Raw genomic sequence first — 53,062 nt, forward strand, 5'->3', positions numbered from 1 at the left:
TGGATGTGGCGGATGTTGTGGTGGGTGATGAGGTGTCGGGCGAGGAGGCTGCCGAGGGTTCCGGTGCCGCCGGTGATCAGGACGGTGCCTTCAGGGTCGAGCCCCCGCGGCACGCTCAACGCCGACTTGCCGATGTCACGGGTCAGCCGGGGGACGAGCACCCTGCCCCCGCGCAGCGCCACCTGCGGCTCGTCGCCGGTCAGCGCGGCCACCGCCGGGCCGTCCAGCTCCACGCGGGCGACCGTGCCATCGGTGCCCGTACCGCCGGTATCCGTGTCGAGGAGGACGCACCTGCCGGGGTTCTCGGACTGGGCCGAGCGGACCAGCCCCCACACCGTGGCCGAACCCAGGTCGAGCACGTCCTCTGAGGCGTTCGTCGCCGTCGCGCGCCGCGTCCACACGACCAGTCGCGCAGCAGCGAACCGCTCGTCGGAGAGCCACCGCTGGACCAGGGACAGTGCCTCGTGCGCCGCCTGCTGAGCCTGCGCGTCCGGATCCGCGCAGCCGTCGGACCCGAACCGGGCGATGACCAGCTCCGGCATCGCGGCACCGGCGTCGACTGCTGAGGCCAGTGCCGCCAGATCACGATGGTGCACCGGCTGCTCGCCGCTGCCCGCGACGACCACGTCCACGTCGCCGGCTCCCAGTACGGCGACCGCACCAACGTGGTTATCCAGCAGACCGGTTGACGGCTGAGCCGGTACCCAGCCGACCTGGAGCAGCAGGTCATTGCCACCCGTGGCCAGCTCCAACTGCTGTGCGGTAATGGGGCGTACGGTCAGCGCGCCGACCGAGACGACGGGACGCCCCGACGCGTCCGCCAACTCCACGCTTACGCCATCCGCCCCCTCCGGAGCCATCCGGGCGCGGAAAAGGCCGGCGGCGGCCTGCGCGGGGCCCAGCGCGACCGAGTTCCAGGAGAACGGCAGCGGAATCCGCCGGTCTTCGGGTCCGGTCCTCTCCAGGGCCCCTTCCCTGAGGAACACCGGGTGCAGCGCGGCATCCAGCAGCGCGGGGGGCAGGATGAAACGGTCATCCGCCACGTCCTCGCCGAGCTCGATCTCGGCGAACAGCTCCTCGCCCCTTCGCCAGGCGGCACGAACCCCCTGGAAGGCAGGCCCGTAACCGACGCCGAAGTCGGTGAGCCGGTCGTAGAAGTCGTCCGTCCTGACCGGCGTGGCATCGGCCGGCGGCCAGGAGTCCGCCGGAGCGAAGGAGACGGGAGCGGCCTCGAGAGCCAGCACGCCGGAGGCGTGCCGCGTCCACTCCTCACGGTAGACATCGTCGTCCGAACCGGCCCGCCGCGAGCGGATGGTGAGGGAGTGCCGGCCGTCGTGGAGGGAGCCGGTGGTCACCTGGAGGTGGACCGTTCCCCTCTCGGGCACGACCAGAGGGGCGTGCAGCGTGAGCTCTTCGACCTCGGCGGCTCCGACGTGTGCGGCCACGTACAGAGCGGTGTCGATGAAGGCGGCCCCCGGCAGCAGGACGGAGTCCAGCACCGTGTGGTCGGCCAGCCAGGGATCGCGGTCCAGGGAGATCTGGCCAGTGAACAGGTTCCCGCCGTCGGGGAGTTCGGTTACGGCGCCGAGCAGTGGGTGGTTCACCTGGCTCATGCCCGCGGCCGTGCCCCCGGACGGGGCCGGTGTGTCGAGCCAGTACGTCTCGCGTTGGAAGGCATACGTGGGGAGTGCCACGGTCCCAGCCGACGGGCCGGAGAACGCCGTCCGCCACTCCACGTCCGCGCCGTGCGCATACGCACGCGCCAGCGAGGTGGTGAATTGCCGTGGCCCGCCCTCGTTGCGCCGCAGGGACTCCAGCACCACGGCCTCGCCGCCGGACGCCTCGATGGTCTCCTGGAGGCCCACTGTGACCACCGGGTGCGGGCTCACCTCGACGAGGATCCGATGTCCGGCGTCGAGCAGCGCCCGGGTGGTCTCCTCGAAGCGGACCGTCTGTCGGAGGTTGCGGTACCAGTACGCCGCGTCAAGCTCAACGGTGTCGAGCAGTCCGCCGGTGACGGTGGAGTAGAACGGGATCCGGGAAGTGCCGGGAGTGATGGGGGCAAGGGCTTCCAGCACCTGCTCACGAATGCGCTCGACCTGCGAGGTATGCGAGCCGTAGTCCACCGGAATCCGTCGGGCCCTCACCCCCTGCTCCTGGTACGCCTTCACCACCGTATCGAGGGCGTCGCCCTCACCGGCGATCACAGTGGAGGCGGGCCCGTTCACGGCAGCCGTGCCGAGCCGGTCGCCCCACTCCGCCAGTTGCTCCCGCACATCGGCGACCGGCAGGGGGATCGAAGCCATGCCGCCGGTACCGGCCAGCGCGGTGATGGCACGGCTGCGCAGTGCCACGGCGCGAGCCGCATCCTCGAGCGAGAGGCCGCCCGCGACATGGGCAGCGGCGATCTCTCCCTGGGAGTGGCCCATGACGGCGTCGGGCACCACGCCGTACGACTGCCACAGGGCGGCCAGCGAGACCATGACGGCGAACAGCGCCGGCTGGACGACATCCACGCGTTCCAGGGAAGGAGCCCCGGGCGCGCCGCGCAGGGCGTCGACGAGCGACCATCCCGTCAGCGGGTCCAGCGCGTCGGCACAGTCCTGGATCTTCTTGGCGAACACGGGGGCCATGTCGAGCAGTTCGTCGGCCATGCCGGTCCACTGGGATCCCTGGCCGGGGAAGACGAAGACGAGCTTGCCCCCGGGGGACGGTGCGGTTCCCTGGACCAGTTCGGGGACAGATTCGCCCCGGGAGAGCGCGTCGAGCCCCCGCAGGAACGCAGCACGATCACCGGCGACGACCACTCCCCGGTGGCTGAACCGGCTGCGGGCGGTGGCCAGGGTGTGGCCCACCTCGACGGTACCGAGCTCCGGGTGCCGGGTGAGATGGTCGTGGAGGCGGCCGGCCTGGGCGCGCAGTGCTTCCGCGCTCCGGGCCGACAGCAGCCAGGGCAGGGGACCGGAGGTCTCCGTCGGTGCGGTGGCCGGGACCGTGCGCTCTTCAGCGCGTGCCGTGGGCGCCTCCAGGATGATGTGGGCGTTGGTGCCGCTGACCCCGAAGGAGGACACGCCCGCCCGACGGGGTGCCCCGGTTCCGGGCCAAGGGGTGTGGTCGTTGAGGAGGGCCACCGCGCCGGTTTTCCAGTCGACGTGCGTGGTCGGCCTGTCGATGTGGAGGCTCTTGGGGAGCAACCCATGGCGCATGGCCTGGACCATTTTGATGATGCCCGCGACGCCGGCGGCGGCTTGTGTGTGCCCGATGTTGGATTTCACCGAGCCGAGCCAGAGGGGCTGGTCGGTGGGCCGGTCCTGGCCGTACGTCGCCAGGAGTGCCTGCGCTTCGATGGGGTCGCCCAGGGTCGTACCCGTGCCGTGGGCTTCGACTGCGTCGATCTGGCCGGGCATGAGGCGGGCGTTGGCGAGGGCCTGGCGGATGACCCGTTCCTGGGAGGGGCCGTTGGGGGCGGTCAGTCCGTTGCTGGCGCCGTCCTGGTTGACTGCACTGCCCCGTACCACCGCCAGCACCGGATGCCCGTTGCGCTCCGCATCCGACAGCCGCTCCACCAGGAGCAGTCCCACGCCCTCGGAGAAGCCGGTGCCGTCCGCGGCATCGGCGAAGGGCTTGCAGCGGCCGTCGGGGGCGAGGCCGCGTTGGCGGCTGAACTCGATGAAGGTGGCGGGGGTCGCCATTACTGACACTCCGCCGGTGAGTGCCATGTCGCATTCGCCGTTGCGCAGGGCCTGGGCGGCGAGGTGCAGGGCGACGAGTGAGGACGAGCAGGCCGTGTCCACCGTGATCGCGGGGCCTTCGAAGCCGAAGGTGTAGGAGATGCGGCCCGAGGCCACGCTGCCGTGGCTTCCGTTGCGGAGAAAGCCCTCGAGCTCCTCCGGCGCCTGCCGCACGCGACCGCCATAGTCGCCGTACATCACGCCCGCGAAGACACCGGTACGGCTGCCGCTCAAGGAGGCGGGGTCGATGCCCGCACCCTCGATCGTCTGCCACGCGGTTTCGAGCAGAAGCCGCTGCTGGGGGTCGGTGGCCAGCGCTTCCCGGGGACTCAGCCCGAAGAAGCCCGCGTCGAACCCGCCGGCGTCGGCGAGGAATCCGCCACTGCGCGTGTAGCTCTTCCCGGGTGCCTCGGGGTCGGGATCGAAGAGCCTGTCGACGTTCCAGCCACGGTCCGAGGGAAAGTCGCCGATGGCGTCGCGGCCGTCGGCGAGCAGGCGCCACAGATCCTCGGCGGATTCCACTCCTCCGGGGAACCGGCAGCCGATCCCGACGATCGCGATGGGCTCTTCCGAGGCCCCCCGTGGCAGTGCCGACAAAGCCGCCAAGGGCGCGGCCGGCTGGTCGGTGACCTCGCCGTGCAAGTGCCGGGCGAGGGCGTCAGGCGTCGGGTAGTCGAAGATCAACGTCGGACTGAGGCGCAGACCGGTGGACGTGTTGAGGCGGTTGCGCAGGTCGAGCGCGGTGAGGGAGTCGAAGCCAAGGTCCTTGAAGGCCCGGGCCGAGTCGATTCCGTTCGGCGTGCTGTGGCCCAGCACGGTGGCCACATGGGTGCAGACGAGTTCCCGAACCGCCGGGACCTGCTGATCGGCGGGTAGGGCGGTCAGTTGGTCCCGCCAGGAGACCGAGCCCCCGGTCTCGGCGGCGGCGCGCCGGAGCGGTGTGCGCACCAGCCCGCGCAATGCGGCGGGCAAGGTGTCGGCCGTCCGGCGCCGCAGACCGGCGAGGTCGATCCGGGCGGGTGCCACGACGGCCCGGTCGGCTTCCAGCGCGGCGTCGAAGAGGGCCAGCCCGTCCTCGGAGCCGAGCGGTAGCAGCCCTCCTCGGGCCAGCCTCGCCAGGTCCGTCTGCGAGAGGTGCCCCGTCATGCCGCTGGCGTCCGCCCACAGCCCCCAGGCGTGCGACGTCGCGGGCAGCCCCGTGGCCCTGCGGTGTTGCGCCAGCGCGTCGAGGAACGCGTTGGCCGCCGTGTAACCGGCCTGCCCCGCGCTGCCGATGATGCCGGTGACGGAAGAGAGCAGGACGAAGGCGGACAGGTGCTGGTGCCGGGTCAGCTCATGGAGGTGCCAGGCCCCGTCAACCTTGGGCCGCAGTACGGCGTCGAGCCGGTCCGGGGCGAGCTGCCCGACCACCCCGTCGTCCAGGACACCCGCCGCGTGGACGACGGCCGTCAAGGGGTGCTCCGGCGGGACGGCGGAGATCAGTCCCGCGACCGCGTCACGGTCGGATAGGTCGCACGCGACGGTTGTCACCTCGGCTCCGAACTCGGCCAGCCCGGCCTCGAACTCGGCCGCGCCGTCGGCAGTACGGCCCCGGCGGCTGGTCAGCAGCAGCCGCCGGACACCGTGCCGCTCCACGAGGTGACGGGTCAGCAGCCGGCCGAGTGCGCCATGGGCGCCGGTGACCAGGACCGTGCCGTCGCCCATGCCGCCCAGAGCGTCCGCCCTGCTGTCGTCGGCCGCCTGGCGTACCCGGTCCAGCCGGGGCACCCGCGCGACACCCTTGTGGAGGGCGACCTCCGGCTCGCCCGTGGTCAGCGCCGCCGCGAGCAGCTGCCAGGACGGCTGCTCCTGCCCGACGTCCAGCAGGACGAAGCGGTCCGGATTCTCGGTCTGGGCGGTACGCACCAGACCCCACAGTGGTGCGGTGACCAGGTCGGGGGAAGCGCCAGGTGGGTCGTCCGGCCCGGAGACGACCGCACCGCTGGTCAGCACGACGAGCCGGGACGCGGCGAGGCGCGGCTCGGCGAGCCAGGCCTGAAGGAGCGCCAAAGTCGTGTGGGCGGCCTCGTGGACGGCGTGTGCCACCTGGGTGTTCTCGTCCCGGTGCGCGCCTGCGGGCACCGGTTGGGCGAACACAGTCCCGGGCACCGGATCCCCACCGGCGACGGCCGCCGCGAGTGCGGCCAGGTCGGCGTAGTGCCGTACTCCCTGGGGCACCGCCCTTTCCGTGGCTTTGACGGGCACCTGGCCCAACACAGCCCAGTCGTCGGGCAGTTCGGCCTGCGCCTCGGGCACTGCGGCCGTGACCCAGTCGAGCCGGAAGAGCGAGCCCCGCCGGGTGGATCGCGCGCCGGTGAGCTGCGCGACCGAAGCGGGGCGCGTTACCAGAGACCGGGCAGAGGCGACGGGGGACCCGTCGGGCCCCGCGACGGTCAGTGCCACCGTGTCCCGGCCGACCGGTGACCAGCGCACCCGTGCCGCCGTCGCGCCCGCCGCGTGCAGGGTCAGCCCGCCCCAGGAGAACGGCAGACGGATCCGGCCCTGGTCGTCGCCGCCCAGCAGGCCGATGAGCTCCAGGGCGTGCAGGGCGGAGTCCAGTAGCGCGGGGTGGATGCCGAAGCGCGCGGCATCGGCGCGTTCGGGCTCGGCCAGCCGCACCTCGGCGAAGACCTCCTCGCCCTTCCGCCAGGCCGCGTGCAGGCCCTGGAAGGCGAGCCCGTACCGGTAGTCCTGGTCGGCGAGACGGCCATACAACTCGTCCACGGAGACCGGCGTCGCCCCGGCGGGCGGCCAGACGTCGAGCCTGTCCTGCGTCTCGCCGGGCGCGGACGCGGAGAGCAGACCGGTGCCGTGGCAGGTCCACGAACCCTCGTCGTCCGCCTCCGGGCGGGAATGGACGGACACCGGCCGCCGGCCGTCGTCTGCGGCGGCCCCGACGGTCACCTGCAGGCGGATCCGGCCGGAGTCGGGGACCGTGAGCGGCGCCTGGAGCGTCAGGTCGTCGATGCGGTCGCACGCGGTGTGTCCCGCCGCGTGGAGGGCGAGTTCGACGAAGGCGGTTCCGGGGAGGAGCACGGCGCCCGCGACCGCGTGGTCGGCCAGCCATCGGTGGCTCTGCAGCGAGAGCGTGCCGGTGAGGACAGTGCCGCCGTCGTCGGCGAGTTCGACGGCGGCGCCCAGCAGCGGGTGGTCGGCCGCGGTTATGCCGAGCTGTGCGGCGGACACCCCGGAAGCGGGGGTCTCCAGCCAGTACCTGGTGCGCTGGAAGGCGTACGTGGGGAGCTCGACGGGTGCCTGGGCCGACCCGTCGAACGCCTTCGTCCAGTCCACCTTCACACCGAGTACGTGAGCCTCGGACAGGCTGGTGTGGAAGCGTCGCAGGCCTCCCTCGCCGCGGCGCAGGGAACCGACCACGACGGATCCCGCCTCGGCCCCGATGGTATCGAGCGTCTCGCGGACACCGACGGTCAGCACCGGATGCGGGGTGGCCTCGATGAAGGTTCGGTAGCCGTCGTCGGCGAGCGCCCGTATGGCCCGCTCGAACTGCACGGTCTCCCGCATGTTCGTGTACCAGTAGTCGCCGACCAGTTCGGTGGTGTCCAGGAGGCCACCGGTGAGCGTTGAGTAGAAGGCGGTGTCGCAGGCCCTGGGACGGATGCCGGCCAGGGCCGCCAGCACTTCGTCGCGGATCGGCTCCACATGCGGGGAGTGGGAGGCGTAGTCGACGGGGATCCGCCGAGCCCGTACGCCCGCCGTCCGGTAGCTGCCAAGCAGCGCGTCCAGGGCGTCGGAGTCACCGGCCACAACGGTGGACGAGGGCCCGTTGATCGTCGCAACGTTCAGCCGGCCGGCCGAGTCGGCCAGATCGGCCGCCACCTGTTCCGAAGGCAGCGGAACCGAGACCAGACCGCCGGTCCCGGCCAGGCTGACCAGGGCCTGGCTGCGCAATACGACGATCCGCGCGGCATCCTCCAGCGACAGGGCGCCGGCGACATGGGCAGCGGCGATCTCACCCTGCGAGTGCCCGACCACGGCGTCGGGCACCACACCGAAGGACTTCCACAGCTCGGCGAGCGACACCATCACCGCGAACAGCGCGGGCTGCACCACGTCGACCCGATCCAGGGCCGGCGCCCCGGGCGCGCCGCGCATCACCTCCGTCAGCGACCAGTCGACGAGTGGAGCCATGGCCTCCGCACACTCCCGCATGCGCTCGCGGAACACGGGCGCGGTGTCGAGCAGTTCCACCGCCATGTCGGCCCACTGCGACCCCTGGCCGGGGAAGACGAACACGGTTTTGCCCGGTGCCCCGGCCGTGCCGGTCACGAGGTTCGGCACGCTCTCTCCGCGGGCCAGGGCCTGCAGCCCCGCCAGGGACTCGTCCCGGGTCGCGGCGACGATCGCGGCGCGGTGGTCGAATGTCGACCGGGAGGTGGTGAGCGCGGCCCCGAGGTTGGCCGTAGTGGTTGAGGGAGCGGACTGCACGGCGTCCACGAGACGCAGGGCCTGTCCGCGCAGGGCTTCGTCGGACCGGGCAGAGACCAGCACGGGCACCGGTACTGCGGACGGGGCGCCGAGCGCCGCCGGGGCGTTCGCGGCCGCGGGGACGGGGGCCTGTTCCAGTACGACGTGGGCGTTGGTGCCGCTGATCCCGAAGGAGGAGACGCCCGCGCGCCTCGGCTGCCCGGTCTCCGGCCAGTCCGTGACCTCGGTGAGCAGGCGCAGCCCACTGTCCGCCCAGCCGATGTGGGGCGACGGTGCGTCCACATGGAGGGTCTGCGGCAGTCGGCCGTGCCGCATCGCCTGGACCATCTTGATGACGCCACCGACACCCGCGGCGGCCTGGGTGTGACCGATGTTGGACTTGAGCGAACCCAGCAGCAGCGGCCGGTCCGCGGGACGGCCGCGACCGTAGGTGGTGATGAGCGCGTCCGCCTCGATCGGGTCGCCCAGTACGGTGCCGGTGCCGTGCGCCTCCAGCGCGTCGACTGCGTCGGCGGACAGGCCGGCGTCCGCCAGCGCCGCCTGGATCACGCGCTCCTGGGCCGGCCCGCTCGGCGCGGCCAGACCGTTGCTGGCCCCGTCCTGGTTGATCGCGGAGCCTCGCAGGAGGGCGAGGACGGGGTGCCCGTTGCGTCGCGCGTCCGACAGCCTCTCCAGCGCGACCATGCCGACACCCTCGGCCCACGACGTACCGTCGGCGGATGCCGAGAACGCCTTCGACCGCCCATCGGGGGCGAGCCCCCGCTGGCGGCTGAACTCCACGAACATGCCGGGAGACGCCATGATCGCGGCACCGCCGGCCAGCGCCAGGGTGCATTCGCCCTGCCGCAGCGACTGGGCGGCGAGGTGCAGGGCGACCAGTGAGGACGAGCAGGCCGTGTCCACGGTGATGGCCGGTCCGCGCAGCCCCAGGGCGTACGAGATCCGGCCCGAGGCGACGCTCGTGGTGCCGCCGGTCAGCACATACCCGTCGAGCCCCTCCGGTGCCTCGTGCAGCCGGGGCCCGTAGTCCTGGGCCATGGTGCCGACGAACACCCCGACCTGGCTGCCGTGCCGGTCGGTGGGCGGAACCCCGGTCCGCTCCAGCGCCTCCCACGAGGTTTCGAGCAGCAGCCGCTGCTGCGGGTCCATGGCGAGGGCCTCGCGCGGGCTGATGCCGAAGAACCCCGCGTCAAAACGGTCGGCGTCGTAGAGAAAGCCACCAGACCGCGTGTACGAGGTGCCGGGCGTTTGCGGGTCCGGGTCGTACAGGCCTTCCAGGTCCCAGCCGCGGTTGTCGGGGAACGCGCCGATGGCGTCCGTGCCTTCGGCGACCAGCTTCCAGAGCGCCTCGGGCGAATCGACTCCGCCCGGGTAGCGGCAGGCCATGGCCACGATGGCTATCGGCTCGTCGTCGGGAACGGCGGAGACCGGGGCGGCCAGTGTCTCCTGTGTGTCCTGCGGGCTCGTCGCCAGCTCCCGCAGCCGTTCCACGAGCGCGGCGGGCGTGGTAAAGCTGTAGGTCAGGGCGGCAGGCAGCCGCAGCCCGGTCGCCTCGACGAGCCGGTTGCGGAGCTCCACCGCGGACAGCGAGTCGAAGCCGAGATCCTTGAACGTCAGGCCGGTGTCCACCGCTTCGGACGTGGTGTGGCCGAGCACAGCGGCGATGCCGGTCATCACCACATCGTTCAGGACGGCGTCCCGCTCGCCCTCGGGGAGTCCGGTCACCCGCTGTGTCCATGAAACAGCGGTGTCGGAGGGGTTGTCACCCGTGGCGGCGGTGACGGCAGCGGAGGAGGCGGCGTCCACGGTTTCGGGGGCCGTTGTCCCGCTGAAGTCGGGCCAGTGACGCTTCCGCCGGAAGGCGTACGTCGGCAGCGGAACGGTCCGCGCCGGAGCGGCTGTGAAGGTCTGCTCCCACCGGACCGGGACACCGTGCACATGTACGCGGGCAAGCGCGTCCAGCACCGATCCGCGTTCTTCACGACGGGCACTCAACGTCGGCACGAGGACCTGAGGAGCCTCCTGCAACGCGGATCCGTCGGCGTCGTCCAGGCAACGTTCCACCATGCCCGTCAGTACTCCGCCGGGGCCGAGCTCCAGGTACGCGTGCACACCGCGCGCCCGCAGGCAGCCGATGCCGTCACGGAACCTGACCGCCTGCCGGACATGGCGCACCCAGTACTCCGGAGTGCACAGGTCGTCAGGAGCCGCGAGTTCACCGGTGACGTTGGAGACGACCGGGATGACCGGCCGGGCATAGGACAACCCCCGGGCGACCTCCTCGAACCCGGCCAACATGGGATCCATCAGAGGCGAGTGGAAAGCGTGGCTGACCTGCAGCCGCTTCACCTTGCGGCCAGCCGCCCGCCAGTGAGCGGCCAGCTCCTCCACCGCTTCCTCGGCGCCCGAGACGACCACCGATCCTGGAGTGTTGACGGCGGCCACGGACAGCGTCGGGCCCGACTCGGCGAGCTGCGCGAGGACGCCCTCCCCCGACGCCTGGACCGAACACATCGCACCACCGGCGGGCAGTGCTTGCATCAGCCGGCCTCGCGCGGCGACGAGCCGGCAGGCGTCGTCGAGCGAGAAGACGCCCGCCACATGTGCGGCCACCAACTCGCCGACCGAATGGCCAATGACAAAGTCCGGCCGGACCCCCCACCCCTCGAACAGCCGGAACAGGGCGACCTCGACGGCGAACAGCGCTGCCTGGGTGTACGCAGTCTGGTGCAGCAGCGCGGCCTCAGGCGTCTCGGCCGCCGCGAAGACGACGTCCCGCAGCGGACATTCGAGCGAGCGGTCGAGTCGAAGACAGACCGCGTCGAAGGCTTCCGCGAACGACGGGTACGCCCCGTACAGGGCCCGGCCCATTCCGGCGTACTGACTGCCCTGCCCGGTGAAGAGCACAGCGAGTCCCCCGACCGGGTGGACCCGGCCGCGTACGACCGCGGCGGAAGGCGTACCGTCGGCGAGTGCGTCCAGACCGGCGAGAAGAGCGTCCGGTGCCGCGCCGCGCACAACGGCACGATGCGCGAAGGGGGTTCGGGTGGTCGCCAGGGACCAGGACACGTCTCGCGGGTCCAGCTCAGGGTGCGCACCGAGGTGCTCGCGCAGCCGCGCGGCCTGGGCGGGCAGCGTCTCCGCGTCCCGGGCCGAGAGCAGCCACTGCACCGGCTCGGTATCGCAGGGCCCGTCAGTGTTCCGATCGGGGTCGGATCCGGAGTCGGGCGGAGCGGCGACCACGACATGGCAGTTCGTGCCACCCATGCCGAACGAGCTGACGCCCGCGACGAGGTGCCGATCGGGATCGGGCCAGGGCCCGAGAGCGGTGTGCACCCGCAGCCGGAGCGCGTCCATGTCTATGCGCGGGTTCGGGGACGTGTAGTTCAGGCTGGCCGGGATCTTGCGGTGCCGGATGCTCAGCGCCACCTTGACCAGACCGACGATGCCGGCGGCTCCCTCGAGATGGCCGACGTTGGTCTTGGCCGAGCCCACGAGCAGCGGCGTGCTGGTGTTCCGCCCGGCGCCGAGGGCGGCGCTCAGTGCGGCGGCCTCGATCGGGTCTCCCACCTTTGTGCCCGTGCCGTGCAGCTCTACGTACTGGACCTCGGTGGGGTCGACGGCCGCGCGACGGCAAGCCAGCCGGATGACTTCTTCCTGGGCGTCGGGACTGGGCACGGTCAGGCCCGGGGTGGCCCCGTCGTTGTTGACCGCGCTGCCCCGGATCACGCAGTAGACGGTGTTCCCGTCGGCGAGGGCCCGCGCGAGCGGCTTGAGCACAACGAACGCACCCCCCTCGCCGCGCACGTAGCCATCGGCCCGCGCGTCGAAGGTGTGGCAGCGGCCTTCGGGCGACAGCGCACCGAACTTGGCAGTTCGCGCGGTGCTGTCGGGGCCGATGATCAGGTTCACGCCGCCGGCCAGAGCGAGGCTGGACTCACCCGTCCTGAGACTTTCCAGGGCCAGGTGGACGGCGACCAGCGAGGACGCCTGGGCCGCGTCGACGGTGAGGCTCGGGCCGTGCAGTCCCAGCGTGTACGAGACACGGTTGGCGATGATGCCCCGTTCGGTTCCCGGCAGGGTGTGGGGAGTGGCGGATCCCGTGCCGCGCCGGGCCAGCAGGGCCGCGTAGTCATCGGCGATGGCGCCGACGAACACACCGGTCCGGCTGCCGGCCAGCTCCCGCGGAACGATCGCCGCGTCCTCCAGCGCCTCCCACCCGAGCTCCAGCATCAGCCGCTGCTGCGGGTCCATCTCCACGGCTTCGCGGGGCGAGATGCCGAAGAACCCCGCGTCAAAGCCGTCCACGCTCTCCAGGAAGCCACCGCGGCGGACGCGGCCCGAGGCGTCTGCCCCTGCACGATCCGCCCACGGTGCTTCCTGGGGCCATCGGTCGTCGAGTGGCCGGGACACCGCGCTCTGGCCGCCACGGAGCAACTGCCAGAAGGCCTCCGGGCCGTCCGCCTGCGGCAGTCGGCAGGAGATTCCGACGACCGCGACCGCGGTGTCGGACACATCCGTGCGGGTGATTTCAGGATTGCGCCCGTCGGACATCGTTCTTAGCCCCTTCGCCGACCGAGTCAGTTCACCGAGGATCCTTGGTAGGGCTAACGGTGAACTTGACGCCGTCTAAAGCGCGGACGCAGCCGCTGCGCCGCAGTATTTCCAGGTATTCTTCAAGCGGTACGGATCAGGAATCCGCCTTGTCGGAAAGCGAACAGACGAGCGCGGCAATTCGGCGCACGTTCTTGAAGTTCACTCCGCTTATCTGCGTCATGGGAATGTTGGTCGCCATTTCGTCCCGAATGAAGTTGAGCAGGATCGCCACCTTCAACGAGTCGAGGACGCCGAATTCGAGGAGCGGAGTGTCTTCTGTCAGCTCGCCGTTCGGGTCGCCGGCGAGGAACTTCTCCCGGATGTATGTGATCAGCTGGGCCTGGGCCTGGTCCTCGGCGAGGGTATGGGCGCTCATGAGACTCTCTTCCTTGTGGTGGTGATTCCCTTGACGAGCGTGGCCCGGTCCACCTTGCCGTTGCCCGTGCGGGGGAGTGTGGGTACGAGGTGCACCGTGTCGACGACCATGTAGCGGGGAAGCCGCTCCGCACAGTGGCGTTTGAGGGAAAGCACACCCGGATTTGCCCCGGCGCGGGGCACGGCGAAGGCCTCCAGCCGGCCGTCCAGGCCTTCTCCGGTGACGACGACCGCGGCGCTCTCGATATCCGGGTGCGTACCGAGGGTGGTTTCGATGTCCCCGAGCTCGATCCGGTGGCCCCGTACCTTGACCATATGGTCGCGGCGCCCGACGTAGTCGAAGGAGCCGTCGGTGAGGACACGGACGATGTCACCGGTGGCGTACGGCCCTTCGTGTGGTTCCCGCCCCCAGTAGCCTGGCATGACGGTGGGGCCCGAGACGTACAGCTCGCCTTCCTCGCCGGGGCCTGCGGTCGTTCCGCCGGCGGTCACTGCCCAGACCGAGTCGCCGCTGCACGGGGTGCCGATCGGCACTGGCCGGTCGCGCTCCAGATCGGCCGGCGTGACCTCGTGAAAGGTGCACACATTGGTCTCGGTGGGGCCGTACAGATTGAGCAGCCGGGACCGGCACCAGGCGGACAGACTGCGTACACCAGTGAGGGGGAACGGCTCGCCGGCGAAGAGTATGGCGCGGAGCGACGGTGGCGCGGGCCGGTCAAGGAGGCCGCCTTCGCGCATCATGAGGGTGAGTGCGGAAGGCACGGAGTACCAGACGGATATCTCGCTCCGGTACACGAACTCGACCAACTGTGCGGGTGCATAAGACAGTTCGGCAGCAATCAAATGGACAGACGCGCCGACGGCGAACGCCGCATAGAGGTCCAGGACGGACAGATCGAAGGTGAACGGCGCGTGGCTGGAGAAGCGGTCGTCCGGCACGGGTGCGATCTCCTCGACTGCCCAGTCGACGAATGCACGGGCGTTGGCGTGGCTGATGCAAACGCCCTTGGGTGCCCCTGTCGAGCCGGAGGTGTAGAGGATGTAGGCGAGGTCGTCGCCGGCAACCTGGCTGTTGACCGGCGGAGGGTCGGTCGCGAGACCGTTCCCCAGCATCACGCAGGCGGCATGGGGACCGAGTTCGGCCGCCATCTCCGCGGACCCCGCTTCCATGGTGACGACGACACGGGCGGCACAGTCGCGGGCCACGGAGGCGGCCCGGTTCACAGGGGTGCTTCCGTCAATGGGCACGTACACGGCGCCCAGCCGAAGAACCGCCTGCATCGCGGCGACCACCGCGCCGGACTTGGCCGCCCAGATCACCACCCGGTCCCCTGCGCCGACTCCGTGCGCGGTGAGCAGCATGGCCATGGCATCGGCCTGCCGGTCGAGTTCCGAGTAGGTCAGGGTGCCCTCGGGGCCGGCCACCGCGATCCGGTCCGGGTGACGGGCCGCCGCGTCGATGACCAGCTCGTGCAGGCTCACAGGCCGGTTTCCCTCGCGATGAGTTCCCGCTGGATCTCTGTGGTGCCGGAGAAGAGGGTCGCGGGCACGCTGTCGCGCAGTTGTGCCTCGATCCCGGCCGGTGTCAGGTAGCCCGAACCGCCGAAGATCTGAACGGCGTCGAGACCGTTGGCCACCGCGGCCTCGGAGACGGCCACCTTCGACAGCGCCGTCGCGACCTTGCTGTCGCGGTTCTGGTCCATCAGCCAGCAGGCCCGGTACAGCAGCAGCCGTGCGGCCTCGAGGCGTTGCCGCATGGCCGCGACCCGGTGCGACACTGACTGGAAGTCGCCGATCGCCCGCCCGAACTGCTGCCGCTCACGCGCGTGTTGTGCGCACTGACGAAGCTGACGATCCATCAATCCCAAATAGAGGCCGAAGAGGCAGGCCCGTTCCCAGCTCATCGAGTGCTGGAAGATGCCGCTGCCCTGGCCGTCCTCGCCGAGCCGGTAGCGCGCAGGTACACGGCAGCCGTCAAAACGGACTTCACCGGCGGGGCAGCCCCACAGCCCCATCTTCGCCATCGGCGGGCCGACATCGATACCAGGCAATCGACGCGGCACGGCGAACGCGCTCACCCCCAGGAAGCCGGCCTTCGGGTCGGTGACCGCGTAGGTCACGAGCACATCGGCCAGCGGCGCGTTGCTGGCGAACGACTTCGTGCCGGTGAGGACGTACGTGTCGCCATCGCGCTCGGCCGTCACGGACAGCCGCCCCACGTCAGAGCCCGCATCGGGCTCGGTCATCGCGTTCGCCGAAATGAGCGTGCCGTCGCTGAAGCCCCGCAGCAGCTCGTCCCGGACCTCGGCGCCGGCGAAATCGCGGACCGGGACGGCGCAGGCCAGCAGGTGCGCGGCCACGCCAAACACCAAGCCGGTGTCGGTACACGCGTCACCGAAGGCTTCCAGGGACAGTGCCGTGTCCAGCGCTCCCAGGCTGCCACCGCCGTGGGTTTTGGGCAGACACAGCCCGGTCAGGCCCAGTTCGGCTGCTGTGGACCATTCGGCGCGGGTGAAGTGCTCGTCCGCCGCACCGCGCGAACGACCTGGAAGTCGACTGCGTACACCGTCGAGTATCGCCTCACGGTGCCTCAGCTGTTCCGCGGCGAGTTCGAAGTCCATTGCTCAGGTCACCTTTTTCCTCTCGCGACGACGGTCCGCCACCCGGCCGTGCCGTCCCGTCCCCTCGCGGCGTTCCCCATGCCACTGCCCGATCCTTGACGCTGATCCTTAAGGCTGGCTAAGCCCCGATTTCGGACTGCGCGAGGCGCATCGGCGACGGAGCGGCGGGAACCTCGGTTTAGCTGGGCTTCGTCCGCCGTTTAGGGGTCCTTGATGCCCTGGTCCGGCCAGTCCGCAGCGGCAATCGGTCGCCTGCCGAGCCACTGGCTCACTTACGCCGGCTTTCGGCAATGAGTGACTAGAGCGATTACGGAGCGGCGATGCGAGTACTTTTCATTCCAGCTGCCGTGCCCAGCCATCACTTTCCCATGGTGCCGCTGGCCTGGGCGTTTCGGAGTGCCGGCCACGAGGTGCGCGTCGCGGGTCAGCCTCCCGTCGTGGACGCCATCGTGGCGTCAGGGTTGACGGCGGTTCCGGTAGGCGCCTCCTACGACCTGATGGCCGGAATCACGGAGGCTGGGGACATCGTGCGGCGGGAGATGAGCCAGGGGCCGAGTGCTTCCGGTGACACCTCGTCAATGTCACCCGAGGCGTTCCGTCGGTATGCCGAGATGCGTACCGTCCCGCATGTCAGGACGGCGTTGGCCATGGCGGACGAACTGGTCGACCACGCCCGGTACTGGCGTCCGGACCTGGTCGTTTCCGACCCCATCACGATGGTGGCACCGTTGGTGGCCGAGGTGGCCGGCGCGCCGCTCGTACATCACCTGTGGGGATATCAGCCGCCGTCCCTCGCCCAGTTTCCCGGATACGGCCTGGACCCCGACCGATGGCCGGCGGATCTGCGCGCGTGCTACGAGCGGTTCGGGGCCGAACCCAGGGCGCACCACGGTATCGCCACCGTCGATCCCGGGCCCGCCACCCTTCAGCCGGCGGGCGTACCGAAGCGGCTGCCCGCCCGGTACATGTCGTTCAACGGCTCGGGTGCCGTCCCGGAGTGGCTCCGGTCCCCCGGGGAGCGGCCGCGGATCTGCCTGTCCTGGCTGACGGCGAACACGGTGAGCGCCGACAGCGGGGTGGTGCACCCCGTCACCACACTGATCGACGCGCTGGCGGGGCTCGATGTGGAGACGGTGGTGGCCGTACGCGGCAGGGACCGCGAGAACCTCGGACGACTGCCCGGCAATGCGCGGGTCGTTGAGGACATGCCGCTGAACATCATCCTGCCGACCTGCGCGGTGGCGGTCAATCACGGTGGGACCGGAACTATTCTGACCGCGGCCTGCAGTGGAGTCCCGCAGGTTGTGGTGCCGTACAACCCTGGCCTCGCCGCACACGCCGAGTGCCTGGCCGAGACCGGCGCGGGCCTGGTGCTCCCGGCGGACCCGATCAACCCCGGTGAGGTGGCGGACGCCGTGGCGTCGATGCTGGGGGCCGGCGCCTTCCGCAAGGCGGCCGGCGCCCTGCGCGAGGAGAATCTCGCGCTGCCCGTGCCCACGCAGGTCATGCGGGCCATCGAGGAGCTCGTCCGATGAAGGCGCCCAACGAGCAGGAGGAACGTGCCGTGGCAGCCGCGAACGTGCGAGAGGTCCCCTTCAACCGTACCTACCTGACCGGTGCCGAGAGCGGGTACCTGGAATCCGTCCTGGAGAGCGGAATGCTGGACGGCGACGGCCCCTTCACCGCGCAGGCGACGGCCCTGCTGCGGAAGATGCTGGGGGCCGAGGCCGCCCTGCTGACCACTTCCTGCACGCACGCCCTGGACATGACGGGACTGCTCCTGGATCTGCGGGAGGGGGACGAGGTCATCCTGCCGTCGTTCACGTTCCCTTCGACCGCGAATGCCTATGCCCTGCGCGGCGCGGTCCCGGTCTTCGTCGACTGCCGTCCGGACACCCTCAACATCGACGAGCGGCTCGTCGAGGCGGCGGTCACCGAGCGCACCAAGGCCATCGTGGTGGTGCACTACGCGGGCATCGGCTGCGAGATGGACGCCATCACGCGGATCGCGGACAAGCACGGGCTCGCCGTGATCGAGGACAACGCCCACGGGCTGGGGGGCTCGTACCGCGGGCGCCCGCTCGGATCGATCGGCGCCCTGGCCACCCAGAGCTTCCACGCGACCAAGAACGCGCACTGCGGCGAGGGCGGTGCCCTGGTCATCAACCAGCCGGAGCTCCTGGAACAGGCGGAGATCATCCGCGAGAAGGGCACCAACCGTACGCAGTACTACCGGGGCTCGATCGAGAAGTACCACTGGGTCGGTCTCGGTTCCAGCTATCTGCCGTCCGAACTGCTCGCGGCGTTCCTGACCGCACAGCTCGAGAATTTCGATGTGATCCAGGCGCGTCGCATCGAGATCTGGGACACCTATCAGGTCCGCCTGGAGGAGTGGGCAGCGGAGAACGGGGTCGCGCAGCCCACCGTCCCGGACGGCTGTGTGCATCCGGCTCATCTCTACTATCTGCTGCTGCCCGACCTGGAGAACCGCCAGGCATTCCTGCGGCATGTCGTCGGGCGCGGAGTCCAGGCGACGTTCCACTACCAGCCGCTGCACAACGCGCCGGCCGGTCTGCGGCACGGTCGCACCGCGGCGGGCGGCTGCCCAGTCACCGAGCGGGTGGCCGACCAGTTGGTCCGGCTTCCGCTCTACACGGGACTGGGCGCCGACGAGGTGGGTCGCGTGATCGACGCGGTCACCAGCTACCGCACGGGGTGCTGATCTCCTTTCAGCCAGTGCCGTAGCCCGTGAGGCCCGCTTCCAGTGCCGCGAAGGCCTTCTCGGTATTGATCACGGCGTGGGGGCGGATCGACTCGGGGGTCTCGCCCGCGAGGAGCCGGCGCCAGTTCTCCGAGACGATCGCACGGGTGACCGCCATGATCGCGGCAGCCACCACATGGGGGGTCAGATCGCCGGGCTCCGCGGCGGTCTCGGCCGCGAGAGTGGCGGCGAGCTTTGTCTCCTTCTCGCGGTCCAGGTACATGACCCGCGCCGCCAGACTCGAACTGCCGTGGATGACTCGGATGAAGTCCAGGCCGGCCGTGCTCAGCCCGACTTGCGGGTCGTACTGGTCGATTTCCTCCAAAAGCCTTCGGCGTAGCGCGGCCACGGCCGACTCGCCGGGAGCCCGCTCGCGCACCGCCTTGCCGGGGTCCTCCGACTGTTCCGACAGGGGCGTCATGACCAGGTCTTCTTTGGTGGGGAAGTAGTTGAAGACCGTCACTTTGGAGACGTTGGAGGCCTCCGCGATCTGGGCCACCGACACATTGTCGAAGCCCTTGGCCACGAAGAGGTCCATCGCCGTCTGGAAGATCTTGAACCGAGTCTCCAGCTTCTTCCGCTCCCGCAACCCAAGCGCGGGCTCCGAACTCTCGGTCATGTCACCATCCCATCTCGATCGTTCCGAAAGTGTACCCTGACATAATTTTGAACTTGCTATAAATCTTAACCTGGGTATAGCGTTTCTTCCATGACGCTGACGCAGATGAGACTGGCGACGATCGGCGCGATCATCTCCATGGTCCTGGGGATTGTCGATCACAACGTGGTGGCGACGGCCGTGTGGCCGATCGCCCAGAGCCTGGATCCGGTGCATGGCCTGGAGCGACTTCCATGGGTGATTACGGCCTATGGCCTGGCTGCGACGGTCACCCAGCCGCTCTACGGCAAACTGTGCGATCTGTACGGCCCTAAGCGGATCTACCTCTTCTCCCTGGTCGCGTTCCTCACGGGCTCCGCGCTATGCGGACTGTCGCAGGACATGGGTCAGTTGATCGCCTTCCGTGCGATCCAGGGCATCGGCGGCGGAGGCCTCATGGGCGTGACTCTCATTATCGCCCTGAGCATCTGGCCGCCGAAGGAGGCGAAGGAGGGCAAGGGCTCCGGTGGCGCCGGAGCCGGCATGGGCGGCGTGATGGCCGGTGTCGGCATTGTGGTCGGCCCGCTGGTCGGCGGGCTCATCGCGGACCACTACTCGTGGCGCTGGATCTTCTACATCAATGTGCCGCTGGGGCTTATCTCCTTGCTGCTGGTTGGCACGTGTCTGCACCTGCCGGAACGCACCAGCTCCGACCGGCTCGACTTCCTCGGCGCGGGCCTGATCGCCGGCGCCGCCGGCGCTCTGCTCCTGGTCACTGACTGGGGAGGCCGGGAGTACGCCTGGGGCTCGCCGCCGATCATCCTGCTCATCCTGGCCGGCGTCGTGCTGCTCGTGGCATTCCTGCTGAGGCAGGGCCTGGTGCCCCGGGGGATCTGGAAGAAGTTCACCGCGCCTGAGCCGATCTTCCCGCTCACCCTGTTCAGCAACAAGGTGTTCCGGGTGGCGAGTCCGCAGGAGTTCTTCGCAGGCATGCTGACCATTGGCGCGGTCGTCTACGTGTCGCTGTACCTCCAGTCGGCGAAGGGCGTGGCCGCGGCCGATGCGGGCCTACACCTGCTGCCGATGGCCATCGGTATGACCATTTCCGCGGTGGTGGCGGGCAAGCTGGTCGCGAAGGCGGGCCGCTTCCGGATGGTCATGATCAGCGGCATGAGCACCATGACTCTGGCCATGGGGCTGCTGGCCATGCTGCGGGCGGACACCTCCACCTGGATGGTGAACCTGGATCTCTTCCTGCTGGGGGCAGGCCTGGGGCAGGTGCTGGGACTTGCGCTGATGGCGGTCCAGATCACAGCACCCCCGGAGCAGCTCGGCGTTGCCATCACTTCGGTCCGCTTCAGCCAGACCCTGGGCGGAGCCATCGGCAGTGCGGTCTTCGGGGCGATCCTCGCCCGTTCGTATGCCTCGAACCTGCCCGACTCGCTCAAGGGCGGCAACGCCGAAGCCAGCGCGGCCCAGATCGAGTCGTTGCCGCCGGCGAACCGGCCCAAGGTGATCGACGCACTCGTCTCCGCCACTGATGACGTGTTCATCGCCGGAACGGGCATCGCCGTCATCACACTGCTCATCGTCGTCTTCTTCCTCCCCGAGCCCTCGAGAGGGCTGTCCGAAGGGCCTCCTCCGGACGGGGAGCCGGCCGGAGAGGGGTCGCCCCCCGGTCAGGGGCCGGCGGCCATGGAGTCCGCGGTGCCCGCGCAAGAGGTGCCGGCGCCGCCCAAGAGCGCAACATGACCGAATAGCCGCCCGAGGGCCTCTCGGGCAGAGCGGAACGCACGGGTCAGGGCGGGATGCCCCCGAGTACGGGGGTATCCCGCCTTTCCGCTTTTCCGGATCCGCAAATGAAACGGTCCGGTCGCGGCTTTGTCTCTACGTTGCCGACGCTTCAGAGCATGCTGTTTTTCTGGCGGCCCAGAGAACCCAGGAGGGTCCCTTGGCCGAGATACTCGCGGCACTGCACAAAGGTTCTGCAGCAGCCGCATCTCCATTCGCCCTGTCACTGATCGCCGGGGATCGGGCAAGATCGCCCATCTCCGCCTTCCATCGATGGTGGTCGGAGCGCTGCCAGGTCAAACAATTCTCCGTCACACAGGTCCCTTTCGGTGACCTTGCCGGTTGGCATTTCGAGCGGGAGAGCGGAAACCTTGCACACGACAGTGGAGGTTTCTTCTCGGTCGAAGGCATCAACTACCGCTCCGGCAGCGCGGGAGGACGTTCCCAGCCGATCATCCATCAGCCCGAAATAGGGATACTCGGCATCCTGGTAAAGGAGTTCGACGGGGTCCTGCACTGCCTGATGCAGGCAAAGATGGAGCCGGGCAACGTCAATACGCTCCAGCTCTCCCCGACGGTCCAGGCGACGCGCAGCAACTACACGCAGGTGCACCAGGGGAGCCGGACCCGGTACGTGGAGTACTTCCGCACCCCCACCCCGGGCCGGGTGCTCGTCGATGTGCTCCAGTCGGAACAGGGCGTGTGGTTCTGGCACAAGCGCAACCGCAACATGGTGGTCCAGGTCACCGAGGACGTCGCCGAGCACGAGCACTTCTACTGGCTGACGCTCCAGCAGATATACGAGCTGATGAGGATCGACAACCTCATCAACATGGATGCCCGCACGGTGCTGGCCTGCATGGCCATGGCTCCGCCCGAGGCGCAGCCCCGAGATCCGGCCGACCCCTTTGCCGCGGCGCTCGGGCACTCGTACCGGCCGGACGCGGCGGCCCTGCACACGCAGACCGAGATCCTCAGCTGGTTCACCGAGTGCAAGACACGCTGCGACTGGAGCGCCCGGCGGCTGCCGCTGGCCGAGGTGCCGGGATGGTCGCTGACCCCCGATGAGCTGGTGGACGACGACGCATCGCGCTTCCGGGTCATCGGTGTGCGGGTGCGGGCAGGTAACCGGGAGGTCACCCAGTGGTCACAGCCCCTGCTGGCGCCCCGGGGGCACGGCCTCGCCGCGTTCCTCACAAAGCGGATCGACGGTGTCCTGCACATGCTGGTCCAGGCGAGGTACGAACCCGGTCTGCTCGATCGGGTCGAGATTGCCCCGACCGTACAACTGCCGGTGGTCGAGGGAGCTGGCCCGGAGGACGGCGGTCCGGTGCCCTTCGCGGACGTCCTCGCGGCCGCAGACCGGAGCCGACTGCGCTACGACACGCTGATGTCGGAGGAGGGAGGCCGCTTCCACCACGCCCAGACGCGCTATCAGGTGATCGAGGCAGACGCCGACTTCCCGGAGGAAGTACCCGATGGCTACTGCTGGGTGACTATCCATCAGCTCATGCGATTGGTGAAGCACAGTCACTATCTCAACATCGAGGCACGCAGTCTTCTCGCCTGCGTGCACAGCCTGTGGTGAGGGAGCACGCATGAACGCGATCAGCCCGCCGCTGCAGGTCGGCGTGATGGGATGCGGCGACATCGCATGGCGGAACATCCTGCCCGCCATGGAACGGGCCGGTGTCGAAATCGTGGCGGCCGCCAGCCGAGACCCGGAGAAGGCGAGGCGGTTCGGCCAGCGGTTCGGCTGCGAGCCCCTCCAGGGATACGAGGCATTGCTGGAACAGCCCGGGATCGACGCGGTGTACATCGCGCTGCCCACCGGGCTCCACTTCACCTGGGCGAAACGGGCCCTGGAGGCCGGCCGCCACGTGCTCGCCGAGAAGCCGCTCGCCACCAGCCTGGCCCAGACCGAGGTGCTGGTGGCGACAGCCCGCGCGCACGGACGCTGGCTGGCGGACAATTTCGGGTTCGTGCACCACTCCCAGCACACGGCCGTACGGAAGATGATCGCCGAAGGCCTGATCGGGGAGCCCCGCTCGTTCTCCGCCGCGTTCGGCATCCCGCCGTTGCCGGCGGAAGACATCCGCTACCGGCCGGAACTCGGTGGGGGAGCCCTTCTCGATCTGGGTGTGTACACCGCGCGGTCGGCCCGGCTGATGCTCGGATCCGAGTTCTCGGTCCTCGGGTCGGTTCTTCGGATGGACCGGCACCGGGACATCGACCTGGACGGCAGCGCGCTGCTGTGTTCCACGGACGGAGTGCCGGCGGATCTCGGTTTCAGCTTCCGGACCAGCTACCGGTCCGGATACGCGGTGTGGGGGAGCGAGGGCCGGATCACCCTGAACCGTGCCTTCACCCCGCCGCCAACCCTGCGGCCGGTGATTCGCCTCGAAAGGCAGGACAGGACCGAGGAGATCACTCTGCCGGCCGACGACCAGTTCGCCAACCTCGTCCGGGACTTCGCCCGGTGCGCGCTCGGCGGAGCGGACTTTGAGCCGCAGGGGAAGGCCCTGCTGAACCAGGCGGCGCTGGTGGACGAGATCCGCGACGTCGCACGACGAGTGACCGTCTGAGGAACCGCCCCGAACCAAGGGACAACCCCCGAAAGAGGAGGAATGCATGCGAGTTCTGTTCACGCCGATGGCCTGGGCGACCCACTACCACCAAATGGTGGGCCTCGTGTGGGCGTTCAGGGCAGCCGGCCACGAGGTGCGGGTCGCCGTACCGCCGTCCGTCGTCGACGCGGTGACCGGCACTGGGGTCATGGCGGTCGAGGTGGGGGGCGACTACGACCTTATGGCGGGTGTCGCCGATCTGGTGAAGACGAGGAAGGGGGTGGACCAGCAGCCCAACATGATCGGGCGTGGGGAATTCCACGCCGATGTGCGGCGCAAGCTCCTGGAACTCAGAATGGTGCCGCACATCAAGGCGGCCGAGGACGTGGCCGAGGACCTGGTGGCGTTCGCCCGCGTCTGGCGGCCGGACCTGGTGATCACCGACCCACTGGTCTACGCGGCCCCCCTGGCCGCGGCGGCCGTGAACGCCCCCGTCGTCCGCCATTTGTGGGGGCCCGACATGTCGCGGAACGTCGGCCTGCCCGGTACCGGCGTCAGGGAGGAGGACGACCCACGGGCCGCCTGGCCGGCGGAGATGGTCGAACTCTACGAGAAGTACGGGGCGAAGCCACAGGCCGACGTCGCCGCGCGCACGATCGACACCTGTCCCGAAAGCCTCCAGATCGCCGGAGTGCCGAACCGGGTGGCGATGCGCTATTCGTCCTACAACGGTGCCACCGTCGCGCCGTCCTGGCTGCTCGAACCCACCGACCGACCCCGTGTCTGCGTCACATGGGGCTCGGCGGCCACCACCCTCCTGGGTTCCGAGTCGTTCATGGTGCCCAGGATCCTGGAGGCGCTGACCGATTTGGACGTGGACATCGTCGTCGCCATCAGGCAGGCGGACCGGGAGCGCCTGGATGCGATCCCCGACCGGGCACGCGTCGTGGAAGGGCTGCCGCTCGAACTGATCATGCCGACCTGCGATGCCATCGTGCACCAGTCCGGAGCCGGGACCGCACTCACGGCAGCGCTCTACGGCGTACCTCAGCTGACCCTTCCCCAGGTCGGCGATCAGGGGCTGGTCAGCGACCAGTTGTCCCTCGTCGGCGCCGGTCTCGGGCTCAAGGCTGACGAGGCCGACACCAGCGCCATCAAAGCCGTCGCGTCGAAGATCCTCTCCACCGGCGCGTACCGCACGGCAGCCCGCCGCCTGCGGGAGGAAATGATTGCCCAGCCGGCACCGTCCGAGATCGTCAAAACCCTCGAAGAACTGGTCTGAGAGATCATTGTGAAAGCTCTCGTACTCTCGGGCGGCAGTGGCACCAGGCTGCGCCCATTCAGTCACAGCATGCCCAAACAACTGTTCCCGGTCGCCGGTAGACCCGTACTCGTCCATGCGCTCGAAGCGATTCGAGAAGCCGGAGTCACCGAGGTCGGAATCATAGTCAGCGGCACCGGGGTCGCGGTCCGGGCGGCGATCGGCGACGGCTCGCAATTCGGAATGTCCGTCACCTACCTGCCCCAGGAGGAACCGCGAGGACTCGCCCATTGCGTGATGATCGCCAGGGAATTCCTTGCCGACGACGACTTCGTCATGTATCTCGGAGACAACATATTCGACGGCGGGATCACCGAGACGGTCGAGACTTTCAGGGCGCGACGCCCCGCCGCTCAACTGGTGGTGACCAAGGTCGAAAACCCCTCGCAGTACGGAATCGCGGAACTCGACGCCGAGGGACGGGTGACGAGGCTCGTGGAGAAACCCGACGACCCGAGGAGCGATCTCGCGGTGACCGGGGTCTACTGCTTCACACCGGACATCCACGAGGCCGTGCTCAAGATCAGTCCGAGCCGACGGAACGAATGGGAGATCACGGACGCCATCCAGTGGCTCGTGGCACAGGAACTACCGGTCCAGGCCCAGCTCTTCTCGGGCTACTGGGCGGACACGGGCACGCTGGCCGACCTGCTGGAGTGCAACAGGGTGCTGCTGGGCGGGATCACCCCCGCAGTCGACGGGACGGTGGACGGGCACAGCCGGATCTCCGGTCCCGTCATCGTCGAAGCCGGCGCGATCATCGAGCGGTCGACGATCACGGGCCCCTCGATCATCGGTGCCGGCAGCACGATCGTGAACAGCCACGTGGGACCGTTCACCTCGCTCGGCCGGGAGTGCCGGCTGACCGAGGCGGGCATCGAGCACTCCATCGTCCTGGACCGGGCCTCGGTGGACAGCGTGCGATCGCTCCAGGGCTCCATCATCGGAAAGTCCGGGGATGTCCGGCGCATGCGCGACGGATCTGCGAGCCACCGCCTGCTGGTCGGGGATCACAGTCGGATCGAGGTACCCGCATGAGGATCTTCGTCACCGGCGCAGCCGGATTCATCGGTTCCCACTACGTGCGCGGCCTGCTCGACGGTGAGCACGCGGATGTGCCGGACGCCCACGTCACCGTCCTCGACAAGGTGACGTACGCGGGCAACCTGAACAACCTGCCGATCGGCCACCCCCGACTCACGTTCGTACGCGGCGACGTCTGCGACGACGAGCTGCTGAACGAGGTGCTCCCCGGGCACGACGCGGTCGTGCACTTCGCGGCCGAGTCGCACGTAGACCGCTCGCTGATGAGCGGAGCCCCGTTCGTGACGACGAACGTGCTCGGCACCCAGACCGTTCTCGAGGCATGCCGGCGAACGGGCGTCCGCCGGATCGTGCACGTCTCCACCGACGAGGTCTACGGCTCCATCGCCGAGGGCTCGTGGACCGAGCGCTCGCTGCTGGAGCCCAACTCTCCGTACGCGGCTTCCAAGGCGGCCAGCGACATGCTCGCGCGGGCGTACTGGCGCAGCCATGGCCTGGAGATCTCCATCACCCGCTGCTCGAACAACTACGGGCCCTACCAGTTCGTCGAGAAGGTCATTCCGCTCTTCATCACGAACCTCATCGACGGACACGATGTGCCGCTGTACGGCGATGGCCACCAGGTGCGCGACTGGCTGCACGTGTCTGACCACTGCCGCGCGATCCACCAGGTGCTGATGAACGGCCGCGCGGGAGAGATCTACAACATCAGCGGCGGAGTGGAGCTGAGCAACCGTGAGCTGACCGGCCGGCTGCTCGAACTGTGCGGGGTCGGCTGGGACCGGGTACGCCAGGTACCGGACCGCAAGGCGCACGACGAGCGTTACTCGGTCGACACGATCAAGATCCGCGACGAGCTGGGCTTCGCTCCTCAGGTCGCTTTCGAGGACGGGATCGCCCAGGTCGTCGCCTGGTACCGGGACAACCGCGCCTGGTGGGAACCCCTGCGGCGGGGTGCGGACCTGGCCGCGGAGCGGTAGGAGGGCGACAGCAGGAGCAGGAGCAGGAGCAGGAGCGGGGTGCGGGCCGCAGGCTGATGCCGAGGGCCCCGCACCCCGCCTTTTTCCGGTCGGGCCTGTCCGTGCCCGGTCTGGTCAGCCGACCAGCCGCTCCACTGACCTGGCGACCTCGGCCGGTGTCGGCTGGGCGGCGATCTCCGCCTGGAGCTGCCGGGCAGCCAGCGCGACATCGTCGTCCGACAGGACGCGTGTGACCGCCGAGGCGATGGCGTCGGCCCCGGTCGAGGCCGCGTTGAGCGCGATTCCCGCACCCACGCCCGCCACCTGCGCCGCGGTGACCAGCTGGTCTTGGATCCCCGCCACCAGCACTTGGGGCAGGCCCAGCGAGGCAGCCGTGAGCATGGTGCCCGTACCGCCCTGATGCACGATGGCATCGCAGTGCGGCAGCAGCAGATGCAGTGGCAGCTGGTCCACGACACGTACGTTCGCCGGAATGTCGCCCAGCAGCGCGCGGTCGGAAGCCTTGACCGTGACGGCGACCTCCACGTCCAGATTCGCCAGGCTCTTCAGGATCGCAGGGACAAGGAAACCCTCGGGGCCGGTCAGCTCGGTGGTTGTGGTTCCCCAGGTCACACAGATCCTGCGCCGCCCGACGGGCTCCGCCAGCCAGTCCGGTATGTCACCCGGGCCGTTGTACGGGACGAAGCGGATCGGCATCCGCGCAGGTATGCCGGCGAACTGGAGGCTGCCCGGACACGGGTCGACCGCGGCCGAGGCGTACTCTTCCCGCACTTCCACCCTGGACCGTTCGAAGAGCGTGCGCAGGTCGTCGGCCCACAGTTCGGGCCGGGCGCTGTTCCCGGGGAATAGGCCGAGCATTCGCTCGACTGTGGGGCCGGTCAGGTGGTGAATGAGCGGCACCTTCGCGATTTCGGCCACCAGGGGAGCGACCATCGCGAACGGGTTTGCGATGACCACGTCCGGGCGCCAGGCCCGGACCATCGGCACGAGGTCGGAAGCCATCGCCGTAGCAGTCTTGACGAACGGCGCGAACTTGGCTTCCAGAATCGGCTTCAGCACCTCGGCGGGGAGGTCGGGCGGGCCGACCGGGAACGAGCCGACGGGCGGATTCTCCCGGTTGTGCCGGGCCAACTCGTTGGTGACCTGCTGGAATTCCGGCAGGTAGTCGTAGTCCCGCCCCACGGCGGCGACCGTGAGTCCCGATGCCTTGACCGCGTTGACCACATGCGGCTGAGCGGCGACCCTGACCTCGTGCCCGGCGGACCGCAGCGCCCAGGCCAGCGTCACCATCGGCATATAGTGCGTCGGCTGGGACCACGGTATGAAGAGAACTCTCATGGTGTGTCCCTCAGTTGGGGGTCAACGGGACACTGTCGCGTCCGGCGCGACGGGGGCGGTTACGGTCAGCAGCACGCTGGACACGTTGTATCCCTGGGTGCCGCCTACCAGAAGGACCCGGTCTCCGACGGCCAGTTCCCCGGTGTGGAAGAGGTGGTCGAGCGACAGGATCTGGTCACTGGCGCCGATGTGGCCGATTGTGCGCCCGTAGTCCCAGGTCGAGAGCTCCATGGGCAGGCCCAGCGGCTGCATTACATCCGCCTCGATCAGGGCCGCCCCGGCGTTGGTGAAGAGGACCCGCTTCAGGTCCTCGGGTCCGATGCCGTGCTCATCGAGCGAGAGGCGCGCCACATCGGCGTACATGGTGGAGAACATCCGGTGCAGGTCGAACGAGTCGAAGCCGGGCTCCATGGCGTACTCCCGGGCCCGGGCCGGGACATCGACCTTCTGATGGGCGAGGGCGGCTTGGTCGGACAGGTCGAGCGAGCCCCGGTGGAGGCCCTCCAGATCCGGATGGGTCACGGAGTTGATCGCGTCGATCCGCGCGATGCCCGGAGCCCTGCCGACCAGCACCGCGGACGCGCCGTCCCCGAGCGCCATCCCGAAACCGGCGCTGCGCCACCGCTCGTAGTACGGGGGCTCGGCCTTGAGCGCCGAGGTCACCAGCGCGGTCGAGCGGGCGGCCGCCAGCGACAGCCAGCCGGCCGCCAGCTCCAGGCCGGCGAGCGTGGCGTTGCACCCCTGGCTGACCGTGTGCGCCGCGGTCGGCCCGCACTTCAGCTCGCGGAGGATATAGCCGGAGGGTGCCCATGCCTCCGGAACCTCCCGGGCCATTGGGGCGTGCACGAGGAGATCGAGCGCCGCAGGGTCGAGGTTGGCCCGCTGCAGTGCCTGCCGACCCGCATCGACGGCCATGTCCACCGTCGAACTCCGGCCGGCGACCGGCACTCCGACCAGGTCGCTCTCGAAGAACTCGTCCCGGGTGCAGAGCCCCTGTTCAATGGCTTCTTCGAGGGTCACCCGGTCGGGCGGCAGATGCACACCAAGCGCCTGGACGTGGATGTCGTGCGTCTTCATGCCTGCTGCCTCCATACATAGCTGCGGCCCGAACACGGCGCTGGGGCCGTATGTTCTCCATGGTGATGAACGGTGATCAGAACGTGGGCGTGTTCAGGGCGCGGATCGTCCCGAGGTAGGGGTGCCACAGGTGCTCGGGGTCGTTTTCGACCGCGGTGACAATCTCTCGCATGGCCTGGAGCGCCTTGGGCTCCTCGTCGTCATAGAAGTCGCCCTGAAGCATCTTGAGGACGTCGATGCGGTACCGGGGGTCCTGCACGAACGCGGTGAACAGCACGTTGAGCCGGTAGTAGATGGAGATGAACTCGCACCAGTTCGTCACGGCCCGGCGCAGCTTCGACTCGAACGGTGCGAAGCGTTCCCGGGAGAAGTCGCCGGCCTCGTGGGCGGCGATGATGTCCTTGGCGGCCAAGCGAGCGCTGTTCAGGGCGACGCTCACGCCGCTGGAGAAGATCGGGTCCACGAAGCGGGCGGCATCGCCGATCAGCACGAAGCGGTCACCGCAGATCTGCTTCATGGAGTAGCTGTAGTCGCCCTCCGTCTTGAAGGGCTTGACGCGCTCCGACTGCTTGAGCGCGTCGAAGAGTTCGGGACGGCTCGCCACGAAGTCCCAGAAGTGCTGCTCACGGTCCTTGCCCGACGCTGCGATCCGGCTCTTCTGGGTTACCACGCCGACGCTGGTGATGGTGTCGGTGATGGGGATCTGCCACACCCAGGTGTCCTCGATCGGCAGGAAGTGTACGTAGATGTAGTCGGTCTTCTCAGCCGCCACGGAGAGCGCGCTGCGGTCGAGCCCCTCGAACCAGCTGTGAATCGCGTACTGGTTGAAGACGGGGTCCGGCACCTTGAACTTGAGCTGCCGCCCCAGCGTGGTCTGGCGGCCGGATGCATCGACGACCATACGAGCGGTGAAGTCCACGGTGCGCGGACCGAACCGGCAGTTCAGGGTCACGATGTCGGGGTCCGAGTCGAAGTCGACCTTGAGCACGCGGGCACCGGAGAACACGTTGGCCCCGAGCGTCTCCGCGTGCTTCAACAGGATGAGGTCGAACTTGCTGCGATCCACGTGGTACGTGTAGTCACGTTCGACACCGGGCTGGTCACGCTCGACGAACATGACCTCGGCGGACCAGTCGTGATCCAGCCCGGCGAAACCGTTGTGCGGGACATTGCGGGACTCGGCGGATGTCCAGGCCGCGCCGTACTTCTTGGCGAAACCGGCCGCGTCTATCTGGTCCATCACCCCGATCTCGGTCAGTACTGGTGTCGTGGCGGGGACCAGTGACTCACCGACGTGCGGGCGGGGGAACATCTCACTCTCGAACACTCCTACGGTCAGCCCCGCGGCGGCAAGGTACGAGGCCATGGTGGACCCGCCCGGTCCGCCGCCGATTATTGCGACATCGAAGTCAGGCTGCATGTGAAGCTCCAGAAGGCTGCTGCGACTACCGCACTCGTGCGCGGTGGCGACGACTGTGCCCCGGGGCCCTTAAGACCCACTAATACGGAGCCAAAACATGTGGGGCAACAGCAGCCGGAAGAGAAGGATGTCAGGGGCAGCCAGTCGGATTAGGGGTATCCAGGAGGCCTCGGTGTTCATAGGGTCCGGGCATCAATTCCCTTGGCGAACGCGAATGACGCGGAAATCGGGGAACTGTCCCCTTCTGCGACCCTGGAGATTCCGTGACGTTCGCGGTCAGCCCAGCCGCACCGATAGGTGCGCACGAGTTGTTGGTGTTCCTGCTCCAGGTCGGGCTCTTGCTCCTGACGGCCTTTGTGCTCGGGCGCCTCGCCGTACGGTGCGGGGCGCCGGCCATCGTCGGGGAACTGTTCGCCGGCGTACTCCTCGGCCCGTCGGTGCTCGCCCATGTCGCACCATCGTTCAGCGAATGGCTACTACCCCAAGACCCCGCCCATTTCCATCTGCTCGATGCCGTCGGCCAGATCGGTGTGCTGCTGCTTGTGGGCCTCACCGGAATGCACATGGACCTCGGCCTCATGCGCCGGCGGGGCGGCGCGGCGATACGGATCAGCATCGCCGGAATGGTTGTCCCGCTCGGGCTCGGCGTGGGCGCCGGTTTCCTCCTGCCCGGCTCGCTGGTCCCCGACGGCGCCCCCCGGACCTCGTTCGCGCTCTTCCTCGGTGTCGCGATGGGCATCAGCGCCATTCCGGTCATCGCCAAGACTCTGATGGAGCTGCGCCTCCTGCACCGCAACACCGGTCAGCTCATCCTCTGCGCCGCGATGGCCGACGACATCGTGGGGTGGGTCTTGCTGTCCGTGGTCTCGGCCACGGCGACCACGGGGTTGCAGGGCGCGGACATCGCGGTCTCGATCGGTTCCGTGGTGCTGGTTGTCGCGGTCCTCCTGATCTCCCGCGGCTTCATACGTGCCGGGCTGACGGCCGCGGCCAGGTCGAGAGAAGGCGGACTCACCGTCTCCGTGGTCGTTGTCCTCATCCTGCTGGGCGCCGCGCTGTCGCAGTCGATGAAGCTGGAAGCGGTGTTCGGCGCCTTCCTGGTCGGTATCGTCATCAGCAGTTGCGGGGCACCGGCCGCCCGGATCGCCCCACTCCGCACCACGGTCATGGCCGTCCTGGCACCCCTGTTCTTCGCGACTGCGGGCCTGCGCATGGACCTCACCGCGCTCGCCTACCCGACGGTCCTGCTCGTGGGCCTCGGTGTGCTGTCCATCGCGATCGTCGGGAAGTTCCTGGGGGCCTACCTCGGAGCCCGGTTCAGCCGGCTCGGTCACTGGGAGGCACTCGCGATCGGGTCGGGGCTGAACGCCCGCGGCGTCATCGAGGTCATCATTGCGATGGTCGGTCTCCGGCTAGGTGTCCTCAGCCCCGAGATGTACACCATCATTGTCCTGGTCGCCGTGGTGACCTCGGTGATGGCACCGCCGGTCCTGCGCATGACCATGGCGAAGGTCGAGCAGACGGACGAGGAGTCTGTGCGGGCGAGCCTGCACGAGGTCGACGGGGATCCGGCCCGGGACCGAGCGGCCTGAGCCTGCCGCGAGGACCTCGGAAGAAGCCGCCGGCACGGTCACTCGGCGACCAACCCGGCCTCGTAGCCGAGCAGACCCGCCTGGGTACGGTTGTCGCACTGGAGCTTCACCAGCATCCGCGAGACGTAGCCCTTCACCGTTTGCTCGGTGAGGTGCAGCACCTTGGCTATCTGGGCGTTGGACATGCCCTTGCCGAGGCACGACAGAACCTCGCGTTCCCGTTCGGTCAGCTCGGCCAGCAGGCGCTGCCCGCGATGCTGCGCGGTCTGCCGCACGGCGGCGCTCGCGACGAGCCGGCGGGTGGCGGCCGACGACATCACAGTGTGGCCGTCGGCCGCGACCCGTACGAGATTGATCAGATCTGCCGGGGGAGTCGATTTCAGCAGGAAGCCGGCTGCGCCGGCCTGCAGCGCGCGGAAGACATAGTGGTCCGCGTCGAAGGACGTGAGCGCGACGACCACGGGTGGATTCCTGAGGGTACTGATGCGTTCGATGGCGGTCAGTCCGTCAACGCCTGGCATCCGGAGGTCCATGAGTACGACATCGGGGCTGTGTCGGACGACCGCCTCGACCGCGGCCGCGCCGTCCTGCGCCTCGTCGACGACCTCCAAGCCGTCCGCCGAGCCGAGGATCGTCCGCAGATGCGCGCAGACCATGGGCTCGTCGTCCACGACGACTATCCGGATCGGTCCACCGTTCATCTCAATGGCTCCGGTTCTCGGTGGTTGGCACATACGCGGGCAAGGTGGCACGGACACAGAAACCGCCGTTGTCCTCGGGTCCGACCTCCAGTGTGCCCTGGACCAGTTCGACCCGCTGTGTCAGTCCGGCCAGTCCGGTGCCGGAGCCTGCGGCCGTGAGGAGAGCATCGGCAACCCGGGTCGGCGCGGTGTTGCGGATCGTGAGGTGTATCCCGTCACCTCGGCAGTGCAGTCGCAGCGACACCCGTGCCCCAGGGGCGTGTTTGCGGACATTGGTCAGTGCTTCCTGGACGACGCGGTACACCGTGCGACTGACCACGGGCGAGGCCAGTGACTGGTCGCCTTCTTCGACGAGTTCGACCGGCACACCCACAGACGCCGATTCGCGGATCAGCGACGTGAGGTCTGGATATGCTGGGGCGAGGGGCTTCTCCGGCCTCGGGCCGTATCCGTCGCCCACCGTATCGCGCAGCAACCCGACCACATCACGCAGTTCCTCCAGCGCCTGGCAGCCGGCCGTCCGCAGCTGGTCCGCGGCCTCCCGCGTTGCGCTGTCGGGTGCCGACACCAGCATCGCGCCCGCGTGGACGACCATCAGACTGACCCGGTGACTCACCACGTCGTGCATCTCGGCGGCGAGCCGGGCGCGCTCCTCGACGCGTGCCTGCTCGGCGAACAGATGACGTTCCCGCTCGGCCCGCTCCGCACGCTCCGTCAATCCGCAGTGCTCCCGTCGGCGGGCGGATACGTACATGCCCAGAATGGCACCCCCCAGGATGAAGGCGGTGCTGCGGAACTCCAGCCCGGTCGATGCCGACGGTTGCGTGGACCGTGGCATCGGTACGCTGTCGATGCCGGGGAAGACTTGGCCGCCACGCATTGCCGGGACGGCAAGGAGCACCAGGGTCGCGAGGGCCATCACGGGCGCCCAGGTGCGCGGGGAGGGCTTGGCGTACGCGATGACGCTGTACGCGGCGAAGGGCGCCGCTGGCGGCCACAGCGGGATGGCCCGCGCGTCGCCCCCCGACCTGACGACCGTTCCCGGAGCCGCGATTTCCACGGCCAGCAGGGCCGAAGTCATGCCGATGGTGACCCACATGACGGCCAGCGGCGCCCGCCGGCGGAAGAAGAGCGACAGCACGGGGATCAGCAGGACGGCGAACGTCACTCCGCCGCACGGCTTCAGCAGAGATGACGACCCATTGACGAGGAAGTAACTCAGCCCGAAAGTGCTCAGTGCCGCCAACGCATCGGAAACGACGCCCAGTTGCTGCTTGGGCATGGCACACCTCAGCCAATCGCTATACGGAGGACGGGATTTGACGCTTGGCGCGACTCGCTCTCGGGGCGCCGGGACCCTACGAAAGTCATGGAGCGGAGGGCCGCATGCAACTTTTGTGGGTTCGGGGTACCTACTTTGTGGCCTGTTGGCGGGGCGCGGGCGGCGGTGGAATGGTAGGCAACACATTCAGTAGCTCAGGGATGGGTAGAGGGATGGGTAGGAGGTGACGGAGAGAGCACGTGCGGTGGTGGCGCCGGACAGCCTTCGGCGCACATGGCTGGACCGGAGCCCTGTGAGGCGCCCCGGTCCGCTGGTGGGCCTTGCCGTTCCGGTCAGCCGGCTTCGTTGCCCGAGGCCGTGGAACACCCTTCCAGGCCGCGACCCTGGATGGCACTCTGCAGCTTCGCCGAAAGATCTGTGCGCCGATTCGTCTGGAGCTTGCGGTACACGCTGGTCAGGTGCTGTTCGACGGTACTGGTGGTGATGAAGAGCTTGGCCGCGATCTGCCGGTTCGAATGTCCCTCGGCGGCAAGCACCGCGACCCGTATCTCAGCCTCAGTGAGCTGAGAGTTCCGTTCTGCCCCCCGGGACGACTGATGCGGCACCGTGTGCCTCGCGGTCTCAACCTCTCGCGATGGCGGAGCGCCGGTGGGTTCGGGTCCTACCTCCCTGAGCGTCGTATACGACCCGCGGGCCTGCGCACGGCCCCGGTCCTCGTCACCCCGGGCGCCGTCGCCCAGCCCGAGATCCGCAAAGGCCAGGCCGAGTTCGAACCGGTCGCCGGACTCCTTGAGGGCGTCGACGGCCTCCGTGAGCAGCCTCGCGCGCTCGCCGGAGTCCGAGAGCGACGCGAGCATCCGCAGGGAGATTCCCCTGACCCTGGAATCCGCGGGGCCCAGCCGGGTCAGCTGCTCCGTCAGCAGGTCGCGAGCTCGGTTTGTCCGGCCGAGCACAGACCACGCCTGGGCGGCGCCTGTTCGCCATGGGACGAGGCCGGGTACGTCTATGCGCCACTTGGCCGTCAGGTCACCGCACGTTTGGAAGTCGTAGAGCGCCGTATGCGTGCAGTTCATCGCCAGGTGGTGCGCACCGCGGGCCTGGAGATAGGGCAGCGCCGCTACCGTATCGAACATGGCCTCCGGCACCGGGATGTTCAGGAACGTCGCAGCTTCGTTGTGGTTTCCTAGGGCCGTGGCAGCCAGGACCATGTTGGAGACCGGCGAACCGATGGCCACTCCCCAGCTCTTCGGGGGTACCAGTGTCAGCGCCTCACGAGCCAGCTTCTCGGCCGTCGCCATCCTCCCCTGGCGGATGGCGATGAACGCGCGGATGTTAGAGAACAGCGCCTGCCATAGGGGGGCGCGCCGGTTGATGGCCTCCTTGTACAACAGGTCGCCCCAGTGCCTCGCCCGGTCGAGCTTGTTGTTGTGGACAAGTGTCACCACCGCGCCCATGAGCGTCGCCAGATTGTGATCGTCCAACCGGAAGTCGCGCAGCGTCTGTTCGGCGGAGTACAAGGCGTCATCACCTGTATTCTGCGTCAGCAGTGCGACCTGCGTGAGAATCGCGCTCGGGTGGGCCGCCGCCATGATGTGGGCCACCGGAGATCCGTGCTCGAGCGGGGAGTCGACGGGGCCTGCCTGCCGAGGGCCCAGCAGCCTGGGGTGCGCCCAGCCGAGCAGGGTCCGGATGGGGTTCGGTCCCTTCGCCCCGTTCTGGCCCTGCCGCTCCGCGGCCTCAAGGACTTCAAGTGCCTGGTCGGCTTGTCCGAACCACAGCAAATATCCGACTAGGGCGTTCGTGTTGCGGGAAGCGAGGCAGTTGTTCATCGCTGCCGAGGTGAGTTCCGGTAAGTGCGGCAGGACGTCGTCCGGGTTGCGCCGCCACTTGGCTCGGGCGATCACGGCCTTGATTGCGGCCAGTTCACGTACGTTCGAGGTCGTTCGGCAGGCCAGGCGGAGCCAGGCGACGGCGTATTCGATGTCGTCGTCCGCCAGTGCCTGCTCGCTGGCTTCCCTCAGTACCGGTGCGGTCCACGAGCCTTCGACACGGCCCGTGCTGACGAGGTGCTTGGCGACGATGGTGGCCGAAGCCCCGTGGTCGTGCAGCACACGTGCGGCCTGGCTGTGGAGGTCTGAGTGGTCCGCGCTCCGCAGTACTGCTTCGCGGACGGCGGCGTCCCGGAACTGGCCCGAACTGAGCAGCCCGAGGCCGTGCAGCGAATCGATGACATTCGCGAGGGAGTCGGGATCCGCCTCGACGATGTCCGAGAGTACGGCCGGGGACGCGTGCTGCCCCATCACCGCCATGGCCCTCGCCACGTCCAGTGTCAGGGGGGCGCTTCGATAGAGACAGGCGGAGACGGCCCGGCCGAAGGCCTCGCCGGGAACGATTCCGGCCAGCTCGGCGCTGCCGGCGGCGCGGTAGTCCTCCAGCAGGGCGTGCACCAGCAGTGGATTTCCACCACTCAGTTCGTAACAGACCGGTGTGAGCCGGCGCGCGGTCCGCGCTCCGAGCTTCTCGGCGAGTATGTTCGCCACGCCTTCCTGGGACAGCATGTGCAGCCGAATCTGATGGCCTTGCTGGTAGCGCAGGATTTCCGCGTGGAATCTGGGGTGATGGAGCTGCCGGCTTGCGCACGCGGTAAGGAGGAGCAGCAGACGCGTGGGCCGCAGACTGGCCCGCCGTAGTATATAGAGCAAGACTTCCAACGAAGCCGCATCGGCGAAGTGTACATCGTCGATTCCGATGATGACTGGCTTCTGTTTGCTGATCTCGAACAGGGCCTCCGCCAATCTGGAGACATTCCGAATCTCCAGCCCCCCTGGGGAATTGGTTGCGTTGTTCGGTGAGGGCGGTGTGTTTAGTTCTTCGGGCGAGGGTACAGAGTGTGCCGCAGCCTCTATCAGCCGCCTTGTGGATTCATCGTTCTCAGCAAAGGGTGCCGCGCTGGAGACTAACTGACCTATGACGCCGAGCGGGAGTGAGCTTTCCGTGTGGGATGCCGTGGCTTGCAGAAAGATGGCACCTTGACTTACCGCCTCTCCCGCGAAGCTGTGCAACAGTTCGGTCTTCCCGCTGGCCACATCCCCCGTGATTAATGCTGCCTTACTGTTTCCCTCGTTGCACCTCACGAACAGATCTCGAAGTGCTTTCAGTTCGCTGTCCCGTTCCACCATCGACATTACTAATCCCCCGCATCTCGACAAACGACGACGCGCCAAATATGTCGAGCAGGCTCGTACAGAGACCCTGGACGACTCGAACAAGTCTGCCATACCGGTTCGGTGGCCAGGTGAGGTTTCGGGGGATCAGTCGGCTTTCAACAGCCGGTCCGATGTTGCCGGTTCGAGGCGGTAGTCGGGCATGACGACAGCCCGGCTGCCGCGTCGGGTTTCGTAGCCCAAGGATAGAGGCGCAGGTCGGGAGTGGGGGTGCGGGGAACTGATGAGCCGGGGCTAAATGACCCGAGAGCCGCTGAAGGGGCGGGTGCCGTAGATGCCCATCACGATCTCGCCCGAAATGGCGTCTCGGTCAACAGTCGCTCGACCGCTGAACCTCAGCACCCTGGGCTTCTGTAGCGTCGACTGCCAGGTGAGCTGGTCTCCGTCCACCTTTCCTTCTTCGAGGGGGACCTGGCTCTCCACCATGTCGAGTACTCCGGTGAAGGAGTCCGCCGCCTTCTCGATCGTGAGAACCCAATCAAGATCACCCACGGGAGTCCGGGCCGTGATCTTCCATTTTCCTGCTGCGTTCACGTTTCCTCCTGCCTGATTGCTGCTCTTCGCTCGTAGGTTAACGAGCGAGCATTGTCCACCGCTAAAGTCCCGGTCCGCACAACTACCAGTCAGTAACTATTGAGAAGATCGGTAACGGTGGCCGCCAGTTCCTTCTGGGCCAGCATGGATCCATGATCGACGTCGAAGTGGATCTCCCGGGCGACTGAGATCTCCGCACCGGCGGCCCGCATCGCATTGAGCCCGCTCAGTGGGGTGTTCGAGCTGCAGGCGACAGCGCTGCGCCACTGATCGAGCGGATCAATGTCACCTGCGGCGGCGAGGTAGTTCATGAACGTGCTGAAGACGCCGAAGAGTTCTGCACGCCGCGCCTCGTCGAGTCCGGCACTCGCCAGCGCCGGCTCGCCGAACGCCCACATCAGCTCGATCAGCGCGTCCTTGAGCTTGTCCAGCTCCGAGGTCTCGTCATACGCGCGCCGGCCGATCTCCCGTGCCTCAGCGACGGCCTCGGCGGAGAGCACCGACGACATGAACCCGGTGACCTTGTGGAACTGCCACATCAGCGTCTGCGTGGTCGACAGTTCCGGATCGAACAGGAGCAGGAGCGGTTTGTCGTCCTGCCAGGTCCCGATGCGCTCGGCAAGCGCGGCAGCGTAGACGGATCCTGCACAGAATCCCAGCAGGGCCCGCACCTTCGGCCGCTCCGACTCGATCTTCCGTGCCCAGTGGTCGATGTAGCCGGCGCCCGACGCGGCAGACTCGGTCCCGCCGGCCGGCGGGATGGTCTCCCAGACGGCGAAGTCGGTCCTCAGATTGGCCACCAAGTCGGAAAAGCGTGCCTCAGGGCGTCCGGTCGAATCGAAATCAACCGTGAGCACGGTCGAATCGGTGTTCCGGCCATCCGCCAAGACCTTCCAGGCATCTGATTCAGTCATCGCCATTCCTTGATTGAAGACAGCTGTGGCTGACGGTGATCGTAGGGCCCGATCGATATCTGTAGGCCCCCCTAGCACCCCCTAAAAGACCCTTAGTTGTGGCCGGAGCCCGTGCGGGGAGCAGGCCGCACAGGGCACTCTCTGCGAAGGGGTATCGAGGCCCCGAGCCGCTCGTCGCGTGCTGCTCCAGGCAGATCCGAGCGCCATGTGCATGAACGCACGCATCCGTTCCGCAGAGGAGGAAATCCATTGGCATCCACAGCGAATCCAACCGCTCGATCTACTCGTGATCTTTCCGCAACGACTCGCAAAGAAGAAGCGATGTGGTTGCTGGAGCGGTTGGTTCCGGAGAGTGCGGCCAACAACCTTGCACTGGCGTTCCGGGTCGAAGGCAGGCTGGACCCCGTCGCGCTGCAGGAGGCTCTTGCGAACTTGCTCCGCCGTTATGAAGTGCTCCGGACCGTTTACTTCGCCACCGGCGCGGAGCTGATGAAGGGGGTGCTCGCGCCGGAGGAATTCTCCGTCAAGATCACTGAGTTCGACAAGAGGGCCTCGGTGCCGGCCGAGCTGGACTCCGAACTACAGCCCTTCGTGCATCGCCGGTTCGTATTCGACGGGCGACCGCTGGTTCGCGCGGGGCTCTACCACTACACCGACGGTGACGTCCTCTGCCTGACCTTCCACCACTTGGTCTACGACATCATCTCCGGCACCGTCGTCATCGAAGAGCTGGTGGCGGAGTACGACGCCGTCGTGGCCGGCCGAGCGCCCGCCGAGGAACTGCGCACCACCGTCAAGGCATTTCACGAACCGGCACCGTCGAACGCGAGCCTGGACTACTGGCGGGAGCAGTTGGAGGACTTTGATCCGAGCACGCTCGACCTGTGGTGCGGGGCTCCCGACGGGGCGGATCCCACGCTGAAGGGCGACCAGGTCACGCACGTGCTCTCGGCGGAGGCCAAGGCGGCCGTTCAACGGCTGCCCCGTGAGGTGCGCGCGCCGGAGGCGGTCGTCCTGCTCGCAGCCTTCGACCTGCTCCTCGCCGCACACGGCGCCGGGCCCGACATCACCGTCGGATCGCCGGTGAGTGTCCGGCCGAGGGAGACACCTCGCGTCGTAGGCCACCACACCAACGTGTTGCCCTTGCGGGTCTTCGTGGACCCGGCGGAGAGCTTCCGCGCTCTCGTGCGGCGCGCCCGCGACACCTACTTCGGCGCGCTCGCTCACGTGGACGTTCCCGTCGACAGCATCTCCGAGTTGGTGCCCCGAGCCGGCTCCTCGTGGCGCAACAGGCTCTGCCGCCATTTGTTCAACTACTTTCCCCAGCTTGAGATGACGGGCTTCGAGATCGCCGGGCTCAAGGCCCGCCCGGTGGTGGTGGAAAACGGCTTCAGTAAATTCGATCTCGAATTCTTCGTCGCCTCTTCCGCGGACACCATCCAGATCACGGCCCGCTACTCCACTGAGAAGCTGGACCGGTCCGACGTGCGGGCGCTGCTCCAACGGTACGAGGCGCTGCTCGTCTCGTTCGGCGAGGATGTGGACCGGCCCAACGGGGAACTGCTGGTCTGGAGTGAGGAGGACCGGGCCGTGATCGATGCGGCCAACGGCACCGAGGAGCGATTCGCCCCCGCGAGCGTGGCGGAGGCGGTGCGCGCGTACGCCCTCGAAACCCCGCACGCCATTGCCGTACAGGACGGTGAGCGGGCCGTCACCTACCGCCAGTTGTGGAACTCCGCCGTGGGCACGCACGACACCCTGGTCGCCTCGGGCATCGGCGCGGGAGACATCATTGCCATCGCGGCGCCCCGGAGCCCGGAGCTGACGGCCGCTGTCCTGGGGGTATGGCTCGCGGGCGCCGCGTACTTGCCGGTGGACCCGGAACACCCCGCTCAGCGCGTCTCCTACCTGCTCACCGACTCGGGAGCGAAGGCCGTCTTCACCGAGGGCAGTCTGGCCCTGCCCGAGGGACACGGCATGACGGAACTCCCCCTACCGGCCATCGTCGACGTCCCGCCCGAGGCACCGACGGCGGACCTCGTGTTCCAGATCTCCCCGGAAGACTGCGCCTACCTCATCTACACCTCGGGTTCGACGGGAAAACCCAAGGGCGCCCTGATTCCCCACCGGGCCATCTCCAACATCGCCGCCGACTACTCGGTACGGCTGCGCGCCACGCCGGCCGACGCGACCCTGTGGATGACGACCTTCGCGTTCGACATGGCCAACCTGGAGCACTATGTGCCGCTTTACTCGGGCGGCCGGATCGTGATCGCGCCGGACGAGGCCAGGGTCGACGGCCGGGTCCTGCGCGATCTGATCGAGCGCCACCAGCCGGCAATCATCCAGGCGACCCCTACGACACTGCGTCTGGTGCTGGACGAGGTGGGCGGGCACCTGGAAGGGCGCCGGGTCGTCGTCGGGGCCGAGCCGGTCCCAGTCCAACTGGCCGAGCGACTGCTGGCGACGGGCTGCGAAGTCCACCACGCCTATGGGCCCACCGAGACCACCACCTGGTGCACCTGGGCCGTCCTCCCGGCCGTACTGGGCCCAGGGCTGGACATCGGCAAGCCCATCTGGAACACCCAGGTCATGGTGGTTGACCCGGGAGGCCGCGAACTGCCCGTCGGAGTCCGCGGCGAGGTGTGCATCGCCGGGGCGGGTGTGTCCCTCGGCTACCACGGACGGCCCGAGCTCAACACGGCACGGTTCGGCGAGCACCCCCGGTACGGCCGCTACTACCGCTCGGGCGACGTGGGCCAGTGGCGTCCGGACGGCACCCTGGAACTCTTCGGCAGGGCGGATCGTCAGGTCAAGCTCCGTGGCAACCGCATAGAGCTGGGCGAGATCGAGGGCACACTGTTGGGTCACCCCGATGTCAAGGCCGTCGCCGCGGTCGTGCTCGGGGACCGCAGCGCCGACGGCCGGCTGGTCGCCTTCGTCGAGACCGCGGGCGGTTCGGACATCGTCGGGGACCTGTGGGAGTACGCGCGCGACGAGCTGCCCCGCGCGGCGGTTCCGCAGGACTTCGTTGTTCTGGACGCGTTGCCGACCAACGCCAACGAGAAGGTCGATTACCCGGCCCTCGAACTCCTCGCCGCCACCCGCCAGGTGGCACGCAGCGGTCCCGGCGAGACGGCCGGGACCGCCGACGAGCTGGTGAGGGTCCTCATCGAGCAATGGCGGCAGCTCCTCGGCCGCGACGACGTGACGCCGGAGACCAACTTCTTCACCCACGGTGGCCATTCGCTGTTGGGTGCCCGGCTGGTCCAGCAGATCGAGGAGACCCTGGGCGTCACCGTGAAGCTCGCCGATCTGTTCGCAGCTCCGACGCCCGACGCACTGGCCGGGCACATCCGGACCCTTCAGTAGCGGGGTCGGCCAGCAGGGCAGCCAAGGCCGCTTCGGACGCTCCGATGGAGCGTCCGAAGCGGCCTCCTGCGGTGGGTGCCCAATTCGACGGTCCGGCAGCCTCCTCTTCCTGGAACGGCCAAAACACCTGCCGCACGAGGATCCGGGCGGCAGGTGTGAGGGGGCTGACCGCCGTCAGACAACGTGGACGTCGGGCACGTACAGGATCCAGCGCCCCCCGGACGCCTTGAACTCCTTCTCCTTGGCCATGATCTCCTCCGCGTGGTTCCACGCGAAGAGGACGGCGTAATCCGGGTACGGATCGCTGAAGGCCTCGGACGGGCGGATCGGGATGTGCGATCCGGGCGTCAGCCGGTGCTGCTTCTCCTGCGTCGAGTCACAGACGAAGGGGATCAGGCCGGGGCCGATCCGGCAGTAGTTGGTGACCGTCGCGCTCTTGCACGTGGCGCCGTACCCGACGACCCGCTTGCCCTCCGCCTGGAGGGCCGCGAGCATCGACTTGAGCTCTTTGCAGTTGGTCGTGACCCTCGTCGCGAAGCTGTCGTAGGTCGCCGGTTCCGAGAGGCGGCTCTCGTGCTCCTTGGCCAGCCACTGCGCGACCGCCTCGGTGGGGGTGCGCTCGCCGGCCCGGGCCGTGGTGTAGCGCATGGTTCCGCCGTGCACCGGTACGTGCTCGACGTCCACCAGCTCGAAGCCGAAAACTTCGGCCATGGCTTGTACGGAACGGACCGAGAACAGATAGAAGTGCTCGTCGTAGATCTGGTCGAAGTAGGTGTGGTTGACGATGTCGCCCAGGTACCGGTCCTCGAAGACGAAGACCCCGCCCGGGGCGAGCAGGGCACCCACGCCGGCGAAGACCGAGTCGATGTAGGCGATGTGGCTGATGGTGTTGGCGGAGAAGATGAGCCGAGCGGGCCCCTCCGACTTGCGGATCTCCCGCGCCGTCGACTCCTCGAAGAAGCCGACGTGCACCCGGCTGCCGGCGGCGCTGGCCACCTTCGCGGCATCCTCGGCCGGATCGACACCCAGGTGCCGTATGCCCGCGGCACGGACCGAGCTGAGCATGATGCCGTCGTTGCAGCCGATCTCGACGTAGAACGGGTCGGGTCCGGTGAGCTCCGTCGCCAGCATGTGGCGGGCCACCTGCTCGAAGTGCTGGCGCATCAGCGCGGAGCCGGACGAACGATAGGGGTAGTCGGCGGGGAACATGTGGTCGCGCGAAACTTCTTCGGATTGCTGCACCATGGTGCAGGTGCTGCAGAATCCGACCGCTAGTCGGTAGAAGTGCTCAGTGCCGATGTCACTGGGCGCAGGGAAAACGTCAGATACCGGCTGGCGTCCGAAATCGAAGAACTCCCGGACTGGACCACCGCAGATACGGCACTTTGACATACCTCGCAGCGTAGTTTCGTCGGTCAATGCGGCCAACCCCTAAATTCGGGAAAGGGGTTCAATGAAGCATGTCCCCGTCGGCGCGACCGCAGGGGACATTCGAACCTGCTGTGATCGGTCGGGCGCGGCCAGGGGTACTCAGGAGCCCGGCATTCGATGGTGGCGATACCAATCGGCGGTCTGACTCAACCCTTCTCGGAGACTCCGCGGCGTGAAGTCGATGATCTCGTGGAGTCTGGTGAGGTCAAGGGTCCGGTTCCGTCGGCCGCCGGATTTGCTGCGATCGGAAGTGATCCGGGTGGGCTGCCCCAGTGCTTCGCACACGAACTCTGCGAGTTGCAGCGGGGATATCGTTTCCGAGGTGCCGACATTAAGGGTCTGGTACTTGTTTTTCTCGACCATCTGCAGAGTCGCATCGACCAGATCGGTCACGTACATGTATGTGCGGGTCTGGGTTCCGTCGCCCCAGATCTCGATGTCGTGGCCGGCCACGGCCTTGGCGAACATACTGGGGACCACTCGGTCGGTATCCGCCTCGAAGTTGTCACGCGGACCGTAGATGCTGGTGAGCCGCGGTCGGAAAATGTTCATCCCGTACTCCTGGCTGTACGTTTCGGCCAGGATCTCGGCATAGTTCTTTGAAAGGTAATATCCGTCGGGAGCGTACTTCATGTGTTTCCTGAAGTCGTCTTCCTCGAGTGTCGGATGCGGGGTCGGCGAGGGATAGATCTCGCTCGAACTGAGGAGCACGATCTCAGGGATGCTGTGTCGGCGGGTAAAGTTCAGGATGTTCGAGACGACACGCACATTGGAGTCGAGGATTTGGGCGGGGTGGTCGTGCCGGAACTCCACGCCGCCCGACACGACGGCGCAGTGGATGAACGCGTCGATCCCCTGCGGTGACTCCTCGGCGACACGGTTCAGCTGGGCCTCGTCGAGGAGGTCCAACCGAACTGTGTGAAGCCGGTCGGTGACCGGGAGTTGAGGCAGGACGCCCCTGTTGTCCCTGCGGTAGAGGCAGATGACATCGGCCTGGCGGGCCAGCAGCCCCTCGATGAAGTGTGAGCCGATGAAGCCGGTGCCACCCGTCACCAGAACTGTCTTGCCGGCCCAGTGTCCAACGGGCATGTTCTTCCCTTCTTCGATGGCCGGATCGGCGGCAGGTCCTCACGGATCCGAGGACCTAGCGGAGGATTTTCTTGACGGTGGCGGAAATGGCATCGGCGATCTCTGCCCCGTACTGGTCGAGGAAGAAGTGACCGCCGGAGAAGACCCTCAGCTCGAAATCACCGGAGGTGTGATCCTGCCAGGCTTCTGATTCGGCGGCCGTGGTGTGCGGATCGGAATCGCCGACCAGCATGGTGATCGGGCAGTTCAGCTTCGCGTCGAGGGTGCGGATGTGGGTTTCGATTGCTTTGTAGTCGCTTCGGACCGGGGGAAGGATGGAGCTCAGTAGACTCTGATCCTCGAGCCAAGCCGGATCGGTGCCGCCGACGGTGCGGAGTTCCTCCACGATGCCCGCGTCGTCGCGCAGGTGGACCGATCCACCGCGTAGCCGGGAGGGCGCCGGATAGCCCGAAGCGAACAGCCATGACGGGGTCCTGCCCGAGTCCTGGAACCGACGGGCGACCTCGAAGGCCAGGATCGACCCCATGCTGTGTCCGAAGAAGACGAGGGGGCGGCCGTCCACCGACTCCCGCAGAGCCTCGTAGGCGCGGTCGGCCAACTCCGGAACCTTCTCGATGCAGGCCTCCGCAATACGGTCCTGCCGCCCTGGATACTGAAGCGAAAGCGATTCCACCTCGGTCTTGAGCGAGTCCGAGAGAGGAAAGTAATAGCTGGCCGATCCTCCCGCGTAGGGAAAGCAGGCAAGTTGGACGGCTCTCTCGCTGGAGGGGTGGAATCGGCGGACCCACCGCTCGACGGAGGGTGTGAGGGTTGACATGTGGTGCCCCTTCCCTGTCTTGACTGATCGCATGAGATAATCCGTTAGGTCATGCGGGCCGTCGGCTATCCCTGATCGTTGCGGAAGCGGTTGATGGCATCGAGGTGCTTTGCGCGCATTTCCTCGTCGCGCACGCCCATGCCCTCCTCGGGCGCCAGTGCCAGCACGCCGACCTTGCCCTGGTGCAGATTGCGGTGCACGTCGTACGCCGCCTGCCCGGTCTCCTCGAGGGTGTACGTCTTCGACAGCGTCGGGTGGATCTTGCCCTTGGCTATCAGGCGGTTGGCCTCCCACGCCTCGCGGTAGTTGGCGAAGTGCGAGCCGATGATCCGCTTGAGCGACATCCACAGGTAGCGGTTGTCGTACTCGTGCATGTAGCCCGAGGTCGAGGCGCAGGTGGTGATGGTGCCGCCCTTGCGGGTGACGTAGACGCTCGCGCCGAAGGTCTCGCGGCCGGGGTGCTCGAAGACGATGTCGATGTCCTCGCCGCCGGTGAATTCGCGGATGCGCTTGCCGAAGCGCTTCCACTCCTTCGGGTCCTGGGTGCGCTCGTCCTTCCAGAACTTGTAGCCCTCGGCGTTGCGGTCGATGATCGCCTCGGCGCCCATCTTCCGGCAGATCTCCGCCTTCTGGTCGCTGGAGACGACGCAGATCGGGTTGGCGCCGCCGGCCAGCGCGAACTGGGTGGCGTACGAGCCGAGGCCGCCGCCGGCGCCCCAGATCAGGACGTTGTCGCCCTGCTTCATGCCGGCGCCGTTGCGGGAGACCAGCTGGCGGTACGCGGTCGAGTTGACCAGACCGGGCGCCGCCGCCTCCTCCCAGCTCAGGTGGTCGGGCTTGGGCATCAGCTGGTTGGACTTGACCAGCGCGATCTCGGCGAGGCCGCCGAAGTTGGTCTCAAAGCCCCAGATCCGCTGCTCGGGGTCGAGCATGGTGTCGTTGTGGCCGTCGGAGGACTCCAGCTCGACGGACAGACAGTGCGCGACGACCTCGTCGCCGGGGTGCCAGGCGTTGACGCCCGGACCGGTGCGCAGGACGACGCCGGCCAGGTCGGAGCCGATGACGTGGTAGGGCAGGTCGTGCCGCTTGGTGAGCGGGGAGAGCTTGCCGTAGCGCTCCAGGAACCCGAACGTCGGCATCGGCTCGAAGATCGAGGACCAGACGGTGTTGTAGTTCACGGACGAGGCCATCACGGCCACCAAGGCTTCCCCTGGGCCGACTTCGGGGACCGGAACGTCTTGAAGGTGCAGCGACTTGCGCGGATCCTTGTCGACGGAACGCATTCCATCGAAGATTCCGATGTTTTCCTTCAGGATGACGTTGCCCCGATAGCTTTCCGGAATCGTCAAGCAGGAGAAGTCCTCGGATGCTGCGTCATCGGAAAGTATGGCGCTGATAATTTCGTCCACGCAAATCCCCCAGGAAAATGGAATACGGGCCCTTGCGGGACGCTATCGATTGAGCGATGAAGGCGAAACCCCTACCTCAGTCGAACGTCTCTCTGCCAGGGCACCGGCGGAGAGTTAGGGGGTGCTAGGGGTTATAGCGGCAGACTGGTTCTGTGAGCCTGCTGGGATACGAACCACGGAAACCTGCTGGCCATCAGTGATCTTCACATCACCCATGAGGAAAGCCGCAAGATTGTCGCGGGCCTGTGCCCCGAGACGGACGAGGACTGGCTCATGGCCGCGGTAATGTCGGTGAGCTGACGGAAGAGGTCCTCTGCCGGTCCCTCGGCATCGTCACGCCCGAGGCCACCTATCCGATCTGGAGGGGAGCAGGGGGCGGGTCGTGGTGGCCCCGCTCTTCGTCCTGTACGGCTACACCTTCCGCACACACCCTCACTCCCCCGGGAGCAGGCGCTCGCGGAGGACTATGAGAAGGGGGCGCGTGCTCGGACGAGCTGTTCCTCCACCCCGATCTGTATCCGACACCCCGATCTGTATCCGAGTCGGCAGGAGTGGTGCGCACACCGGTTGAAGGGGGAGCGAGGCCCGGCGGGCCTCCCCGGCACGACGGGGTGCGGTTCGACGAAGTGTCCGTCGGTTATCCGAGGCGGTGGCGCAGGCTGGGGTGCCGTCGCACGGCGTCCGCCCGCCGCATTCTTCCGCACCTCACCTGACAGACGTGCCTTTGCGAGAGGAAAACCGGCTCATGCTGGAGTGGATCCTGCCCGCTTGCGTTGCCGTGGCGGAGGCGTACGACGACCCGCCCGAGGCGGAGCTGTACCCGCAGGAGGCGGCGCTCATCGTCAATGCGGTGGAGGCTCGGCGCCTCGAATTCACCACCGTCAGGCACTGCGCCCGACAGGCGATGGCCGCACTGGGGCTGTCGGCGGCCCCAGTGCTCCCGGGGCCGCACAGAGCCCCGCGCTGGCCCGGCAGGACCGTCGGGAGCCTCACCCACTGCGCCGGATACCGGGGCGCGGCGCTCGCCAAGTCGACGGACATCGCGATGCTGGGCATCGATGCGGAACCGAATGGTCCGCTTCCCGGCGGCGTTCTCGGAGTCATCGCGCTGCCCGCGGAGCTGCGGCGGCTGGGTGAGAACCGGGCCGCTCACCCCGAAGTGCACTGGGATCGGCTGCTGTTCAGCGCCAAGGAATCCGTCTACAAGGCCTGGTACCCGTACACGGGCCAGCGGCTGGAATTCGAGGACGCCGACCTCCACTTCGCTCCGGGCTCCCGCTCGTTCACCGCCAGGTTGCTGGCCCCGCCTCCCGAGCGGGCCCCCGAAGCGCCGCCGCTTCCGGACCGGCTGGAGGGCCGGTGGCTCGTCCGCGACGGACTGATCCGCACCGTCATAGCGGTTCCGGCGGACGCCCTGCGGACGACGGGGCGCGAAATCGCTGAACAAGCGGCCCGGGGCGGTCGGCTGCCGAAAGATCCCCGCTAGGCAGATTTTAGGCCGACTGCCGATCATCTTCCGTGCACTGCCCGGAGCATCCGATGAGAGCAGGGAAGAGGCACGATGACGTGGACCGCGGCGAACGGCACGCCGGTCGCTGACGGCCTTCCGCTACTGAGTGGTGTCGAAGTGCACCGCGCACAGCGGCGGTTGGCTGAGCGGCTGGCCCAAACCCCGGTCGTGCGCAGCGACGACCTGGACCGGCTGGCGGGAGCGAGGCTGTGGCTCAAGGCCGAGAATCTGCAGCGAGGCGGGTCCTTCAAGATGCGCGGGGCCCTTCTGGCGGTTGAACGCCTCGTTTCGTCGGGCAGCCGCGGGGTGGTGGCGCAGAGCACCGGGAATCACGCGATAGCCGTCGCGATGGCAGCTCGCGAACACGGTCTGACCGCCGTTCTCGTGCTGCCCCGCGATGCGGCACCCACCAAGGTGCGCCGCATTCGGGCTGCCGACGCCGAAGTGCTGCTGGTGGGGATGACACTCGCGGAGCGAATGGCGGCGGTCGGCGAACTCGCGGCCGCCCGCGGACTAGACGTGATCGACCCCTACCAGAATCCCGATGTCGTGGTCGGCCAGGGCACCGCGACGGCGGAGCTGCTTGCTCAGGCGGGTTCGGCCGGCGGCAGCCTCGATGCCGTGGTGATACCGGTCGGCGGCGGCAGCGCGGTGGCCGGAGCGTGTCTCGCGACCGAGGGGCGCGGCATCGACGTCATCGCGGCTGAGCCCGCCGCGGTACCGGCACTCACCGAGGCGCTGAACGCCGGTCACCCCGTGACCGTCGCCACGCGCACGACGATCGCCGACGGACTGCGCCCCGATCAGATCGGCGAGCTGCCTTTCGAACTGGCTCGGCGCCGGGTGGCCGACGTGGTGACGGTGGACGAGACGGCCATCGCCGAAGCGATGCGCCTGACGTTGACCCACGCACGGCTGCTCGTCGAGCCTGCCGCCGCCACGGCGGTCGCGGTCGCCCTGCGGATCGCGGCGAGCAGACAGGGGAGCGACATCGGAGTGTTGCTCAGTGGCGGAAACGTCGAGACCGGCCTGGTGACGTCGCTGCTGTTGGACCACTCAGAGAACTCACAAATCCCAGAGCGCCCCAAGTTCGCAGAGCACTCAGGGCACTAATGCGTACGGACCACCAGCATCGGGCGACGATTCAACAGAGAGGGACTTGACATGGCACGGCCCGCATCCGCACTGGGGGTGATCGGCCTGGGAAGCCTGGGCGAGTCCATCCTCCTCGCGCTGGCTACGACCGGTCGCGACGTCATCGGCGTCGACCCCGATCTCAACGCCCTGTCCCGAGTGGCCGGCCGGCTCAAGGCCGCGGGCCTGGACAGCGTCGGTGTCACGCTCACCGACGACACCTCTGAACTGGCCCACACGGCCGTGATCGTGGAAGCCGTTCCCGAGGACCTGTCCCTCAAGGCCTCCGTGCTGCGGGAGGCGCACAGCTTGTGCGCCGACCACACGGTCCTGGTCACCACCACCGCTGCCCTTTCCGTGACGGGGCTCGCCGTGGCCAGCGGCAGGCCGGACAGAACGCTGGGGCTGCGCATTCCCGTCCCCATCGCGGCGGGTGGCGCGGTGGAGCCGGTACGTACCGCGATGTCCTCGGACGAGCCCATCGCCAGGCTCCACGCGCTGCTGGACGCGGCCGGACTGCGCCGGTCGGCTGTCGGATGCAGACCGGGGGCGGACGCAGACGCGCTCGTGCGTGGCTTCATGAACCGGGCCGCGGCACTGTACGAGAGCGGATACGCCGACGCAGAGGACATCGACTCGGCCATGAGGCTGGGCTGCGGGCTGCCCACCGGGCCGCTGGAACTGCTGGACCGGATCGGCATCGAAACCGTGCATTTCGCGCTGACGGAGGAGTGGAGGAGGACCGGCCGTGCTTCCCTCGAACCCGCGCCGGTGCTTGCCGACCTGATCGCCGCAGGGCACCTCGGCCGCAAGTCGGGCCGGGGCTTTCACACCTACGACGACTCAGGTGATCGCGTCGCTGCCGAAGGGCAGCCCGGGAGCGGTGGCGTGGCGAGGAACGTGCAGCGGATCGGGGTGCTGGGATCGGGCACCATGGCTCGAGGAATCGCAGAAGCCACCGTCGTCGCGGGTTTCCCGACGGTCCTGATGGCACGGGACGGGGCGAAGGCGAGCCGGGCCGTGTCCGCGGTCGAGGAATCGCTGGCCGGCAAGCTCAAGCGGGGCAGGATGTCACCGGACGCCAAGACGGCAGCGGTCGGACGTCTGCTGGCGGGCGAGGACCTCTCCGAGTTTGCCGACTGCGACCTGGTGATCGAAGCGGTCGTGGAGGATCTGGACGTGAAGCGCGACCTGTTCGCCCGGCTGGGCGCAGTGTGCGGACCGGGGGTCGTGCTGGCCACCACCACCTCCAGCCTGTCCGTCACCGCCTGCGCGCATGCATCCGGCCGCGACGCCGACGTCGTGGGAATGCACTTCTTCAACCCGGCTCCGGTGATGAGGCTCGTCGAGCTCTGCCGGACCGAGGCGACCAGCGACGGAGCCGCAGCCACCGCACGTGCCGTCTGCGCGGCTCTGGGCAAGACCGTGGTGGAGTGTCACGACCGCCCGGGCTTCATCGTTAACCACCTGCTGTTTCCCTATCTAAACGACGCCGTACGGCTGTTGGACCGATCCGGCACGGACATCGAAGAGACGGACGCGGCGATGGAGTGCGGATACGGCTACCCCATGGGGCCGTTCACCCTCCTCGACACCATCGGACTGGACGTGTCCCTGCTCATTGCGCGGCGATTGCACGATGCGTTCGGGCAGCCCGACTCCGCGCCGCCGCGGCTGCTGGAACAGCTGGTTGCCGATGGTGCGCTGGGGCGCAAGAACGGTCAGGGGTTCCGGGGCTCGCTGTGGAACGTCCGGTCCGGCGCGGCCGGCACCCAGGCCCGTTGACGGCTGCGCCCGGCTGGCGTCGGGGTCTGCTTCAGGGTGAATAGGGGGGATGAGGTTCTTCGTTGGCGTCAAGATCTCCTCAAGAGTCTGCCGCTCTCCTCAAGAGTCTGCCGCTCTCCTACATCATCTACCGCAACACCGAGCACTCCCGAGGCAGTGCTTCCGTGAACCCGTGCAGCTGCCAGCAGCGCCTCCGTGCGATGCGCGACGACGCTATGGAATGGCTCTCGGAGGCCCAACAGCAGGAGGGCCGGGCAAAAGAAGTGCTGGACCTCGCCCTGCAGTTGCGCCCGCAGCTGGACAACCTGCCTCTCGGCTTGCACTTCAAGCTCAACGTCGTACCCGCGACTGGCTACTCGAACTACCTCTACGACCCGGCGACGCGCGGCAACACCGACCTGCTGTACACGCAGTTCTGGCCGAACATCCCGAACCCGCTCGACTGGCTGGGCCTCACCGCGGTGACCGGCGGCACCTTCAACCAGTCCGGCTACAAGGGCATCGACGGGCTCTACCCCAAGGCGATCGGCACGAAGGACGAGAGCGCCCGCGCCAAGCTGGTTGTCCAGATGGAGCAGAAGCTGCACGACGAGACGGATCCCATGCTCTCCGGCATCCAGCTGACGAACGACGTGTGGCTCGGCAGCAAGATCACCGGTGCGCCGGCAACCTTCGACTACGTCTCCTACCCATGGGCGGCTCACCTCAGCGGAACTGGCAAGTAGTCCTCACCCGGCTTCCCTTCCGCCCGAGGCGGGGGATTCCAGCGGCAATCCCGCCGGGTTTCCTGCTCTGGGGTGTGCCCCAGCTGTTCAAGTACACCGCAGGGATGCATGCCGATCGGCTCCGCTCGCTAGCGGTGACCGAGGGCGAACGCGTCGGTCGGACTGGGCGGATCAAGACTGGAGGGCTACTCTCGGTCCACGAGTGGATGCCCGACCTCGGCGGCATTGAGCCCTACAGTCAGATGGTCGGTGACCTCCGTAAGTACGCCGTCCATCCGCATGCCGTCGTCCCGTTCGCCTACGACTGGCGCCTGTCCGTACGGTACAACGCAAACCTCCTCGCAGACGCTGCCCATCGCCACCTGGAACGCTGGCGCTCCCACCAGGCCCACGCCCAGCACATGCGGGACACGGGGGAGGATCGTCCGGCCCAACTCCTTTTCGTCGCCCACTCGATGGGTGGGCTTCTCGTCCGTGAGCTGTTCAGGATTCCCGGTGCCGCCGACGACGTACGGGCCGTGCTGACTGCTGGCACCCCCTTCCTCGGCTCCGTCAAGTCCGCCGTCGTGCTGGCCAGCGGTAAGGCGGGCGCTCCGTGGCTGCCGAAGAAGGCGCTGCGGGAAGCCAGCCGTACGATGCCCGGCCTGTACGACCTCCTCCCCTCCTACCGTTGCGTCTGGGACGGTGACGACACCCGGCGCCTGACGGTCTCGGACCTGACCGCCCTCGGCGGTGACGCCGACCTAGTGATCTGGTTGTGAGTTGATTGGGCACCACGTGAGTCGCTTTCCGTACCAGTTCGCGGGTTTGGCTGACGGGTGCTGGTTGGCTTCGGTGT

The 53,062-nt window shown here is 68.1% G+C and carries 32 protein-coding genes; 15 read left to right on the plus strand and 17 right to left on the minus strand.

Annotated features, from left to right (window positions below; genetic code table 11):
• The 4 genes from ACGFR7_RS35105 to ACGFR7_RS35120 form a co-directional block, all read right to left on the minus strand.
• On the minus strand, positions 1-12,770 hold a 12,770-nt coding region (locus ACGFR7_RS35105; protein ID WP_393327426.1), incomplete at its 3' end, for an SDR family NAD(P)-dependent oxidoreductase.
• Between the two features lie 136 nt (positions 12,771-12,906).
• Complete coding sequence (locus ACGFR7_RS35110; protein WP_393327429.1) at positions 12,907-13,188, minus strand: acyl carrier protein; 282 nt, start codon at positions 13,186-13,188, stop codon at positions 12,907-12,909.
• Positions 13,185-14,669, minus strand: coding sequence for an amino acid adenylation domain-containing protein (locus ACGFR7_RS35115; RefSeq protein ID WP_393327432.1), 1,485 nt, complete (start codon positions 14,667-14,669; stop codon positions 13,185-13,187). Before ACGFR7_RS35115 ends, ACGFR7_RS35110 begins: the two co-directional genes overlap by 4 nt.
• Positions 14,666-15,808, minus strand: coding sequence for an acyl-CoA dehydrogenase family protein (locus tag ACGFR7_RS35120; RefSeq protein ID WP_393327434.1), 1,143 nt, complete (start codon positions 15,806-15,808; stop codon positions 14,666-14,668). Before ACGFR7_RS35120 ends, ACGFR7_RS35115 begins: the two co-directional genes overlap by 4 nt.
• Before the next feature lie 368 nt (positions 15,809-16,176).
• Between ACGFR7_RS35120 and ACGFR7_RS35125 the strand changes: the two genes are divergently transcribed.
• On the plus strand, positions 16,177-17,343 hold the full coding sequence (locus ACGFR7_RS35125; RefSeq protein ID WP_393327502.1) for a nucleotide disphospho-sugar-binding domain-containing protein: 1,167 nt from the start codon (positions 16,177-16,179) through the stop codon (positions 17,341-17,343).
• Positions 17,340-18,530, plus strand: coding sequence for a dTDP-4-amino-4,6-dideoxygalactose transaminase (gene rffA / locus ACGFR7_RS35130; protein ID WP_393327437.1), 1,191 nt, complete (start codon positions 17,340-17,342; stop codon positions 18,528-18,530). Before ACGFR7_RS35125 ends, rffA begins: the two co-directional genes overlap by 4 nt.
• A 7-nt stretch (positions 18,531-18,537) precedes the next feature.
• Here the strand turns inward: rffA and ACGFR7_RS35135 are convergent, their stop codons facing one another.
• Positions 18,538-19,188, minus strand: a complete 651-nt coding sequence (locus tag ACGFR7_RS35135; protein WP_393327440.1) for a TetR/AcrR family transcriptional regulator — start codon at positions 19,186-19,188, stop codon at positions 18,538-18,540.
• A gap of 90 nt (positions 19,189-19,278) precedes the next feature.
• On the opposite strand from ACGFR7_RS35135, the gene ACGFR7_RS35140 reads away from it, so the two are divergent.
• The 6 genes from ACGFR7_RS35140 (at position 19,279) to rfbB (ending at position 26,870) form a co-directional block, all read left to right on the plus strand.
• Positions 19,279-20,919, plus strand: a complete 1,641-nt coding sequence (locus ACGFR7_RS35140) for an MFS transporter (protein WP_393327442.1) — start codon at positions 19,279-19,281, stop codon at positions 20,917-20,919.
• 199 nt (positions 20,920-21,118) lie between these two features.
• Positions 21,119-22,546 carry an NDP-hexose 2,3-dehydratase family protein gene (locus tag ACGFR7_RS35145; RefSeq protein ID WP_393327445.1) on the plus strand — a complete coding sequence of 476 codons (1,428 nt, stop codon included), beginning with the start codon at positions 21,119-21,121 and terminating at the stop codon, positions 22,544-22,546.
• A 10-nt stretch (positions 22,547-22,556) separates the two neighbouring features.
• A complete protein-coding gene (locus tag ACGFR7_RS35150; RefSeq protein ID WP_393327447.1) occupies positions 22,557-23,543 on the plus strand; it encodes a Gfo/Idh/MocA family protein in 987 nt (328 codons plus the stop codon).
• A 46-nt stretch (positions 23,544-23,589) separates the two neighbouring features.
• A complete protein-coding gene (locus tag ACGFR7_RS35155; RefSeq protein ID WP_393327450.1) occupies positions 23,590-24,807 on the plus strand; it encodes a nucleotide disphospho-sugar-binding domain-containing protein in 1,218 nt (405 codons plus the stop codon).
• 9 nt (positions 24,808-24,816) lie between these two features.
• Positions 24,817-25,884 carry a glucose-1-phosphate thymidylyltransferase gene (locus ACGFR7_RS35160; RefSeq protein ID WP_393327453.1) on the plus strand — a complete coding sequence of 356 codons (1,068 nt, stop codon included), beginning with the start codon at positions 24,817-24,819 and terminating at the stop codon, positions 25,882-25,884.
• The gene (gene rfbB, locus ACGFR7_RS35165) at positions 25,881-26,870 is read left to right on the plus strand and encodes a dTDP-glucose 4,6-dehydratase (protein ID WP_393327456.1); all 990 of its coding nucleotides are present in this window, start codon (positions 25,881-25,883) and stop codon (positions 26,868-26,870) included. Before ACGFR7_RS35160 ends, rfbB begins: the two co-directional genes overlap by 4 nt.
• Positions 26,871-26,984: 114 nt before the next feature.
• Here rfbB and ACGFR7_RS35170 read toward each other — a convergent pair whose 3' ends face one another.
• The 3 genes from ACGFR7_RS35170 to ACGFR7_RS35180 form a co-directional block, all read right to left on the minus strand.
• Positions 26,985-28,208, minus strand: a complete 1,224-nt coding sequence (locus tag ACGFR7_RS35170; RefSeq protein WP_393327458.1) for a nucleotide disphospho-sugar-binding domain-containing protein — start codon at positions 28,206-28,208, stop codon at positions 26,985-26,987.
• A 21-nt stretch (positions 28,209-28,229) separates the two neighbouring features.
• On the minus strand, positions 28,230-29,285 hold the full coding sequence (locus tag ACGFR7_RS35175) for a ketoacyl-ACP synthase III family protein (protein WP_393327461.1): 1,056 nt from the start codon (positions 29,283-29,285) through the stop codon (positions 28,230-28,232).
• A gap of 76 nt (positions 29,286-29,361) precedes the next feature.
• The gene (locus tag ACGFR7_RS35180) at positions 29,362-30,705 is read right to left on the minus strand and encodes an NAD(P)/FAD-dependent oxidoreductase (protein ID WP_393327463.1); all 1,344 of its coding nucleotides are present in this window, start codon (positions 30,703-30,705) and stop codon (positions 29,362-29,364) included.
• A gap of 263 nt (positions 30,706-30,968) precedes the next feature.
• On the opposite strand from ACGFR7_RS35180, the gene ACGFR7_RS35185 reads away from it, so the two are divergent.
• On the plus strand, positions 30,969-32,297 hold the full coding sequence (locus ACGFR7_RS35185; protein ID WP_393327464.1) for a cation:proton antiporter: 1,329 nt from the start codon (positions 30,969-30,971) through the stop codon (positions 32,295-32,297).
• Positions 32,298-32,335: 38 nt separating this feature from the next.
• On the opposite strand, the gene ACGFR7_RS35190 is transcribed toward ACGFR7_RS35185, so the two are convergent.
• From ACGFR7_RS35190 to ACGFR7_RS35210, 5 genes are all read right to left on the minus strand, one after another.
• On the minus strand, positions 32,336-32,998 hold the full coding sequence (locus ACGFR7_RS35190) for a response regulator (RefSeq protein ID WP_393327465.1): 663 nt from the start codon (positions 32,996-32,998) through the stop codon (positions 32,336-32,338).
• Position 32,999: 1 nt separating this feature from the next.
• Positions 33,000-34,280 (minus strand): sensor histidine kinase, encoded by a 1,281-nt coding sequence (locus tag ACGFR7_RS35195; RefSeq protein ID WP_393327468.1) that lies wholly within the window; start codon positions 34,278-34,280, stop codon positions 33,000-33,002.
• Between the two features lie 332 nt (positions 34,281-34,612).
• Positions 34,613-37,558, minus strand: coding sequence for an AAA family ATPase (locus ACGFR7_RS35200; RefSeq protein WP_393327470.1), 2,946 nt, complete (start codon positions 37,556-37,558; stop codon positions 34,613-34,615).
• Between the two features lie 180 nt (positions 37,559-37,738).
• Positions 37,739-38,038 carry a hypothetical protein gene (locus tag ACGFR7_RS35205; RefSeq protein WP_393327471.1) on the minus strand — a complete coding sequence of 100 codons (300 nt, stop codon included), beginning with the start codon at positions 38,036-38,038 and terminating at the stop codon, positions 37,739-37,741.
• 89 nt (positions 38,039-38,127) lie between these two features.
• Positions 38,128-38,952 carry a hypothetical protein gene (locus ACGFR7_RS35210; RefSeq protein WP_393327473.1) on the minus strand — a complete coding sequence of 275 codons (825 nt, stop codon included), beginning with the start codon at positions 38,950-38,952 and terminating at the stop codon, positions 38,128-38,130.
• Between the two features lie 321 nt (positions 38,953-39,273).
• On the opposite strand from ACGFR7_RS35210, the gene ACGFR7_RS35215 reads away from it, so the two are divergent.
• On the plus strand, positions 39,274-42,324 hold the full coding sequence (locus tag ACGFR7_RS35215; RefSeq protein ID WP_393327475.1) for an amino acid adenylation domain-containing protein: 3,051 nt from the start codon (positions 39,274-39,276) through the stop codon (positions 42,322-42,324).
• 174 nt (positions 42,325-42,498) lie between these two features.
• Here the strand turns inward: ACGFR7_RS35215 and ACGFR7_RS35220 are convergent, their stop codons facing one another.
• The 4 genes from ACGFR7_RS35220 to ccrA form a co-directional block, all read right to left on the minus strand.
• Positions 42,499-43,716 carry a methyltransferase domain-containing protein gene (locus ACGFR7_RS35220; RefSeq protein ID WP_393327478.1) on the minus strand — a complete coding sequence of 406 codons (1,218 nt, stop codon included), beginning with the start codon at positions 43,714-43,716 and terminating at the stop codon, positions 42,499-42,501.
• 138 nt (positions 43,717-43,854) lie between these two features.
• Entirely contained in the window at positions 43,855-44,844 is a 990-nt protein-coding gene (locus ACGFR7_RS35225; protein WP_393327480.1) for an NAD-dependent epimerase/dehydratase family protein, read from the minus strand.
• A 55-nt stretch (positions 44,845-44,899) separates the two neighbouring features.
• Entirely contained in the window at positions 44,900-45,694 is a 795-nt protein-coding gene (locus ACGFR7_RS35230) for a thioesterase II family protein (protein WP_393327483.1), read from the minus strand.
• 32 nt (positions 45,695-45,726) lie between these two features.
• Entirely contained in the window at positions 45,727-47,070 is a 1,344-nt protein-coding gene (gene ccrA / locus ACGFR7_RS35235) for a crotonyl-CoA carboxylase/reductase (RefSeq protein WP_393327485.1), read from the minus strand.
• 745 nt (positions 47,071-47,815) lie between these two features.
• On the opposite strand from ccrA, the gene ACGFR7_RS35240 reads away from it, so the two are divergent.
• The 5 genes from ACGFR7_RS35240 (at position 47,816) to ACGFR7_RS35260 (ending at position 52,985) form a co-directional block, all read left to right on the plus strand.
• Complete coding sequence (locus ACGFR7_RS35240; RefSeq protein WP_393327487.1) at positions 47,816-48,556, plus strand: 4'-phosphopantetheinyl transferase; 741 nt, start codon at positions 47,816-47,818, stop codon at positions 48,554-48,556.
• A gap of 75 nt (positions 48,557-48,631) precedes the next feature.
• Positions 48,632-49,693 carry a threonine/serine dehydratase gene (locus ACGFR7_RS35245; protein WP_393327490.1) on the plus strand — a complete coding sequence of 354 codons (1,062 nt, stop codon included), beginning with the start codon at positions 48,632-48,634 and terminating at the stop codon, positions 49,691-49,693.
• Between the two features lie 51 nt (positions 49,694-49,744).
• On the plus strand, positions 49,745-51,499 hold the full coding sequence (locus ACGFR7_RS35250) for a 3-hydroxyacyl-CoA dehydrogenase family protein (protein ID WP_393327493.1): 1,755 nt from the start codon (positions 49,745-49,747) through the stop codon (positions 51,497-51,499).
• 200 nt (positions 51,500-51,699) lie between these two features.
• Positions 51,700-52,224 carry a hypothetical protein gene (locus tag ACGFR7_RS35255; protein ID WP_393327496.1) on the plus strand — a complete coding sequence of 175 codons (525 nt, stop codon included), beginning with the start codon at positions 51,700-51,702 and terminating at the stop codon, positions 52,222-52,224.
• Between the two features lie 206 nt (positions 52,225-52,430).
• A complete protein-coding gene (locus ACGFR7_RS35260; RefSeq protein ID WP_393327499.1) occupies positions 52,431-52,985 on the plus strand; it encodes a hypothetical protein in 555 nt (184 codons plus the stop codon).
• Positions 52,986-53,062: the final 77 nt, after the last annotated feature.

Origin of the sequence: Streptomyces sp. NPDC048516 (genome assembly GCF_043199875.1) — a bacterium.
GTDB lineage: Bacteria > Actinomycetota > Actinomycetes > Streptomycetales > Streptomycetaceae > Streptomyces.

Bases quoted from the DNA above. Each gene is read 5' to 3' on its own strand.
- ACGFR7_RS35155 (WP_393327450.1), top strand. From the start codon at position 23,590: ATGCGAGTTCTGTTCACGCCGATGGCCTGGGCGACCCACTACCACCAA.
- ACGFR7_RS35190 (WP_393327465.1), bottom strand. From the start codon at position 32,998: ATGAACGGTGGACCGATCCGGATAGTCGTCGTGGACGACGAGCCCATG.
- rfbB (WP_393327456.1), top strand. From the start codon at position 25,881: ATGAGGATCTTCGTCACCGGCGCAGCCGGATTCATCGGTTCCCACTAC.
- ACGFR7_RS35200 (WP_393327470.1), bottom strand. From the start codon at position 37,558: ATGGCAGACTTGTTCGAGTCGTCCAGGGTCTCTGTACGAGCCTGCTCG.
- ACGFR7_RS35210 (WP_393327473.1), bottom strand. From the start codon at position 38,952: ATGACTGAATCAGATGCCTGGAAGGTCTTGGCGGATGGCCGGAACACC.
- ACGFR7_RS35135 (WP_393327440.1), bottom strand. From the start codon at position 19,188: ATGACCGAGAGTTCGGAGCCCGCGCTTGGGTTGCGGGAGCGGAAGAAG.
- ACGFR7_RS35240 (WP_393327487.1), top strand. From the start codon at position 47,816: ATGCTGGAGTGGATCCTGCCCGCTTGCGTTGCCGTGGCGGAGGCGTAC.
- ACGFR7_RS35150 (WP_393327447.1), top strand. From the start codon at position 22,557: ATGAACGCGATCAGCCCGCCGCTGCAGGTCGGCGTGATGGGATGCGGC.
- ACGFR7_RS35250 (WP_393327493.1), top strand. From the start codon at position 49,745: ATGGCACGGCCCGCATCCGCACTGGGGGTGATCGGCCTGGGAAGCCTG.
- ACGFR7_RS35175 (WP_393327461.1), bottom strand. From the start codon at position 29,285: ATGAAGACGCACGACATCCACGTCCAGGCGCTTGGTGTGCATCTGCCG.
- ACGFR7_RS35140 (WP_393327442.1), top strand. From the start codon at position 19,279: ATGACGCTGACGCAGATGAGACTGGCGACGATCGGCGCGATCATCTCC.
- ACGFR7_RS35120 (WP_393327434.1), bottom strand. From the start codon at position 15,808: ATGGACTTCGAACTCGCCGCGGAACAGCTGAGGCACCGTGAGGCGATA.
- ACGFR7_RS35170 (WP_393327458.1), bottom strand. From the start codon at position 28,208: ATGAGAGTTCTCTTCATACCGTGGTCCCAGCCGACGCACTATATGCCG.
- ACGFR7_RS35195 (WP_393327468.1), bottom strand. From the start codon at position 34,280: ATGCCCAAGCAGCAACTGGGCGTCGTTTCCGATGCGTTGGCGGCACTG.
- ACGFR7_RS35225 (WP_393327480.1), bottom strand. From the start codon at position 44,844: ATGCCCGTTGGACACTGGGCCGGCAAGACAGTTCTGGTGACGGGTGGC.
- ACGFR7_RS35110 (WP_393327429.1), bottom strand. From the start codon at position 13,188: ATGAGCGCCCATACCCTCGCCGAGGACCAGGCCCAGGCCCAGCTGATC.
- ACGFR7_RS35215 (WP_393327475.1), top strand. From the start codon at position 39,274: ATGTGGTTGCTGGAGCGGTTGGTTCCGGAGAGTGCGGCCAACAACCTT.
- ACGFR7_RS35245 (WP_393327490.1), top strand. From the start codon at position 48,632: ATGACGTGGACCGCGGCGAACGGCACGCCGGTCGCTGACGGCCTTCCG.
- ACGFR7_RS35255 (WP_393327496.1), top strand. From the start codon at position 51,700: ATGCGCGACGACGCTATGGAATGGCTCTCGGAGGCCCAACAGCAGGAG.
- ACGFR7_RS35230 (WP_393327483.1), bottom strand. From the start codon at position 45,694: ATGCGATCAGTCAAGACAGGGAAGGGGCACCACATGTCAACCCTCACA.
- rffA (WP_393327437.1), top strand. From the start codon at position 17,340: ATGAAGGCGCCCAACGAGCAGGAGGAACGTGCCGTGGCAGCCGCGAAC.
- ACGFR7_RS35180 (WP_393327463.1), bottom strand. From the start codon at position 30,705: ATGCAGCCTGACTTCGATGTCGCAATAATCGGCGGCGGACCGGGCGGG.
- ACGFR7_RS35260 (WP_393327499.1), top strand. From the start codon at position 52,431: ATGCCCGACCTCGGCGGCATTGAGCCCTACAGTCAGATGGTCGGTGAC.
- ACGFR7_RS35220 (WP_393327478.1), bottom strand. From the start codon at position 43,716: ATGTCAAAGTGCCGTATCTGCGGTGGTCCAGTCCGGGAGTTCTTCGAT.
- ACGFR7_RS35125 (WP_393327502.1), top strand. From the start codon at position 16,177: ATGGTGCCGCTGGCCTGGGCGTTTCGGAGTGCCGGCCACGAGGTGCGC.